Origin of the sequence: Nonomuraea sp. 3-1Str (assembly GCF_031570565.1) — a bacterium.
Classification (GTDB): domain Bacteria; phylum Actinomycetota; class Actinomycetes; order Streptosporangiales; family Streptosporangiaceae; genus Nonomuraea.
In genome coordinates, this window is record NZ_JALHBK010000001.1 from 1 (window position 1) to 54,784 (window position 54,784).

General features: G+C 71.0%; 58 protein-coding genes, 1 tRNA gene and 2 pseudogenes (1 of these 61 cut by a window edge). 19 read left to right on the top strand and 42 right to left on the bottom strand.

All coding sequences use genetic code 11. The features are described 5' to 3' along the window. From MTP10_RS00005 to MTP10_RS00015, 3 genes and pseudogenes are all read right to left on the bottom strand, one after another. Positions 1–289: pseudogene (locus tag MTP10_RS00005) on the bottom strand (hypothetical protein); the annotation flags it as partial. Positions 290–390: 101 nt separating this feature from the next. Then, positions 391–1,299 (bottom strand): PASTA domain-containing protein, encoded by a 909-nt coding sequence (locus MTP10_RS00010; protein ID WP_310706824.1) that lies wholly within the window; start codon positions 1,297–1,299, stop codon positions 391–393. After that, positions 1,296–1,796 carry a SigE family RNA polymerase sigma factor gene (locus tag MTP10_RS00015; RefSeq protein WP_310706825.1) on the bottom strand — a complete coding sequence of 167 codons (501 nt, stop codon included), beginning with the start codon at positions 1,794–1,796 and terminating at the stop codon, positions 1,296–1,298. The genes MTP10_RS00010 and MTP10_RS00015 overlap by 4 nt, the downstream gene beginning before the upstream one ends. 70 nt (positions 1,797–1,866) lie before the next feature. Between MTP10_RS00015 and MTP10_RS00020 the strand changes: the two genes are divergently transcribed. After that, a complete protein-coding gene (locus MTP10_RS00020; RefSeq protein WP_310706826.1) occupies positions 1,867–2,889 on the top strand; it encodes an adenosine deaminase in 1,023 nt (340 codons plus the stop codon). A 33-nt stretch (positions 2,890–2,922) separates the two neighbouring features. Here the strand turns inward: MTP10_RS00020 and MTP10_RS00025 are convergent, their stop codons facing one another. Both MTP10_RS00025 and MTP10_RS00030 read right to left on the bottom strand, forming a co-directional pair. After that, positions 2,923–3,735: a hypothetical protein gene (locus MTP10_RS00025; protein WP_310706827.1), complete on the bottom strand. Its 813-nt coding sequence runs from the start codon at positions 3,733–3,735 to the stop codon at positions 2,923–2,925. After that, positions 3,722–4,279 (bottom strand): RNA polymerase sigma factor, encoded by a 558-nt coding sequence (locus MTP10_RS00030; RefSeq protein ID WP_310706828.1) that lies wholly within the window; start codon positions 4,277–4,279, stop codon positions 3,722–3,724. The genes MTP10_RS00025 and MTP10_RS00030 overlap by 14 nt, the downstream gene beginning before the upstream one ends. Before the next feature lie 106 nt (positions 4,280–4,385). Here MTP10_RS00030 and MTP10_RS00035 point away from each other — a divergent pair, with 106 nt between their 5' ends. Further along, positions 4,386–5,120 carry a methyltransferase gene (locus MTP10_RS00035; RefSeq protein WP_310706829.1) on the top strand — a complete coding sequence of 245 codons (735 nt, stop codon included), beginning with the start codon at positions 4,386–4,388 and terminating at the stop codon, positions 5,118–5,120. A 19-nt stretch (positions 5,121–5,139) separates the two neighbouring features. On the opposite strand, the gene MTP10_RS00040 is transcribed toward MTP10_RS00035, so the two are convergent. The 5 genes from MTP10_RS00040 to MTP10_RS00060 all read right to left on the bottom strand — a co-directional run bounded on the left by MTP10_RS00040 (position 5,140) and on the right by MTP10_RS00060 (position 11,696). Beyond that, positions 5,140–6,024, bottom strand: coding sequence for a carbohydrate ABC transporter permease (locus MTP10_RS00040; protein WP_310706830.1), 885 nt, complete (start codon positions 6,022–6,024; stop codon positions 5,140–5,142). After that, entirely contained in the window at positions 6,024–6,908 is an 885-nt protein-coding gene (locus tag MTP10_RS00045; RefSeq protein WP_310706831.1) for a sugar ABC transporter permease, read from the bottom strand. The genes MTP10_RS00040 and MTP10_RS00045 overlap by 1 nt, the downstream gene beginning before the upstream one ends. Positions 6,909–6,979: 71 nt before the next feature. Continuing rightward, the gene (locus tag MTP10_RS00050; RefSeq protein WP_310706832.1) at positions 6,980–8,248 is read right to left on the bottom strand and encodes an extracellular solute-binding protein; all 1,269 of its coding nucleotides are present in this window, start codon (positions 8,246–8,248) and stop codon (positions 6,980–6,982) included. 202 nt (positions 8,249–8,450) lie between these two features. After that, positions 8,451–10,313 (bottom strand): acyl-CoA dehydrogenase family protein, encoded by a 1,863-nt coding sequence (locus tag MTP10_RS00055; RefSeq protein ID WP_310706833.1) that lies wholly within the window; start codon positions 10,311–10,313, stop codon positions 8,451–8,453. A 102-nt stretch (positions 10,314–10,415) separates the two neighbouring features. Then, positions 10,416–11,696 (bottom strand): amino acid permease, encoded by a 1,281-nt coding sequence (locus tag MTP10_RS00060; RefSeq protein ID WP_310706834.1) that lies wholly within the window; start codon positions 11,694–11,696, stop codon positions 10,416–10,418. A gap of 80 nt (positions 11,697–11,776) precedes the next feature. Here MTP10_RS00060 and MTP10_RS00065 point away from each other — a divergent pair, with 80 nt between their 5' ends. Then, positions 11,777–12,244: an Lrp/AsnC family transcriptional regulator gene (locus MTP10_RS00065; RefSeq protein ID WP_310706835.1), complete on the top strand. Its 468-nt coding sequence runs from the start codon at positions 11,777–11,779 to the stop codon at positions 12,242–12,244. On the opposite strand, the gene MTP10_RS00070 is transcribed toward MTP10_RS00065, so the two are convergent. The 7 genes from MTP10_RS00070 to MTP10_RS00100 all read right to left on the bottom strand — a co-directional run bounded on the left by MTP10_RS00070 (position 12,241) and on the right by MTP10_RS00100 (position 19,222). After that, complete coding sequence (locus MTP10_RS00070; RefSeq protein WP_310706836.1) at positions 12,241–12,783, bottom strand: RNA 2'-phosphotransferase; 543 nt, start codon at positions 12,781–12,783, stop codon at positions 12,241–12,243. The genes MTP10_RS00065 and MTP10_RS00070 overlap by 4 nt on opposite strands. 510 nt (positions 12,784–13,293) lie before the next feature. Next, positions 13,294–14,439: an acetyl-CoA C-acetyltransferase gene (locus MTP10_RS00075; RefSeq protein WP_310706837.1), complete on the bottom strand. Its 1,146-nt coding sequence runs from the start codon at positions 14,437–14,439 to the stop codon at positions 13,294–13,296. A 60-nt stretch (positions 14,440–14,499) separates the two neighbouring features. Next, positions 14,500–15,195, bottom strand: a complete 696-nt coding sequence (locus tag MTP10_RS00080) for a hypothetical protein (protein WP_310706838.1) — start codon at positions 15,193–15,195, stop codon at positions 14,500–14,502. A gap of 23 nt (positions 15,196–15,218) precedes the next feature. Next, on the bottom strand, positions 15,219–15,968 hold the full coding sequence (locus MTP10_RS00085; protein ID WP_310706839.1) for a class F sortase: 750 nt from the start codon (positions 15,966–15,968) through the stop codon (positions 15,219–15,221). Between the two features lie 7 nt (positions 15,969–15,975). Continuing rightward, positions 15,976–16,758 carry a hypothetical protein gene (locus tag MTP10_RS00090; protein ID WP_310706840.1) on the bottom strand — a complete coding sequence of 261 codons (783 nt, stop codon included), beginning with the start codon at positions 16,756–16,758 and terminating at the stop codon, positions 15,976–15,978. Between the two features lie 221 nt (positions 16,759–16,979). Beyond that, positions 16,980–17,852 carry a class F sortase gene (locus tag MTP10_RS00095; RefSeq protein ID WP_310706841.1) on the bottom strand — a complete coding sequence of 291 codons (873 nt, stop codon included), beginning with the start codon at positions 17,850–17,852 and terminating at the stop codon, positions 16,980–16,982. After that, a complete protein-coding gene (locus tag MTP10_RS00100) occupies positions 17,852–19,222 on the bottom strand; it encodes a hypothetical protein (protein WP_310706842.1) in 1,371 nt (456 codons plus the stop codon). Before MTP10_RS00100 ends, MTP10_RS00095 begins: the two co-directional genes overlap by 1 nt. 184 nt (positions 19,223–19,406) lie before the next feature. Here MTP10_RS00100 and MTP10_RS00105 point away from each other — a divergent pair, with 184 nt between their 5' ends. Together MTP10_RS00105 and MTP10_RS00110 are read left to right on the top strand one after the other, a co-directional pair. Further along, positions 19,407–20,552, top strand: coding sequence for an acyl-CoA dehydrogenase family protein (locus MTP10_RS00105; protein ID WP_310706843.1), 1,146 nt, complete (start codon positions 19,407–19,409; stop codon positions 20,550–20,552). 55 nt (positions 20,553–20,607) lie between these two features. After that, the gene (locus MTP10_RS00110) at positions 20,608–20,769 is read left to right on the top strand and encodes a hypothetical protein (protein WP_310706844.1); all 162 of its coding nucleotides are present in this window, start codon (positions 20,608–20,610) and stop codon (positions 20,767–20,769) included. Positions 20,770–20,784: 15 nt separating this feature from the next. Here MTP10_RS00110 and MTP10_RS00115 read toward each other — a convergent pair whose 3' ends face one another. The 3 genes from MTP10_RS00115 to MTP10_RS00125 all read right to left on the bottom strand — a co-directional run bounded on the left by MTP10_RS00115 (position 20,785) and on the right by MTP10_RS00125 (position 24,626). After that, the gene (locus MTP10_RS00115) at positions 20,785–21,561 is read right to left on the bottom strand and encodes an alpha/beta fold hydrolase (RefSeq protein ID WP_310706845.1); all 777 of its coding nucleotides are present in this window, start codon (positions 21,559–21,561) and stop codon (positions 20,785–20,787) included. Between the two features lie 17 nt (positions 21,562–21,578). Further along, on the bottom strand, positions 21,579–23,798 hold the full coding sequence (locus MTP10_RS00120) for a SpoIIE family protein phosphatase (RefSeq protein WP_310706846.1): 2,220 nt from the start codon (positions 23,796–23,798) through the stop codon (positions 21,579–21,581). A 123-nt stretch (positions 23,799–23,921) separates the two neighbouring features. Beyond that, positions 23,922–24,626, bottom strand: a complete 705-nt coding sequence (locus MTP10_RS00125; protein ID WP_310706847.1) for a metal-dependent transcriptional regulator — start codon at positions 24,624–24,626, stop codon at positions 23,922–23,924. Positions 24,627–24,747: 121 nt separating this feature from the next. Between MTP10_RS00125 and MTP10_RS00130 the strand changes: the two genes are divergently transcribed. Further along, positions 24,748–25,377: a UdgX family uracil-DNA binding protein gene (locus MTP10_RS00130; RefSeq protein WP_310706848.1), complete on the top strand. Its 630-nt coding sequence runs from the start codon at positions 24,748–24,750 to the stop codon at positions 25,375–25,377. A 75-nt stretch (positions 25,378–25,452) separates the two neighbouring features. Here the strand turns inward: MTP10_RS00130 and MTP10_RS00135 are convergent, their stop codons facing one another. Together MTP10_RS00135 and pdxH are read right to left on the bottom strand one after the other, a co-directional pair. Beyond that, a complete protein-coding gene (locus MTP10_RS00135) occupies positions 25,453–26,703 on the bottom strand; it encodes an MFS transporter (RefSeq protein WP_310706849.1) in 1,251 nt (416 codons plus the stop codon). Positions 26,704–26,713: 10 nt separating this feature from the next. Continuing rightward, positions 26,714–27,367, bottom strand: coding sequence for a pyridoxamine 5'-phosphate oxidase (gene pdxH / locus MTP10_RS00140; RefSeq protein WP_310706850.1), 654 nt, complete (start codon positions 27,365–27,367; stop codon positions 26,714–26,716). Positions 27,368–27,619: 252 nt separating this feature from the next. On the opposite strand from pdxH, the gene MTP10_RS00145 reads away from it, so the two are divergent. Continuing rightward, positions 27,620–28,726, top strand: coding sequence for a citrate synthase 2 (locus MTP10_RS00145; RefSeq protein WP_310706851.1), 1,107 nt, complete (start codon positions 27,620–27,622; stop codon positions 28,724–28,726). 45 nt (positions 28,727–28,771) lie between these two features. On the opposite strand, the gene MTP10_RS00150 is transcribed toward MTP10_RS00145, so the two are convergent. After that, a complete protein-coding gene (locus MTP10_RS00150) occupies positions 28,772–31,282 on the bottom strand; it encodes a hypothetical protein (RefSeq protein ID WP_310706852.1) in 2,511 nt (836 codons plus the stop codon). Between the two features lie 152 nt (positions 31,283–31,434). Between MTP10_RS00150 and serC the strand changes: the two genes are divergently transcribed. Next, positions 31,435–32,544: a phosphoserine transaminase gene (gene serC / locus MTP10_RS00155; RefSeq protein ID WP_310706853.1), complete on the top strand. Its 1,110-nt coding sequence runs from the start codon at positions 31,435–31,437 to the stop codon at positions 32,542–32,544. Positions 32,545–32,598: 54 nt separating this feature from the next. On the opposite strand, the gene MTP10_RS00160 is transcribed toward serC, so the two are convergent. From MTP10_RS00160 to MTP10_RS00195, 8 genes are all read right to left on the bottom strand, one after another. Then, on the bottom strand, positions 32,599–33,201 hold the full coding sequence (locus MTP10_RS00160; protein WP_310706854.1) for a rhomboid family intramembrane serine protease: 603 nt from the start codon (positions 33,199–33,201) through the stop codon (positions 32,599–32,601). A gap of 108 nt (positions 33,202–33,309) precedes the next feature. Next, positions 33,310–34,074, bottom strand: coding sequence for a crotonase/enoyl-CoA hydratase family protein (locus MTP10_RS00165; protein WP_310706855.1), 765 nt, complete (start codon positions 34,072–34,074; stop codon positions 33,310–33,312). A 6-nt stretch (positions 34,075–34,080) separates the two neighbouring features. Then, positions 34,081–34,854, bottom strand: a complete 774-nt coding sequence (locus tag MTP10_RS00170) for an SDR family NAD(P)-dependent oxidoreductase (RefSeq protein ID WP_310706856.1) — start codon at positions 34,852–34,854, stop codon at positions 34,081–34,083. A gap of 48 nt (positions 34,855–34,902) precedes the next feature. Continuing rightward, entirely contained in the window at positions 34,903–35,241 is a 339-nt protein-coding gene (locus MTP10_RS00175) for an STAS domain-containing protein (RefSeq protein ID WP_101785558.1), read from the bottom strand. A gap of 54 nt (positions 35,242–35,295) precedes the next feature. Next, the gene (locus MTP10_RS00180; RefSeq protein ID WP_310707512.1) at positions 35,296–36,045 is read right to left on the bottom strand and encodes an ABC transporter ATP-binding protein; all 750 of its coding nucleotides are present in this window, start codon (positions 36,043–36,045) and stop codon (positions 35,296–35,298) included. Then, positions 36,045–36,800 (bottom strand): cobalt ECF transporter T component CbiQ, encoded by a 756-nt coding sequence (cbiQ, locus tag MTP10_RS00185; RefSeq protein ID WP_310706857.1) that lies wholly within the window; start codon positions 36,798–36,800, stop codon positions 36,045–36,047. The genes MTP10_RS00180 and cbiQ overlap by 1 nt, the downstream gene beginning before the upstream one ends. Positions 36,801–36,818: 18 nt before the next feature. Next, complete coding sequence (locus MTP10_RS00190) at positions 36,819–37,850, bottom strand: energy-coupling factor ABC transporter permease (RefSeq protein WP_310706858.1); 1,032 nt, start codon at positions 37,848–37,850, stop codon at positions 36,819–36,821. 75 nt (positions 37,851–37,925) lie between these two features. Continuing rightward, complete coding sequence (locus MTP10_RS00195; protein ID WP_310706859.1) at positions 37,926–39,749, bottom strand: glycosyltransferase family 2 protein; 1,824 nt, start codon at positions 39,747–39,749, stop codon at positions 37,926–37,928. A 338-nt stretch (positions 39,750–40,087) separates the two neighbouring features. On the opposite strand from MTP10_RS00195, the gene MTP10_RS00200 reads away from it, so the two are divergent. The 3 genes from MTP10_RS00200 to MTP10_RS00210 all read left to right on the top strand — a co-directional run bounded on the left by MTP10_RS00200 (position 40,088) and on the right by MTP10_RS00210 (position 41,049). Continuing rightward, positions 40,088–40,438, top strand: coding sequence for a hypothetical protein (locus tag MTP10_RS00200; RefSeq protein WP_310706860.1), 351 nt, complete (start codon positions 40,088–40,090; stop codon positions 40,436–40,438). Between the two features lie 9 nt (positions 40,439–40,447). Further along, a complete protein-coding gene (locus MTP10_RS41865; protein WP_397334404.1) occupies positions 40,448–40,807 on the top strand; it encodes a ClpX C4-type zinc finger protein in 360 nt (119 codons plus the stop codon). A 104-nt stretch (positions 40,808–40,911) separates the two neighbouring features. Further along, positions 40,912–41,049 (top strand): hypothetical protein, encoded by a 138-nt coding sequence (locus MTP10_RS00210; protein WP_310706861.1) that lies wholly within the window; start codon positions 40,912–40,914, stop codon positions 41,047–41,049. 61 nt (positions 41,050–41,110) lie between these two features. Here MTP10_RS00210 and MTP10_RS00215 read toward each other — a convergent pair whose 3' ends face one another. After that, a complete protein-coding gene (locus tag MTP10_RS00215) occupies positions 41,111–41,653 on the bottom strand; it encodes a CGNR zinc finger domain-containing protein (RefSeq protein ID WP_310706862.1) in 543 nt (180 codons plus the stop codon). A 114-nt stretch (positions 41,654–41,767) separates the two neighbouring features. Between MTP10_RS00215 and MTP10_RS00220 the strand changes: the two genes are divergently transcribed. After that, the gene (locus MTP10_RS00220; protein WP_310706863.1) at positions 41,768–42,523 is read left to right on the top strand and encodes a class I SAM-dependent methyltransferase; all 756 of its coding nucleotides are present in this window, start codon (positions 41,768–41,770) and stop codon (positions 42,521–42,523) included. A 36-nt stretch (positions 42,524–42,559) separates the two neighbouring features. On the opposite strand, the gene MTP10_RS00225 is transcribed toward MTP10_RS00220, so the two are convergent. The 3 genes from MTP10_RS00225 to MTP10_RS00235 form a co-directional block, all read right to left on the bottom strand. Beyond that, positions 42,560–43,483 carry a DMT family transporter gene (locus MTP10_RS00225; RefSeq protein ID WP_310706864.1) on the bottom strand — a complete coding sequence of 308 codons (924 nt, stop codon included), beginning with the start codon at positions 43,481–43,483 and terminating at the stop codon, positions 42,560–42,562. 71 nt (positions 43,484–43,554) lie between these two features. Next, positions 43,555–44,415: a hypothetical protein gene (locus MTP10_RS00230; RefSeq protein WP_310706865.1), complete on the bottom strand. Its 861-nt coding sequence runs from the start codon at positions 44,413–44,415 to the stop codon at positions 43,555–43,557. A gap of 10 nt (positions 44,416–44,425) precedes the next feature. Then, positions 44,426–45,412 (bottom strand): DUF1838 family protein, encoded by a 987-nt coding sequence (locus tag MTP10_RS00235; RefSeq protein ID WP_310706866.1) that lies wholly within the window; start codon positions 45,410–45,412, stop codon positions 44,426–44,428. A gap of 156 nt (positions 45,413–45,568) precedes the next feature. Here MTP10_RS00235 and MTP10_RS00240 point away from each other — a divergent pair, with 156 nt between their 5' ends. The 6 genes from MTP10_RS00240 to MTP10_RS00265 all read left to right on the top strand — a co-directional run bounded on the left by MTP10_RS00240 (position 45,569) and on the right by MTP10_RS00265 (position 49,374). Then, positions 45,569–46,012, top strand: coding sequence for an SRPBCC family protein (locus tag MTP10_RS00240; RefSeq protein WP_310706867.1), 444 nt, complete (start codon positions 45,569–45,571; stop codon positions 46,010–46,012). 193 nt (positions 46,013–46,205) lie between these two features. Continuing rightward, positions 46,206–46,676 (top strand): pyridoxamine 5'-phosphate oxidase family protein, encoded by a 471-nt coding sequence (locus MTP10_RS00245; RefSeq protein ID WP_310706868.1) that lies wholly within the window; start codon positions 46,206–46,208, stop codon positions 46,674–46,676. After that, positions 46,673–47,662, top strand: a complete 990-nt coding sequence (locus MTP10_RS00250; protein WP_310706869.1) for an NADPH:quinone reductase — start codon at positions 46,673–46,675, stop codon at positions 47,660–47,662. Before MTP10_RS00245 ends, MTP10_RS00250 begins: the two co-directional genes overlap by 4 nt. A 139-nt stretch (positions 47,663–47,801) precedes the next feature. Then, the gene (locus tag MTP10_RS00255) at positions 47,802–48,161 is read left to right on the top strand and encodes a DoxX family protein (protein WP_310706870.1); all 360 of its coding nucleotides are present in this window, start codon (positions 47,802–47,804) and stop codon (positions 48,159–48,161) included. Positions 48,162–48,219: 58 nt separating this feature from the next. Beyond that, positions 48,220–48,813: a TetR/AcrR family transcriptional regulator gene (locus MTP10_RS00260; protein ID WP_310706871.1), complete on the top strand. Its 594-nt coding sequence runs from the start codon at positions 48,220–48,222 to the stop codon at positions 48,811–48,813. Positions 48,814–48,888: 75 nt separating this feature from the next. Next, complete coding sequence (locus MTP10_RS00265; RefSeq protein ID WP_310706872.1) at positions 48,889–49,374, top strand: hypothetical protein; 486 nt, start codon at positions 48,889–48,891, stop codon at positions 49,372–49,374. Positions 49,375–49,626: 252 nt separating this feature from the next. On the opposite strand, the gene MTP10_RS00270 is transcribed toward MTP10_RS00265, so the two are convergent. Next, complete coding sequence (locus MTP10_RS00270; RefSeq protein ID WP_310706873.1) at positions 49,627–50,133, bottom strand: hypothetical protein; 507 nt, start codon at positions 50,131–50,133, stop codon at positions 49,627–49,629. A 478-nt stretch (positions 50,134–50,611) separates the two neighbouring features. Here MTP10_RS00270 and MTP10_RS00275 point away from each other — a divergent pair, with 478 nt between their 5' ends. Continuing rightward, positions 50,612–51,022, top strand: coding sequence for a VOC family protein (locus MTP10_RS00275; RefSeq protein ID WP_310706874.1), 411 nt, complete (start codon positions 50,612–50,614; stop codon positions 51,020–51,022). A 9-nt stretch (positions 51,023–51,031) separates the two neighbouring features. Here the strand turns inward: MTP10_RS00275 and MTP10_RS00280 are convergent. From MTP10_RS00280 to MTP10_RS00305, 6 genes and pseudogenes are all read right to left on the bottom strand, one after another. Then, a pseudogene (locus MTP10_RS00280) lies at positions 51,032–51,412 on the bottom strand (transposase); the annotation flags it as partial. 221 nt (positions 51,413–51,633) lie between these two features. Continuing rightward, a tRNA-Thr gene (locus MTP10_RS00285) sits at positions 51,634–51,706 on the bottom strand. A gap of 20 nt (positions 51,707–51,726) precedes the next feature. Next, on the bottom strand, positions 51,727–52,692 hold the full coding sequence (gene rlmB / locus MTP10_RS00290) for a 23S rRNA (guanosine(2251)-2'-O)-methyltransferase RlmB (RefSeq protein WP_310706875.1): 966 nt from the start codon (positions 52,690–52,692) through the stop codon (positions 51,727–51,729). A 157-nt stretch (positions 52,693–52,849) separates the two neighbouring features. Next, the gene (locus tag MTP10_RS00295; protein ID WP_310706876.1) at positions 52,850–53,533 is read right to left on the bottom strand and encodes a winged helix-turn-helix transcriptional regulator; all 684 of its coding nucleotides are present in this window, start codon (positions 53,531–53,533) and stop codon (positions 52,850–52,852) included. Between the two features lie 16 nt (positions 53,534–53,549). Continuing rightward, complete coding sequence (locus MTP10_RS00300; RefSeq protein ID WP_310706877.1) at positions 53,550–54,227, bottom strand: alpha/beta hydrolase; 678 nt, start codon at positions 54,225–54,227, stop codon at positions 53,550–53,552. Next, a protein-coding gene (locus MTP10_RS00305) for a TIGR03619 family F420-dependent LLM class oxidoreductase (RefSeq protein ID WP_310706878.1) crosses the window boundary here: on the bottom strand, positions 54,224–54,784 show its 3' end. The gene runs 576 nt beyond the window's last position; the window shows 561 of its 1,137 coding nt (coding positions 577–1,137); the start codon falls outside the window, past its right edge — the gene reads right to left on this strand; its stop codon occupies positions 54,224–54,226. Before MTP10_RS00305 ends, MTP10_RS00300 begins: the two co-directional genes overlap by 4 nt.

Here is a 54,784-nt window from a genome sequence, read left to right on the forward strand (position 1 = left end):
AGCGCGGCGGCGGGGCGGGCCGGGACGCGGCGGGGGCCGGGGACAGGGCGGCGGCACGGGGCGGGCGGCCGAATCCCGAGGAGAAGATCCCGTAGACGGCGGCCGCCGCCACCCCGAACGCGCCGAGCGCGAGCGCGGCCCGCCACCCATGCCCGCCCCGCCCGGAGTGCCCGTACTGCGCGGAATTCCAGGACTGCCAGGGCTGCCCGGAGTGCCCGTGCTGCCCGGAGTTCGCGTCACGGCGGGGGGCGTCCTGGCGGAGACGCGGGGTCGTCGCCTCAGGGGTCATGACCGTAGGATCCCTGGTCCGCCGCCGTCCGTGGTCCCGTTCGTACGACTGGACGGCACGAGTCGTACGAACGGACGGCACGGCCGGCGACGGCACGCGGGTCACTTGGCCGGTTCGATCCCTTCTGCGATCTTCTTCAGCTCGGCCATGGCGTCGACCTTCTTGGCGTACGCGGGGCTGATGTACACCTCGACCGCCAGCCGGTCACGGACGAAGAAGCCGATCGTGGCCGTGGTGTCGTCCCTCGCCGTCTGCGCCACCTCGCCGCCGTCGGTGAGGTGGGCGAGGTAGCCCTCGCGGCCGCCGACCTCGACGGCGGGCAGGGTGCCGATCCGGTCCCGTACCCGCTGGGTGGCCTGGCCCTCGAACACGACGACCTGGACGCCGTAGCCCTGGGACTCGTCCCCGCCGGGCGAGAAGGAGGTGGTGTAGCTCTTCTTGCCGAACCCGTTCTTGCCGGACCACCGGCCCCAGGCGAGGCCGTCGGGCAGGTAGCCGAGGTGGATCCCGCCGAACGTGCGGCCGTCGCCGAGATCTCCGAGGTCCTGCGGGGGCTGGGCCGGGGACGCGGGGGTGAGCATGACGCGCCCGCCCCTGGCGAGCTGCGCGCCGGCGGCCGGCTCCTGCCGGAGGACGATCTTGCCGGCCTCCTCGGCGCTGAGCGTCTCCGGATCGTCCACGACCAGTCCGGCCGCCTTGAGCTGGTCGATGGCGCTGGTGACGGTCATGCCCGTGACGTCCGGCACGGTGACGGATTCGACCACCACCCGGTCCTGGCCCGTTGCCGGGTCGGCGGCGGGCGAGGTGGCGACCGGGGCGGGCCCTAGGGTGCCGAGCGCCAGGGGCACGACCACGGCGACGGCCGCGGTCACGAGCGCCGCGCCGGCCGTGCGGAGCCTGATGACGTGGGCGCGGCGCCGGCGGCGCACCGTCCGCCCGAGCGTGGGCGGCGCCTGCACGTGGCCGACGTGGCGCTCCATGGCCTCCGCGAGGAGGTCCTCCACCTTCATCGCAACGCTCCTTCCGTGACGTTCATGCGTTCGCGGATCCTGGCGAGGCCGCGGGCGGCCTGTGACTTGACGGTGCCTGGCGAGCAGCCGAGCAGGGCGGCCGTCGACGCCTCGGACTGGTCCTCCCAGTAGCGGAGGACGAGCACGGCCCGCATCCTGGGCGGGAGCCTGCGCAGCTCCTCGAAGAGCGCGTCGCGCAGGTCGAGGTCGGGTGAGGGCGCGGCCGTCTCCGGCGGCCGCGCGAACGTGATCTCCTGGATCAGGCGGCGGCGCCGTGCCCTGCTGATCGCCGCGTTGACGACGACCTTGCGCGCGTACGCCTCGGGATTGTCGCGCCGGATCCTGGGCCAGTGCCGGTAGACCTTCTCCAGCGCGTGCTGGACGAGGTCCTCGGCGTCGTGGCTGGTGGCGCCACAGACCAGGATCGCGGTGCGCATGAGCGAGGTGCTCCGGGCGGCGAGGAACTGGTCGAACGCCGCTTCGTCTTCATCGGTCATGTGCGGGGGTCCCCTTTCGCCCCTCTCCAACGCGTGAGTGCCAGGTCAGGTTGAGTGGCACCATAGGGAAATGGCACGCCCGCTCGACGCTCTCCCCAAGGCTCACCTGCACCTCCACTTCACCGGCTCGATGCGCCACTCGACGCTCATCGACCTGGCCCGGGAGCAGGGTCTGCACCTCCCGGACGCCCTGGAGCAGGACTGGCCGCCGCGGCTGCGCGCCACCGACGAGCGCGGCTGGTTCCGGTTCCAGCGGTTGTACGACATCGGGCGGTCGGTGCTGACGCGGCCGGAGCACGTCTACCGGCTGCTGCGGGAGACGGCCGAGGACGAGGCGGCCGAGGGGTCGCGGTGGCTGGAGATCCAGGTGGACCCGTCGGGTTACGCGCAGCGGTTCGGCGGGCTGACGGCGACGATGGAGCTGGTGCTGGACGCGGTGGACCGGGCCGCGGAGCACGCGGGCGTCGGGATCGCGGTGGTCGTGGCGGCCAACCGGACGCGGCATCCGCTGGACGCCAACACGCTGGCGCGGCTCGCGGGCCAGTTCGCCGGGCGTGGGGTGGTGGGGTTCGGGCTGTCGAACGACGAGCGGCGGGCGCAGGCGCGCGACTTCGAGCGGGCGTTCCGGATCGCGCGGCGGGCCGGGCTGCTGGCGGTGCCGCACGGGGGCGAGTTGCTGGGGCCGCGCAGCGTGGCGCAGTGCGTGGACGACCTGCAGGCCGACCGGGTGGGTCACGGCGTGCGGGCGGCCGAGGACGAGCGGCTGATGGAGCGGCTGGCGGCGCGGGGCATCTGCTGCGAGGTGTGTCCCAGCTCGAACGTGGGGCTCGGGGTGGTGGAGCGTCCGGCCGACGTGCCGCTGCGGCGGCTGTTCGAGGCGGGGGTGCCGATCGCGCTGGGCGCGGACGACCCGCTGCTGTTCGGCTCGCGGCTGGCGCGGCAGTACGAGCTGGCGCGGGAGGTGTACGGCTTCGGCGACGCGGAGGTCGCGGAGCTGGCGCGGCAGTCGGTGCGGGCGTCGGCCGCGCCGGAGGCGACGCGCAAGGACCTGCTGAAGGAGATCGACGACTGGCTGGCGGCTCCGGCGACCTGACCGTGGAGGCCGGCCCAGGGATCGGCCCAGGGATCAGCGCAGTGAGTCGGCGATGCGGGCGGCGCGGGCCTTGTCGCCGGCGCCCTCCAGGCGGTGGCCGACTCCGCCCGACTCCCAGATGAGGGTGGGGGCGGCCTGCCGGAGCGGCACGGAGGTGCCGTCCTCGCGCCTGAGGTAGCCGAGGGGGTGGGCGCCGCCGATCCACAGGGCTTCCACGCCGCCGGCTTCGACCTGCTCGGGAAAGGGCGGGCCGAGCTGTTTCCACAGGTACGGGCTGATGGTGCCGTCGAACTGGTCGAGGCGGAGGCCGCCGGGCCACAGCATGGACACGACCCGCCCGCCGTCGGAGACGGTGACGGCGGACGGCGGCCCGAGGGCGCCGGGGGTTCTGACGGGGAAGCGGACCAGGGCGCGGGCCCGGTCGAGGGTGACGACGCGCTCGCCGGGCAGCGGGGTGGGCGAGACGACGGGCTCGGGCGCGCCGCCGAGGCGCAGCTCGATCCCGGCGTAGTTGAGGATCTGGGTCACGGCGGCCCTGCCCTGCGGAGTGGCGGCGGTGACGGCGGCCACGGCCAGCACGGCGGCGGCGATGACGGCCCACCTGCGCCTGCGCTCCAGCCGGCGCCGCGGGACGCCGGGGGCCGCCTCGACTCCCTCGCCGCCCAGGCGGGCGCGGACGCGCGCCGCGACGTCGGCGGGCGGCGGGGCGGGCACGTCGAGGGAGTCGCCGAGGGCGGACAGCTCGGCTTCGAGGCCACCGAGGCCGTCGAGACCGCCCAGGCCGTCGTGATCGTCCGGACCGTCGTGATCGTCGTGATCGTCGTCGTGGGGCTCACGCGAGCTCACCGCCCACCTCCTCCCTCAGCCGGGCCAGTCCGCGGTGCGTGCTGGACTTGACGGTGCCCACGGGACGGCCGAGCACCTGCGCGGTCTCGGCCTCGGTGAGCTGTAAGAAGTACCGGCAGACGACGGCGTCGCGTTCGCCGTCGGGCAGGGCGCGTACCGCCTCCAGCAGGCGCGCGCGGCGGTCCCTGGCCACGGCCGCGCCCTCGGGGTCGTCGGGCGCGACGGGGTCGGCGACGGCGCCGAGCCGGACGGTCAGGCCGTTCCTGCGACCGCGCGAGCGGGTGAGGTTGTGCGTCTCGTTGGCCACGATGCGCAGCAGCCACGGGCGGAAGGGAGAGCCGCGCCGGAACGACGGCAGGTGCCGGTAGGCCTTGACGAACGCCTCCTGCACCACGTCCTCGGTCTCGTCGGCGGCGCCGAGCAGGCCGGCGGTGCGGTGGGCGAGCGTGCTGTACCGGGCGACCAGCGCCTCGTAGGCGGTCAGGTCGCCGGCGAGGGCTCGGGCGATCGCCTCGTCGTCGTCCATGGGCGTGTCAGATTCCATCGCATCGAGGACGGACTGGGAAGGGCGTTCGGCGCATCATGTGACCTTCGGCGCCGCCCGGGCACTAGACTCGGGCCAATCCGCGAGCCCTTAAAGGAACGGGACTATGTCTTCAGGGTATGACCGTGTAGTGCAGCCGGCGGCCGGCGACGAGGCGTTGGAGAACCACCTCGGAGGCGACGAGGCCAAGAACTACCGGCAGTACGAGCTGGACATGGTCGCCCCCCACGTCGGGCGGTCGATGCTGGAGATCGGTTCCGGTCTGGGCCACTTCGCCGAGCAGTTCCTGCCGCGGCTCGACCGGCTCGTGGTGAGCGACTTCGACCCCTACTGCGTCGAGCAGCTGCGCAAGCGGTTCGCCGGCCGCGACGACATCGACGTGCTCCAGTTCGGGCTGCCGACCGACATCCCGCTGGAGGACAAGGTCGACACGGTCGTGATGATGAACGTCCTGGAGCACATCGAGGACGACGCCGGGGCGCTGCGCTCGCTGGCGAACGTGACGCTGCCGGGCGGGCGGATCATCATCTGGGTGCCGGGCTACATGCAGCTGTACGGAGACTTCGACCGCAAGGTGGGTCACGTGCAGCGCTACACGCCCAAGACGCTGCGCTCGACGGTCGCCAAGGCGGGGCTCGACATCGACGTGCTCAAGCCGATCAACTTCCTGGGCGGCATCGCCTGGTGGGCCGCGGTGCGGCGGGGCGGGGTGGGCTACCCCGACCCGCGGCTGGTGAAGATCTACGACCGCACGGTGGTGCCGGCGACACGGCTGATCGAGCGGTTCATCACGCCGCCGTTCGGCCAGACGGTCTTCTGCGTGGCCCGCGTCCCCAGCTGAGCGTCCCCGGCCGATCCGGTCACTTGATGGAGCCGGCCGTCAGGCCGCCGACGACCTTCCGCTCGATCAGCGCGAACAGAATGATCACCGGGATGGTCGCGATGACGGAGCCGGCGAACAGGTTCTGCCAGTCCACCTGATACTGGCCGATGAACGAGTTGAGCGCCACGGTGAGCGGCTGGTTCTCGGGCGTGGTGGTGAGGGTGAGCGCCACCACGAACTCGTTCCACGCGGCGATGAAGGTGAAGATCAGCGCCGTGATGACGCCGGGCATGGCGAGCGGCAGCGTGATGCGGAACAGCGCGCCGAAGCGGCCGTTGCCGTCGATGAACGCGGCCTCCTCAAGCTCGCGCGGGATCGAGGAGAAGTAAGCGTTGAGGATCCACACCGCGAACGCCAGGTTGAACCCGCCGTTGACCAGGATGAGCGACCAGATCGAGTCGACCAGCCCGAACTGGAAGAACTCGCGGTAGATGCCGACGAGCATGGCGGTCGGCTGGAACATCTGGGTGACGAGCACCAGGATGAGGAACGCGGTGCGCCCCCGGAAGTTGTGCCGGGCGGAGTAGTAGGCGGCGGGCAGGGCCACGAGCAGCACGAGGATCGTGGACCCGGCGGCCACCTTGAGGGTGACCATGAGGTTGCCGGCCAGGCCGCCGCTCCAGAAGTTGGCCAGGTTCGACCACTCCCACGTCGAGGGCAGCAGGCTGGCGTCGCGCAGCGACTCCTGGGGCCGGAGCGAGGTGAGCAGCATCACCAGGTACGGGAACACGAAGATGAACGCGATCACGTAGGCGGCGGCCGCGGTGATCGTGGTCTTGAGCGCGGGCAGGGCCCGGCTGGGAGTGGGCCGTTGCCGGGTGTGCTGCCGGGCGGTGGCGGGGGGCGCGGTCGTGACGGCCATCAGGCCACCTCCTTGTTCCAGCGGGAGACCTTGAGGAAGACCACGGTCAGGATCAGCACCATGCCGAAGTTGACGACGGACATGGCGGCGGACTCTCCGATGTTCGAGCCCTTGAGGATGAACATGAGGATCGTCGAGGTGGCCGTGGAGTAACCGGGCTGGCCGTGGGTCATCGCCCAGATGATGGGGAAGCTGTTGAAGACGTTCATCACGTTGATGAGCGCGGCGACGGTCAACGCGGGCCGCAGCAGGGGCAGCGTGATGGACCAGTACGTGCGCAACCTGGACGCGCCGTCCATCTTGGCCGCCTCGTAGACGTCCGCCGGGATGGTGGCCAGGCCCGCGAGCAGCGCGTACGTGGTGAACGGCACGGAGACGAAGACGGCGACGAAGATCAGCCACGGCATGGCGGTGGAGGCGTCGCCGAGCTGGTCGGCCGAGGCGCCGCCGAGCGCGTCGATGAGGCCGAGCTTGAGCCGGATCTGGTTGATGACGCCGACCTCGGGGTCGAGCATGCACTTGAAGACGATCGCGGTCATCAGCACGGACGCCGCCCAAGGCGCGATGAGCGCCCAGCGGGCGACGCGGCGGCCGGGGAAGCGCTGGTTGAACAGCTGGGCGAGGGCGAGCGAGACGAGGACGGTCAGGGCGACGACGGCGACGACCCAGATGACGCTGCGGAGCATGATGTCCGCGAAGTCCTTCTCGTCGAACAACTTCTCGTAGTTGGCGAAACCGTTGGAACCCTGCACCACCCCGAACCGGCTGATCTTGAGGAACGACGACCGGATCATCTCGACGACGGGCCAGAGCACCACGACCGCGATGAGCACGGTGGCCGGCCCGATCCAGGCCAGCGGCTCCAGGGCGCGCAACCTTCTCATGAACTACCTTCCATGACGGTACGGCCGGCGTCCCGGCTGCGAGACGCCGGCCGTACAGTGCCCCCGAGGGGTCAGCTGGCGTCGGCGGTCTTCTGGAGCTCGCCGAGGACCTTGGCCGGGTCGTCCTTGACGGCCCCGCCGATGGTCTGCTTGATCGCCGGGTTCACCTCGGCCCACTTGGGGTCCTGGAACGGGTAGAAGCTGGCGTTGGGCAGCCCGTCGAGGAACGGCTTGAGCTTCTCGTCGCTCGACAGCTTCTGGACGCCGCTGGTGGTGACGGGCAGCAGCTTGTACGTGTCGCTGATCTTCTGGGCGGCGGAGCCGGTGTAGAAGAAGTCGAAGAACTTCTTGATCTCGGCGGCGTGGCCGTTCTTGTTGAACGCCATGATCCAGTCCATGACGCCGAGCGTGGTGTCCAGCGGGCCGCTCTTGCCGGGGATGGGCGCGACGCCGTACTTGTCCTTCAGGCCGGCCGCGTCGAAGATCGGGATGGACATGGGGCCGCCGTTGACCATGCCGACCTTGCCGGCGCCGAAGTCCTCCCAGACCGTCTTGCGGTCCTTGGTGCCGGGGTTCGGGGTGGTCAGGCCGGCGTCGACGAGGCCCTTGAGGTAGGTGAACGTCTCGACGTTCTGCGGGGAGTTGATCGCCCACTTGCCGGAGGCGTCCTTGTAGCCGCCGCCGTTGCCGAGCATCCACAGGAACGACTCGCCCTGGGCCTCCTCCTGGCCGAGGGGCAGACCGAACGGCTGGCTGACGCCGGCCTTCTTCAGCTTCTCGGCGGCGGCCTTGAGCTCGTCCCACGTCTTGGGCGGCTCGGCGACGCCCGCCTTGGTGAACAGGTCCTTGTTGTAGAACAGGGCACGGGCGGAGGAGACGAACGGGATGCCGTAGGCGGTGCCGTCGACCTTGCCGAACTCGGCGAACTTCTGCAGCAGGTCGCCGGAGACGTTCGGGGAGAGCACCTCGTCGGCCTTGTAGAGCAGGCCGTCCTTGACGAAACCGGAGTAGTCGCCGGTCTGCAGGATGTCGGGCACCTGGCCGTTCTGGACCATGGTGGCGACCTGCTTGTCGATGTCGTTCCAGTTGATGACCTGGACGTCGACCTTGATGTTCGGGTTGGCCTTGGTGAACTCGTCGGTGACGCCCTTCCAGAAGGTCTCACCCGAGTTCGGCTTGCCGGGGCCGTCGCCGTAGTCGGCGGCGACCATCTTCAGCGTGACCTGGCCCCCTTCGGAGGCCTTCTGGTCGCCGGCCGAGCCGGACTCCGACCCGCAGCTGGACAGGACCATCATGGCCGCCACGCCGAGAGCGGCGCCGCCCGCAAGCTTGATTCTCACCTGTGTACCGCCTTCTCGTCGGACGGGTTCCGCTGGTCCGTACCAGTCGTCGCCCCGCCCGGAGGGTTTTGGGGGCGCGTGAGCCACCGCTCCACGCGTTTGCGTCAGCGTAAGCCCGGTTTTGGATGGCGGTCTATACCGGATCGTCTCGGTTCGACAACATCTGGATGGGAAAGCGCTCACCTCCGGTCTAGACCGGCTGTCAGATGATCTTCCTGCGGACGTTCTCCCCGCCCTCGGGCGATCCGACCCACGGCCCCTCCACCGACGGGTCCAGCACGCCTTCCTCCAGGAACGTGTAGCGGCCGTCGAGCACGTACCGGGCCAGGCGGACGTCCTCCCTGTCGCTGTTGTCCCAGAGCCGGGCGAACAGGGCGTCGGCGCGCCGCCTGGCCTGCCGGCAGAAGGTGTCGGCCAGCTCGTACGGCCGGCGCCCCAGGTCCGCCTCGTCCTCCTCGGCCTTCACGCAGACCGCGGTCATGGCGAACAGCTCGGCCCCGGCGTCGACGATCCGGCCCAGGAACGCCTGCCGGTGCTCCAGCCGCCCCTGCCAGCGCGACATGCCGTAGAACAGGGACCGGGCGAGCTTGCGGCTGGTCCGCTCCACATACCGCAGGTGGGGGGCCAGCGGCCCGAAGTCGGCGTACGAGGTCGGCAGGTCGCCCGTGCCGGCCACCAGGGTCGGCAGCCAGCGGGCGTAGAAGCCGCCGGCCCGTCTGAGCGCGCGGACGCGCGCCTGCCGGGAGGCGCCGGGGTCGATGAGCTCGCCGGCGGCCGACAGGTGGGCGTCCACCGCCTCGCGGGTGATGAGCAGGCGCATGATCTCGGAGGAGCCCTCGAAGATGCGGTTGATGCGGGAGTCGCGCAGCATCTGCTCGGCGGGCACGCCCCGCTCGCCGCGGGCGGCCAGCGACTCGGCGGTCTCGTAGCCGCGGCCTCCCCTGATCTGGACCAGCTCGTCGAGCGCCTGGTAGGCCATCTCGGAGGCGTACAGCTTGGCCAGGGCGGCCTCGATGCGGATGTCGTTGCGCCGGTCGTCGGCCATGCGGCTGGTCAGGTCGCAGACGGCCTCCAGGGCGTACGCGGTGGCCGCGATGAAGGAGATCTTGGTGGCGACGGCCTCGTGCCGCCCGATCCCCCGGCCCCACTGGACGCGGGCGTTACCCCACTCGCGGGCGATCTTCACGGCCCACTTGGCGTTCCCGGCGCAGGTGGCGGGCAGCGACAGGCGGCCGGTGTTGAGCGTGGTGAGGGCGATCTTCAAGCCCTGTCCCTCGCGGCCGATGAGGTTGCGGGCCGGCACCCTGACCTGCCGGAACTCGGTGACGCCGTTCTCGATGCCGCGCAGGCCCATGAAGCTGTTGCGCCGCTGGACCGTGATGCCGGGGGTGTCGGCCTCGACCACGAACGCGCTGACCTTCTCCCCGGTGCGGGCCATGACGACGAGCAGGTCGGCGACGACGCCGTTGGTGGTCCACAGCTTGACGCCGTCGAGCACGTACGCGTCGCCGTCGCGCACCGCGGTGGTGGACAGCCGGGCGGGGTCGGAGCCGACGTCCGGCTCGGTCAGCAGGAACGCGGAGATCTCGCCCCGCGCGCACCGGGGCAGGAACTCGCGCTTCTGCTCCTCGGTGCCGAACAGCTTGAGCGGCTGGGGCACACCGATCGACTGGTGCGCCGACAGCAGGGTGGCCAGCGCGGGGCAGTACGAGCCCACCAGCATGAGGGCGCGGCAGTAGTACAGGTACGGCAGGCCGAGCCCGCCGTACTCCTCGGCGATCGTGATGCCGAACGCCCCGAGCCCCGCCAGCCCCTTGACCACCTCGTCGGGCACCTGCGCGGTGCGCTCGATCTCGGCGGGATCGACGTGCGCGTCGAGGAACCTGCGCACCGCGCGGACGAACTCCTCGCCCCGCTTGGCGGCCTCGTCACCGGGCACCGGCGCCGGACGCACGAGGTCCAGCCGGAAGTCTCCGAGGAACAGCTGTTTCGCGAAGCTCGGCCGGGTCCATTCCTTCTCGCGGGCCTGCTCGCCGAGCTCTCTCGCCTTCGCGTACTCGCTCATGGCATCCTCCCGCCGACGTTACGCTCCCCCGGGATGCCTGTGTACCCGGCGCTCCGGCGGGGTCATCCCAAGAGATCGTCACGCCTGCCACCGGATGCCGGCTCACGCGGCGGGCACGCGCGGCAGCGGGCGGCGCGCGGCGGCGCGCGTCAGGACCAGGGCCGCCAGCGCCAGCGCGACCGGCACCAGCAGGTACGGCCCGCAGCAGGCGAGCGCGACGACCGCGAGCACGGTGGCGGTGGCGGCCGTGGCCCGCAGCCGTCCGCGAGGCAGCACGCGCACCGCCGCCGCCGTGCCCGCCGCGGTCACCGCCGCCAGGCAGGCCGACGTGGCCCGCATCAGCGTGTCGAGGTCCACGGTCCAGACCAGTGCCAGGACCGTCACCGCGCCGGTCGCCACGGCCAGCAGCCCCAGGCTGCGGTACGGCGTGCGGCCAGGACCGCCGCCCTCGGCGTACCAGGCGGGCAGCGCGCCGTCCCTGGCCAGCGCGGCGCCGAGGCGCGAGGCCCCGGCGACGTAGGTGTTGATCGCACCGAACGTGAGCAGCACCGCCACCCCGCCGACGACCGGCCGGGCCGCGGCGCCGACGCCGGTCTCCAGGAGCGCGGCCAGCGGCACCGGGGTCTCGGCCGCGTCCCGGCCGAGCACGCCGACCGTGGTAAAGGCCACGCCCAGGTACAGGACCGAGACGACGGCCAGCGTGGTCACGGTCGCCCTGGTCAGCCCGCGGCCGTCGGCGAACTCGGCCGACAGGTGGCTCGCCGCCTCCCAGCCGACGAAGGCGAACAGCAGCACCCCGGCCGCGTCCGCGACCCCCGCCACGCCGTACGGGGCGAATGGCGTGAAGCGGGCGGCCTCGGCGTGCGGCGCGGCCGTGACCACAGCGACGGCCAGCACCGTCACCAGGGCCAGCACCATGCCGAGCTGCAACCGCCCGGAGGTGCGCAGCCCCGCGGCGTTGGAGGCGAACGCCAGCAGGAGCAGGCCCCCGGCCACCACCCAGGTCCCGGTCCGGGAGCCCGCGCCGACGGCGGCGGCCACGTACTCGCCGCCCACCAGCGCCCCGGCCAGCGTGCCCACGGGGACGGCCCCGTAGAACCACCAGCCCACGACGGCCGAGGCGCGCCGGCCGAACGCCAGCCCGGCGAAGCTGGCCACTCCCCCGCCGTCGGGATAGCGGGCGCCGAGCGCGGCGAAGGTGAGCGCCACCGGCACGCTGAGCAGCAGCAGCGCGGTCCACGCCAGCACCGAGGCGGGCCCGGCCGCCGCGGCCGCCAGGTGCGGGAGCACCAGCATCCCCGGCCCGAGCACCGCGCCCACCAGCAGCGCCGTCCCCTGTACGGCCCCCAGCCGCCCCGTCTTCTGTCCCGTCGTACCGCTCATGACCCGAAAAACTAGTCATTCGAGCGCCTTATCGGGGTTCACACCGAACGGACGGCCGGAAGCGGTGCCAGACTGCCGTCATGGACGAACTTGATTCGGCGATCGTGCGGCTTCTCCAAACAGATGCGCGCCAGTCCAACCGGGAGCTGGCCCGCAAACTGGGCGTGGCGGCCTCCACCTGCCTGGAGCGGGTGCGCTCGCTCACCCGCCGGGGCGTGATCCGCGGCTACCACGCCGACATCGCCCCGGCGGCGCTCAACCGGTCGGTCCAGGCGATGGTCTCGGTGCAGGTTCGGCCGCTGAGCCGGGCGGTCATCGACGCGTTCAAGCAGTCGGCGGCGGAGCTGCCCGAGGTGCTCAGCGTGTTCGTGCTGGCGGGCGGGGACGACTTCCTGCTGCACGTGGCGGTGCAGGACCTCGACCACCTGCACGCGTTCCTGCTGGACCGGCTGAGCAAGCGGCGCGAGATCGCCGGTTTCCGCACCTCGGTCATCTTCCAGCAGGTCCACGACACCGCGCCGACCCGCCTCCCCGACCCGCAGGACTAACCGGGGAACCGCAGGTAGGTCACCGGCACGGCGTCCACCAGCCACACCCCGTTGGGGCTGACCCTGAACGCGTGCCCGTCCTCGTGCATCGCCCCGGCGTCCACCGCCAGCACGACCGGCCGCCCCCGGCGCGCCCCGACCCTGGTGGCAGTCTCACGGTCAGCCGAAAGGTGCACGTGGTGGCGTCCCATCGGCCGCAGCCCCTCGGCCCGTATCGGGGCCAGGCTCCGGGCCACGGTGCCGTGGTAGAGGTACGGCGGCGGCACGGCCACCGGCAGGTCAAGGTCGACCGGCACCGAATGACCCTGGTTGGCGCGGATCCGGCCGTCGCGCAGCGCGAACCGCTGCTTGTCGTTGCCGGCCACGACCAGCTCCAGCTCCGCCCGCGTGATGGCGAACCCGTGCGCGGCGGCGGCCGCCAGCAGCGTGTCCACCTCGACCCAGCCGTGCGGGTCGAGCTCGACGCCGATGCGGCCGGGATCATGCCGCAGGTGCCTGGACAGGTACTTCGAGACGCGCACCATGCGCCGATCGTCCATATCGCGGGAGGATAGCGGGCGAATAATCAGTTGCGCCCGTTCCGCGGTGCCCTCTACCGTCTAGGACATGCGCCTTTACTCGTGATTCGGCGGGGCCGACCTCGATCGGCCCGGCCCTCCGGCAGCCCATCAGCCGTGCGGTGACCATGCCCGCCGGCGAGTCCGTTTCAGACGCGGCAGCTGCTTGCCGACCGGCTTTCCAGGCCGCGTCGCGAGTCACGTGAAGGAGCTTCGTATGCGAGTACATGCAGGCAACAAGCGAAACAAGAAGGCCCCGAGTCTTCCGGGATCCCCGGCGTCGCCGGTCCCGCAGCGGATGCCCAAGCTGCCGCCGCGGCCGATCGCCCCGCCTCGGCGCATCCCGTCCAAGGGGCGCTAGACCACTACCGGGATGGTGGTGAGTGCGGCGCGCGGCCCGTACGCCATGGGCCCCCGCACACCACCGCGGCGCCCCGGCCTCCACGTGGGGCCGGGGCGCCGCGCTGGACCGCCTCGTGCATCAGTCGTTCGTCAGAGACGCTCGATGATGGTGACGTTGGCCTGGCCGCCGCCCTCGCACATCGTCTGCAGGCCGTACCTGCCGCCCGTGCGCTCCAGCTCGTGCAGCAGCTTGGTCATGAGGACGGCGCCCGTGGCGCCCAGCGGGTGGCCGAGGGCGATGGCGCCGCCGTTGGGGTTGACCCGGGCCGGGTCGGCGCCCAGCTCCTTGATCCAGGCCAGCGGCACCGGCGCGAACGCCTCGTTGATCTCCACCACGTCGATGTCGTCGATCGACAGACCGGCCTTGTCCAGCGCCTTGCGGGTGGCGGGGATCGGCGCGGTCAGCATGTAGACCGGGTCGTCGCCCATGAGGGCGAGCTGGTGGATCCGGGCGCGCGGCGTCAGGCCGTGCTCGCGTACGGCCTGCTCGGAGGCGAGGAGCACCGCGCCCGAGCCGTCGGAGATCTGCGACGACGTGGCCGCGGTGATCCGGCCGTCGTCCTTCAGCGTCTTCAGGGAGGCCATCTTCTCCAGCGACGTGTCGGGCCGGGGGCCCTCGTCGTCCTCGACGCCGCCGACGGGCGCGATCTGGTCGCGGAAGTAGCCGTTGGCGACGGCCTTGGCCGCCCGCTGGTGCGACTCGAACGCGAACCGCTCCAGCTCCTCGCGGGTGAGGCCCCACTTCTGGCACATCAGCTCCGCGCCGCGGAACTGCGAGATCTCCTGCTTGCCGTACCGCTCGACCCACTTGTCGCCGAACGGGAACGGCATGCCCTTCTCCAGTGCGGCGGTGATCGACGAGCCCATCGGCACGATGCTCATCGACTCGACGCCGGCCGCCACCACCAGGTCCTGGGTGCCGGACAGCACGCCCTGCGCGGCGAAGTGGATCGCCTGCTGCGAGGAGCCGCACTGCCGGTCGATCGTGACGCCGGCGGTGGTCTCGGGGAGCCCCGCCGACAGCCACGCGTTGCGCGCGATGTCCATGCTCTGCGGCCCGAACTGCATCACACAGCCCATGATCACGTCCTCGACCGCCACGGGGTCGACGCCCGTGCGGTCGATCAGCGCCTTGAGCGTGTGCGCGGCCAGGTCAGTGGGGTGGACGGTGGACAGGCCGCCCTTCTTCTTGCCGACCGGGGTGCGGACCGCCCCGACGATGTACGCCTCTGCCACAGTGCCTCCTGAAACCGAGCATTATTCGGTTATAGGGAGAGACTACAACAGAACGATCCTCTACGCCGTTCCCGGCTCAACGCCCTTCCCGGCCGGGGGCAGCAGATCCGCCGCCGCGTCCACCCGGAACCGCCACCGGTCCACCACCAGGCCGTTCAGCGCCTCGGCCAGCCGCAGCGCCAGCACGCCCAGCCGCTCGCCGTCCTCGCCACGCAGCTCGATCGCCGTCAGATCCGAGGCGAACGGCAGCAGCTCCTGCACGGCCGGCGGCCGGCCCTTCTGCGGCACCACCAGGACCCGCACCCCGTCGCCGCTGTGGACGAACTCCTCCTCCTGCTCGACCTCGCCCAGCTCGGCCTCCAGCCGGGGCAGGAGCTCGTCGTCCGCCGGCCGTACGGGGACGATCACGGCGGGGCCTCCGCCCTCCTCGTCGGCGGGGTCGCTCACCTCGCCCCTGCACACCGCGAGCCCGCCCAGCCGGAACGCCAGGCCCTCGGCGAGGTAGCGGTCGAAGAAGTCGAAGGGCAGCGGCCCCTCGGCCGACACCCGCACCGCCCAGACCTGCTCCAGCATGCCGCCCACCAGGTCGGGCTCGGCCTCCACCGGCGCGTGGACCCGGACGTCGGCCGCCACGACGTCCTCACCGTCCTCGCGGGCGTCGGGATCGGCCAGTCGTACCAGGCGCAGGAGCTCGCCCTTGGCCGGCTTGGCGGGCAGCGCCGCCGTCGGGCCAGTACGCAGTCTCCGCTTCGCCATCCAGCCCATGCTCGCCTCCGCGATCAGCTTCGATAGGAGCTCGTCATCGTCGCGTAGACGATGATGTTATCGGTGTAGTGACCGATCGTGCGGTTGTACGAGCCACCGCAGGTGATGAGGTGAAGCTGCGCGTTGGCCCGGCTGCCGTAGACGCGCTCGGTGGGGAACGTCTTCTTGCTGGCCTGCTCGATGCCGCCGACCGTGAAGACCGCCGTGACGCCGTCCTGGCGCTTGACCTCGATGGTGTCGCCGTTGCGCAGCTCGTGCAGGCGGCTGAAGACGGCGCTTCGCGTACGGGTGTCCTTGTGGCCCAGCATGACCGCGGCGCCGGCCTCGCCCGGGGTGGCCATCTCGCGGTACCAGCCCACGAGGTTCGGGTTGTCGGCCGGCGGGACCTGGATCGTGCCGTCCTTGGCCAGGCCGATCGACTTGATCGGGGCGTTCACGCCGAGCTTCTTGATCACCACGCGGAGCGGGGTGGAAGGCTGCATCGGCGGCGCCGGGTCGGGCAACGGCAGGGGCGGCGGCACGGTCGGGGCCGCGTTGAACAGCGCCTGTGCCGGCTGCCCCGTGGCCTTGCCGTCCGGCTGGGCGTCCAGGGCGAGCTGGTCGCGCTGCGCGGCCAGGCCGTACTCCTCGGGCGAGTTGAAGACGATCAGCATGCCGGCCACCACCGTGATCACCCCGGCGATGGCGGCCAGGATCAGGACAATCCGCAGGGCCCTGCCGCCCGGGTCCTGGGGCGGCTCGCCGTAGGGGTAGTGCGGTGCCATGGCGCCGTCAGCCCTGGGTCGCGCCGCGACGGCGCATGGCCAGCCCACCGGCACCGGCGGCCAGGATCAGCGCGGATCCCACCAGCACGAACATCCGCCCGTCGGGGCCCATCTCCCCACCGCTACCGGTGTTGGCACCGGCCTTGGGCGTCTTGGAGGACCGCTTCGTGGGGGTTTCGACCACGGTGACGTAGCTGGTCTTGGTCTGCTTGGGGGTGGCGGTCGTCTTGGTGGGGGTCGGGGTTGGGGTGGTCGGCGTGGTGGTGGGGGTGGAGGTCGTGCTGGGTGTGGAGCTGGTGGACGGCGTTCCGGTGCCGACGACGAGGTTGACCGAGGGCCCACCGGATGCGCCGGGGACGCACTCGTACCAGGCCGCCCCGTTCACCTTGAGAGAGAAGCCGCCGCCCTTCAACGCGACCGTCCCCGTGGCGGTCGGACGCACCAGGAAGGTCATGGTCGGCAGGGGCATGGGCGAGTTCGGTGACACGGTCATATAGGGGCTGGCGGTCGCTCCCCCGGTCACCGCCGTGCTGGGCACCGGGCTCCCGCTGGGGGTCACCGTGCCCTCAGCCACGACGGCGCTCGACGGCGTGATCGCGGCGGTCGCCAGGAGCTGGCTCGGAGTGGCGGTGGGCTGGCGGATCTCCCACGTAACAGTGACAGTCGCGCTGGGGCTGGGCTGCACAGCGGGTGTCTTCAGCTCCATCTGGAATGGCACGTTGGAGGCGACGCCGCCCGGCTGGGCCGTGCAGCTGTAGACCACGTCGACGGGGGTCGCCAGGGCAGCCACGGCGGGGATGACACCGAAGATACCTGCACCTACTGCGGCTAAGGCGGATGTCTTGAGGGCGAGGCGGTGCCTCGCCTTGGACGTCAGCACTGTCCTTCTCCGTTTCGGCACAGGTTCAACAGGCGTACCAGACTGGCAGCCATTGGTCACGGTTAGGTTGAGATCTTACGAACACTCCCTGTAAATCTCCTGTAAACCGAGAAACCCGTGCAAGTCGGGCACTAGCCCTTCTTCTTGGACAGCGTGGCGTAAACGATGATGTTGTCCGTGTAGGAGTGGGCCGTCTTGTTGAAGACGCCCCCACACGTGATCAGCCTGAGCTGCGCGTTCGCCGTGTTGCCGTACACCCGGCTGGTCGGGAACGAGTTCTTGCCGACCTGCTCGATCCCGCTGACCGTGAACTTGGTCACCTTCTTGTCCGAGCGATACACGTAGATCGCGTCACCCTTGGCCAGCTCCCGCAGGCGGTAGAACACGGCGGCGCCCTTGCGGGTGCTCACGTGGCCGTTGATCACCGAGGGGCCCAGCTCGCCGGGCACCGGCGAGAAGCGGTACCAGCCCGTCTGGTTGGGCTTGGTCAGCGGCGGCGTGGTCAGGTTGCCCTTGAGGTCCACCGTGACGGACCCGACCAACGCGTTCACCTTGATCTTGGGGATCTTGATGCGAGTCGGCGCGGGCTTCTTCTTGGCCGTGGTCTTGGCGGGCGGGATCGGCGCCACGACCGGGGCCGCCGCCAGGGGCGGCGGGGCGTCGGGGCGGGCCGGGGTCAGCGGGACGTTCTTGCCGCCCGGGCCGACCGTCGGCGACAGCACGAACGCGCCCGCCGCGTTCTGGATCTCCACGGTGCTCGGCCCGGCCTGCGCCACCGTTCCGGGAACGGGGCCGGACCCGTCGTCCACGGCCGGGATCAGCGAGAGCAGCCCGACCATGATCGCGCCCACCCCGCCCAGCGAGCCGGCGACCAGCAGCGCCGGCATGGCCCTGTTCAGCGCCGCCCGACGCGCCTGCTTCCGCTCGTCCGCCGGCGCCTGCGGCAGCGCGGCCGGCTGGGGGTTCGGCTGCTCGTCCGGCTGGGGGTTCGTGTGCTCGGTCATCAGCGCTCTCCTCCGGCGTGCGCGGCCTGCCGCCTGCGCAGCAGCAGCCCGCCCGTGGCACTTCCCATCAGCAGCAGCGAACCGCCGGCGATCAGCCCGTACGAGGAGCTCGCGGGCTCCGGCGCCTCACCCGTGTCCACCCCGCCCTTGGGCGTCTTGGCCACCTGGGCCTTCACGTACTTGGTGGTGGTCGGCTTGGGCGACCTGGTCGGCGTCACCGTCGCCGTCGCCGTGGCCGTCCTGACGCCTCCGGTGACCACGCTGACGTGACTCGGGCCGGGGGTGTGGGAGTAGGGCGAGGAGTTCGTCGGGTCAGGCGTGCCGGGCGTGGTCGGGGTGCGGGTGGGCGTTTGCGACGTCGAGGGGGAAGTGCTCGGGCTGTTCGACTGCGTCGGGGTGGCGCCCGGCACGTTCACCTCGATGGCCCCCGGGTCGCCCTGGAGGGTGCAGGTGGCCTCGTTGTGCGAGGGCGGCTCGGTGATCTCACCGGTGGTCACCCGGAACGCGTCCACGTGCGCGGTCTTGTCATCACCGTCGGCGACGTTGACGACCTCGATCGTGTGCGGCCCGTACTTCAGCTCCGACGACTCCCAGAGGACCTCCTTGGACCTGGTCCCGGTCATCGGCACGCCGTTGCGGTCCTTGCCCGGCTCGACCAACGGGTCGGTGACCGTGTTGCCGTCCAGCAGAATCCGCACGGGGCCGAGCCCCGGCTCGCGCCGGCCGATGTAGGCCACCTGGGTGCCCTTGAACTCCAGCTTGGCGATCGCGTCCTTTTCCGTGGTCGTGTGCAGGTCGTAGATGTGGTCCGCGTACTGCTCAGGGGTCTGGTGGTGCGTCCAGCCGCCCGAGTACGTGATGACGTCGTTGTTGTCGTTGACCGTGACCTCGCCCTTGGCGGGCTTGAACCGCACGACCAGGCCGGCCGGCTTGACCCGGATGGTGCCGGAGCGCTGCACGGAGCCCGCGTCGGACAGGCCCGACGGCAGCTTCAGGAAGTCGCCCGGCACGAGCTCTGCCTGCTCCTGGGAGCCCTTCGGCCGGAGCTGGCCGTCCCAGGCTCCGGTGATGTCCACGGTGCCTTCCAGGTTCAGCGTGGAGCCCTTCGGGAAGAAGCCGGGCGAGCCGAACTGCTTGCCGCCCAGATACTTGATCGACCAGCCGACGTCGAGCATGCCGGCGGAGGTGAGCCTGGGCGTGACGAGCGCCTCCAGCTGCACGCCGCCCGAGCTGCCGGCGACACCTCCCGTGCAGAAGTACTTGGCGACCAGAGACGTCTCTGCCTGTCCTGGCTGGGATGCCACCACGAAGGCGGCGGACGCGGCCATGCCGACCGTTGCGGCGATCAACGCCTTGCGCCACCGATTCACCGGACACTCCGCTCACACATAGACCGAAGGTAGATCTTAAGGTCGATACCACTTTCAATCAGGCGATGTTCGGCACTTGTGATGAAGCCGTGTCCACGCCCCGAAAACCGGTGCCCGACCGGGTATACCTCGGGGTAACAGAATCGTATTCTGGCGTCCGTTCACGCCTGCCTGGAGGAGACCGATGGAGCGAGACCTCTTCGAGGAGGAGCACCTGCTCTTCCGCGAGACCGTGCGCGAGTTCATGGCCCGCGAGGTGGTCCCGCACCACGGCCGCTGGGAGAAGGACGGCATCGTCCCGCGCGAGGTCTGGAAGAAGGCCGGCGAGCTCGGGATGTTCGGCTTCTCGGTCCCCGAGGAGTACGGCGGCGCGGGCGTCACCGACTTCCGGTTCAACACGGTGATCGTCGAGGAGATCATGCGCCACGGCGCCACGGGCCTCGGGTTCTCCCTGCACAACGACGTCATGGCCCCGTATCTGGTGGAGCTGACCGACGACGCGCAGAAGCAGCGGTGGCTGCCGGGCTTCGCGAGCGGCGAGCTGATCACCGCCATCGCGATGACCGAGCCAGGCGCCGGCAGCGACCTCCAGGGCGTGCGCGCCACCGCCGTCCGCGAGGGCGACCACTACGTGCTCAACGGGCAGAAGACGTTCATCACCAACGGCGTCAACGCCGATCTCGTCGTGGTCGTGGCCAAGACCGACCCCGAGGCCGGCGCGCGGGGCATCACGCTGCTCGTGGTGGAGCGCGGGATGGAGGGGTTCGGCCGGGGCCGCAACCTCGACAAGATCGGGATGAAGGCGCAGGACACGGCCGAGCTGTTCTTCGAGAACGTCCGCGTGCCCGTGGCCAACCGGCTCGGCCCAGACGACGGCCAGGGGTTCTTCCAGCTCATGCGCAACCTCCCCCAGGAGCGCATGTCGATCGCGGTGGCCGCGGTCGCCGCGGCGGAGGCCGTGCTGGAGCAGACCGTGGAGTACTGCCGGGGCCGGCAGGCGTTCGGCCGGAGCATCGGGTCGTTCCAGAACACCCGGTTCGTCCTGGCGGAGCTCGCCACCGAGACCGAGATCGCCCGCCACTACGTCGACAAGTGCGTGCTCGCGCTCAACGCCGGGCGGCTGACGGCGGTGGACGCGGCCAAGGCCAAGTGGTGGACCACCGAGCTGCAGAACAAGGTCATCGACCGCTGCCTCCAGCTCCACGGCGGCTACGGCTACATGATGGAGTACCCCGTGGCCAAGGCCTGGGCGGACAGCCGGGTGCAGACCATCTACGGCGGCACCACCGAGATCATGAAAGAGATCATCGGCCGGTCGTTCGGGTTCTAGAGAGACGCGGTCGTCCAGCGCACGCCGGGCCTCGCGGCGGCGCATACTGGCAACCATGGACAGCGGCCTGATCCTCCTGGTGTTCCTCGCGTTGCTGTTCGCCTGGGTCCTGAACCGCGTGCGGCGCGCGCTGCGCCTGGGCGCCGTCGGCTACGCCGGCATCATGATCGTATTCGTGATCGTCATGCTGCTCCTGTGGGGCCAGACCTTCCGCTGACCCTGCCGCACCGCCCTAGCCGCCGCTGCCCTCCAGCAGGACCCGCGCCACCAGCTCCGGGTCGTCGCTCATCGGCACGTGGCCGCACCCGAGCAGCAGCTTGACCCGCTGCCCCGACCACCGGGCCGCGCGCACGGCCTGGCGGCGCGGCAGCAGCCGGTCGTGCTCGCCCCAGGCGATCGTGATCGGCGCCTTGGGCGGCGCGGGCGGCATCATCCCGGCGAACGACTCCAGCGTCTCCTCGAACCCCGGCGCCGCGACCAGCGCCTGCGAGGCGGCGACCAGCGCCTCCGGCGAGAGCCTGGACGGGTGGGCGACCAGCAGGCCGGCGCTCACCGCCCGGCCCGCCGGGGTGGAGGCGGCCCGGACGGCCTGCTCCGGCGACAGCGCGCCGGCCGCCGCCCGCATGGCGCGCAGCGCCGTCCGGCCGTACAGGAGCTCCGAGCGCGACCAGAAGCCGGCCGGCGACAGCGCGGTGGCGGTGCGGACCACGCCGCGCGAGGCCAGCTCCAGCGCGATGTAGCCGCCCAGCGAGTTGCCCGCCACGTGCGGCTCCCGCACCCCGAGCAGGTCGCAGAACGCCTCGACCGCGTCGGCCAGCGACTCCGCGGTGTACGGCGTGCCGGCGGGCAGCGGTGGCGAGACTCCGAACCCGGGCAGGTCGAGCGCGATCACGGTGCGCGAGGCGGCCAGCCGGTCGATCACCGGCAGCCATGCCTGCCAGTGGTGGCCGATGCCGTGGACGAGGATCAGCGGCGCGCCGGTGCCACGCCGCTCGAAGGCCAGCTCCATGCCGACGAGTGAACCACTCAGCGGCTACGGGTGGGAATCTCGAACCAGACGGCTTTGCCTTCCCTGGTGGGTCGCGAGCCCCAACGCCGGGCCAACTGGTCCACCAGGTAGAGGCCGCGGCCGCCCTCGTCGTTCTCCCCCGCGCTGCGGATGCGCGGCAGCCGCAGGTCCTGGTCGAACACCTCGACCCAGACGGCCTCGTCGCCCCGCCGCAGCCGCAGCGTGAACTCCTTCTCGCCCACGACCTCGTCCTCGAAGCCCGGCACGTCCCACGACTCGTCGAACGGCAGCGGCCCGTCCACGGTCAGCTCGCGGCGCGGCACGGTGGCGGTCGCCGCGTGCAGCACCACGTTGGTGACGACCTCCGACACGAGCAGGCAGGCCAGCTCGGCCCGCTCCCCCGGTACGTTCCACGCGTCGAAGGCCTCTGACGCCATGCGGCGCGCCTCGCCCACCATGATCGGCTGGGCGGGGAACGTGCGCTCCTCCACGTCGAGATCGGCCTGGCTGGAGCGGACCACGAGGATCGCCATGTCGTCGTCGATCTCGCCGGGCACGGCCACCGTGGCGGCGTCGGCCACCCGCTCCACCTCGGCGTCGGCGTACTTGGCGAGCTTCTCGCGCAGCACGCCCAGCGTCTCCTCGTCGCTCGCCATCTGGCCGTCGCGGTTGGGGCGCCGGTCCACCAGGCCGTCGGTGTAGAGCAGCAGGGCGGCGCCGGGCGGCAGCACGCGGGTCTGCTCCTTGTAGACGAGGTCGGCGTGCAGGCCCTTGGCGCGCACGCCCAGCGGCTGGCCGACGTCCTCGATGTCCATCTCGACGCACTCGCCGTCGACCAGCAGCAGCGGCGGCGCGTGGCCGGCGTTGGCGAACGACAACGTGCGCGACCAGGCGTCGTAGACGAGGTACTGGCAGGTCACGATGGGCGGGACGCTGATGTCGGCGCCGTTGTCGTCCTTCTCGGGAGTGGCGATGATGCGCGTCCACTCGTCGAGCCGGGCGAGGATGTCGGCGGGCGACTTGTCGTCCTGGGCGAAGGCCCGCAGCGCGGCGCGGAGCTGCCCCATGATCGCCGCGGCGCGGGCGCCCCGGCCCTCGACGTCGCCGATGACGATGCCGACCCGGCCGGCCGACAGCGGGATCACGTCGTACCAGTCGCCGCCGACCTGGGTCTGGATGCCCTGGCCGTGGGAGGCGAGCGGCGCCGCCGGGTAGTAGCGCACCGCGATCTGCAGCCCGTCGAGCTGCGGCAGCGCCCTCGGCAGCAGGTGCTTCTGGAACGACTCGGCGGTGTGGCGCTCCTCCTCGAACAGCAGCGCGTTGTCGATGGCGAGCGCGACCCGGGTGGCGATGGCGCCGACGAAGTCACGGTCGAACGCGTCGTAGTGGGGGCTGCGCCGGTCGGTCAGGTTGGACAGGCCGAGGTACATCTGGCCGAGGGTCTCGCCGCGCACGCACAGCGGCGCCACGATCGCGGAGGTCATGCCGACCTCGCCGCACAGCTTGGCGCTGTTCTCGCTCGGGCTGGGGAAGCTGTTGACCGCGAAGTCCTCGACGAGGATCGTCTCCTGGCGGCGCATCGCGACGTCGGCGTAGTGGCCGGGAGGGTAGCGGATCTCCGCGCCGACCGGCTTCCAGGTGCCGGGCGGCGGGGTCCAGCCCTGCACGTGCTGCGACACCCGGCGCACCAGGCGGTCGCCCTCCATCAGCTCGATGAAGCAGTGGTCGGCGAACTGCGGGACGAGCATCTCGGCGACCCGCTTGAGCGTCTCCTCGACGTACAGGGAGCCGGCGAGCCGCTCGCCGATGCGCTCCAGCAGGCCGAAGCGGTCCTTCTCGCGCTCGTTGCTGCGCAGCGCCTCGCGGGCGGTGATCACGATGCCGGTCACCGAGCCGGAGGGATGGCGCAGCGGCACGGCCTGGGCGCGCACGTAGACGATCGTGCCGTCGCCGCGCCGGACGTCGAACGTGCCCTCCCAGACGCCGCCCTTGAGCACGTGCTTGGCCAGCTCGACCGCGAGCGGATGGTCCTTCTCCAGGATGCCGAGGGACAGCACCGACGTGTCACCGGCCACGGACTTGCCGGGCCGGCCGAACAGCTTCTCCGCGAACGGGTTCCAGTACAGGAGGTTGCTGAAGCGGTCGGTCACCACGACCGCCATCTCGGCGTGGTCCAGGACGGACTCCGCGGCGAGCTGGTCGGCCGCGTCCTCGGAGAGATCCCCCCAGCGCTTCATCCGGAGACCACTCCTCGGGGAGGCATGTGCGCAAAGCGAACCACGGGCGCTCCTGCAACAGTCTTGACCGGAGGGGAGTGGAGGGCCTCCCTCGAGGGATTCAACCAAGCAGCAGCGCGCGCGTCAGCGCTTGGAGACGAAGACGTGCGCGGCAACGTCGCGCGGTAGCTCCGCGGGAATGTCGTTCGCGTCACCGTCACCTGTCACCCGTACACCGTCGTCGCTCGCCGCGAGCGTGACCTCGCGTCCGGGTTGTATCCCAACTTGCTTGAGTTTAAGCATCACGGCGGGATCGCTTTGCACTTGTTCGCTAATTCGCCGCACGACCACGGGTATGTCCCTCGGTCCGGCCAGGGCCGACATCGAGGTCAAGACGGACACAGTCGTGTCGGCCGGCTCCTGGGCTCCCAGCTCGCCCAGCCCCGGGATGGGGTTGCCGTGGGGGCAGGTCGTGGGGTTGTGCAGCAGCGTCACCAGGCGGGCCTCGACGGACTCCGACATCACGTGCTCCCAGCGGCACGCCTCGATGTGCACCTCTTCCCACGGCAGACCGATCACCTCGGTCAGCAGGCACTCGGCGAGGCGGTGCTTGCGCATCACCCGCGTGGCGAGGGTGCGGCCCAGCTCGGTCATCGACAGGTGCCGGTCGCCCTCCACCCGGACCAGGCCGTCGCGCTCCATGCGGGCCACGGTCTGGCTCACGGTGGGGCCGCTCTGCTGGAGACGCTCGGCGATGCGGGCCCGGAGGGGGACGATGCCCTCCTCTTCGAGCTCGTAAATCGTCCGGAGATACATCTCCGTCGTGTCGATCAGGCCGTGTGCGGTCAAGGCTCCTCCCATCTGGAATGCTACGCCGGTCATGGCAGGGACTGAGCCCGTCCGCCTCGGGCACACAAGTTCAGAGGAAACCTTACTTGCGTACCTCTTCACTTGCGGACAAGGACCGGCGATGGCAAAGGACGGCAACAACGGGGCGGCCCGGTTCCTTCCCGACCACCTCGACCTGGACTCCCTGAGGGAGGCGTCGGCGGTCTGCCGGGGATGCGACCTGTACCGGAACGCCAGCCGGACGGTCTTCGGCGAGGGGCCGGCGCGGGCCAGGTTCATGCTCGTGGGCGAGCAGCCGGGCGACCAGGAGGACCGCAAGGGCGCGCCCTTCGTGGGGCCCGCCGGGCGGATCCTGGACCGGGGGCTGGAGGAGGCGGGCATCGACCGCGACGACGTCTATGTGACGAACGCGGTCAAGCACTTCTCCTTCGTCCTGCGCGGCAAACAGCGCATCCACCAGAAGCCGACGGCCGCCGAGGTGGAGGCATGTCAGCCGTGGCTGACGGCCGAGCTGGCGGTGGTGGAGCCGGAGGTGGTCGTGGTGCTGGGCGCCACGGCGGCCCGGTCGCTGCTGGGGGCGGCGTTCCGGGTGACGCGGCAGCGGGGCGAGCCCGTGCCGCTGGGGGACGCGCTGGCCGTCGCGACGATCCACCCGTCGGCGGTGCTGCGCGCCCCGGACCGGGACGCGGCCTACGCGGGCTTCCTGGCCGACCTCCGGGTCGCCGCGGGCACCGTCAAGGACGCCGCCTGAGCCTCCGTACGGCCCCAAGCCTCCGTGCGCTCGCCCGAGCCTCCGTACCGGCCGCCCGAGCCTCCGTACGGTCGCCTAAGCCTCCGTACGGTCGCCGGAGCGGTAGTTCCTGAAGCGGGCGGCCGACAGGCCGACGGCCAGCACGGCGGCGGCGCACGCCAGCCCGCCCCCCACCCAGGCCGCGCCCAGCCCGAACGCGGCGGCCGTGGCGCCGGCCCGCAGCTCGCCCAGCCGCGGCCCGCCGGCCACGACCACGAGGAAGACCCCCTGCATGCGGCCGCGCATCTCGTCCGGCGCGTGGAGTTGGAGGATGGACTGCCGCCACACCGACGACACCACGTCGGCCGCCCCGCCCACGGCCATGAACGCCACGACGGCCCACAACTGGTGGACGAGCCCGGCGGCGGCGACGGACAGCCCCCACACGGCGATGACCGCGACCAGCCCGATCCCCTGCCGGGTGACCCGCCCGACCCAGCCGGAGAACAGCGCACCGGCGGACGAGCCGATCGCCATGGACGCGTTGAGCCAGCCGAGGGCGAGGGGGTCGCCGCCGAACCGCTCGGCCGCCACCTGCGGGAACAGGGCGCGGGGGTACGCGAGCACCATCGCGATGATGTCCACCACGAACGACATGAGCAGCACCTGGCTGCCGAGGATGAACCGCAGCCCCTCGGCGACCGCCCGCGCCCCGGGCCGCCGCACCACGCCCTGCGGCGAGAGCGACGGCAGACGCAGGGCCGCGTACAGGCCGGCGCCGAACAGGACCGCGTCGAGCGCGTAGACGGCCGGGTAGCCGGACCAGGCGAGGAGGAGGCCGCTGATCATCGGCCCGGCGATGGCCCCGAGGCTGTGGACGAGGGAGTTGAGTGCGTTGGCCGCCGGCACGAGGTCCGGGGTGAGGATGCGCGGGATGATGGCGCCCCGGGTGGGCGAGCTGATCGCGAAACCGGTGGCGCTCACCGCGACGGCGGCCAGCAGGACGTAGACGTTGCCGAGGCCGAGGAGCGCCTGGAGCAGGATGAACAGGGTTCCCGCCCACGAGATGGCCGAGCCGGCGAGCAGGAGGCGGCGCCGGTCCACCGCGTCGGCGACCGCGCCTCCCCACAGGCCGAAGGCGACCAGCGGGACGAAGTTGGCCATGCCCAGCAGGCCCACCCAGAAGGACGAGTGGGTGAGGACGTAGACCTGCTGGCCGACCGCGACGAGGGTCGCGGCGTTGCCCACGTGCGAGACGGCCTGGCCGACCCAGATCCGCCGGTACGCGGGCACGGCCAGCGGCCGGGTGTCCAGTAAGTGACGTTTTACGAGCTCCCCGATTGCCACGTGACGCACATTAAGGGGCGAGTCTCTCCAGGACCCACCGGGTTCCGGTTCGCCGGTAGCGGAGCCGGTCGTGCATCCGGTCGAGCTGGCCCTGCCAGAACTCCACCTCCAGCGGCACGACCCGGTAGCCGCCCCAGAAGTCGGGCACCGGCGGATCGTCCGGCCAGCGCGCCGCCAGCTCCTCGTAGCGGGCGTCCAGCTCCTCCCGCGAGCGCACCACCGCGCTCTGCCGCGACGCCCACGCGCCGACGCGCGAGCCGTACGGCCGGGAGCGGAAGTAGACCGCCGACTCCTCGTGCGGCAGCCGCACCACCGAGCCCTCCACGCGCACCTGGCGCCGGATGGGGTGCCACGGGAACAGCAGCGAGGCCCTGGCGTTCTCGGCCAGGTCGCGGCCCTTGCGCGACTCGTAGTTGGTGTAGAAGACGAAGCCGCTCTGGTCGTAGCCCTTGAGCAGCACGGTGCGGGCACTGGGCCGGCCGCCGGCCGAGGCCGTGGCCAGCACCATGGCGTTCGGCTCGGGCACGCCGGCCTGCAGCGCGTCCTCGAACCACACGCTGAATTGCGTGATCGGATCGGGAGAGACGTCGGATTCGAGCAGCGGCTCGCCCTCATACGTGCGGCGAAGCCCGGCCAGCGAGGGCGGGCGCGAGGTGGCATCCACGAGACGGTATTCTTGCGCGCCCGGCCGCGGGCCCCATACTGAGCCCCCGACCTGGGGCGATGGCGTTTCAACGGGTCCGGAGACCGAGCATGACTCGGCAGGGGGTTAAATTGACCCGCCGGTATCTCGACATCAACAGAGCGGTGGAGCTCGGGGCGAGAGAGCGAGGCAACAATGCCGACGAGTCCCGAAGCGGCCGCAACCGTACACGCAGCATTGCCGGAACATGGCAAGAAAGGGAGGCGGCCAACAATGTCCGACTTCAAACCCGGCCTCGAAGGCGTCGTGGCCTTCGAGACCGAGATCGCGGAACCGGACAAAGAAGGGGGCGCCCTTCGATACCGCGGCGTCGACATCGAGGAGCTGGTCGGCCGTGTCCCCTTCGGGCACGTCTGGGGCCTGCTGGTCGACAACAAGTTCCAGCCGGGCCTGCCCCCGGCGGAGCCGTTCCCCATTCCTGTCCACTCCGGTGACATCCGGGTGGACGTGCAGAGCGCCCTGGCCATGCTGGCCCCGGCCTACGGCTTCAAGCCGCTGCTCGACATCTCGGACGAGGAGGCGCGCGACCAGCTCGCCCGCGCCTCGGTGATGGCCCTGTCCTTCGTGGCGCAGTCGGCGCGGGGCCTCGGCCTGCCGATGGTGCCGCAGAGCCGTGTGGACGAGGCCAAGACCATCGTCGAGCGGTTCATGGTCCGCTGGCGCGGTGAGCCCGACCCCAGGCATGTCAAGGCCATCGACGCCTATTGGACCTCGGCCGCCGAGCACGGCATGAACGCCTCGACGTTCACGGCCCGGGTGATCGCCTCGACCGGCGCCGACGTGGCCGCCGCTCTGTCCGGCGCCGTGGGGGCCATGTCCGGCCCGCTGCACGGCGGCGCCCCGGCCCGCGTGCTGCACATGATCGAGGGCGTCGAGCAGATGGGCGACGCCAAGAAGTACGTGCAGAGCGAGCTGGACAAGGGCCAGCGGCTCATGGGCTTCGGCCACCGCGTCTATCGCGCCGAGGACCCCCGTGCCCGCGTGCTCCGCCGTACCGCCAAGGAGCTCGACGCGCCGCGCTACGAGGTGGCGGCCGCGCTGGAGCAGGCGGCTCTGGAGGAGCTGCACGCCCGCAAGCCCGACCGTGTGCTGGCCACCAACGTGGAGTACTGGGCCGCCGTGGTCCTCGACTTCGCCGAGGTGCCGTCGCACATGTTCACCTCGATGTTCACCTGCGCCCGCACGGCCGGTTGGGCCGCGCACATCCTGGAGCAGAAGCGGACGGGCCGCCTGGTCCGCCCGAGCGCCAACTACATCGGCCCGGCCTCGCGTCCGCTCAGTGACGTGCCCGGGGCCGCCGAGGTCGCCGGCACCATCTGACCCGGCGCCGTTCCGGCCGGCCACGCCGCGCCTCCCGGGCGCACCTCACCTGGGCGGCGCGGCGCAGCCGGCCACCGCCGCCGTCGGCCTGCACACCCACCGGGCCCGGATCGGCTGCCCCGACTCGACGGACATGAGCCACACCTCCCGCCCCTGCGCGTCGTGGTCCCTGGCGTCGCCGGAGAAGGCCACCGACCCCGTGGCGCCGTCGAAGCGCAGGCCCCTCAGGTTGTAGTGCACGCCGTCGCGAATGTCCTCCGCGCCGCTCTGCGTCCGGTACGCGTCGACCGCGATCGCCACCGCCTGCGCCGCGTCGTAGCCGAACGAGGCGTGCGCGAACGAGAACACGAACGACGTGCCCGCCCACTGCCGCAGCGTCTTCTGCCCCTGGTTGAGCGAGGCGTCGCGCACGTCGGTCAGCGACACGAACGACAGGGTCGTGTCGTGCCCGCGCCCGTTGGAGGTGACGTCGTTGGCGATGGCGCCCGTGAGGTCGTCCGAGACGACCAGCCTGACCTTGCGCCGCTCGCACGAGGCGCCCCACGCCCGCTTGAGGCCGCTGAGGAAGTCGGCCCGGCCCGTGTAGTAGACGACCCGCGCCCCGCTCCCGCACGCCTCCTCCATCGCCGCGCCGAGCGAGGCGTCGTCGCCGAAGGAGTGCTCGGACTTCACCCCGGGATACTCGCGCAGGAACAGGTTCTTCAGGTCCTCGCTGTACAGCTCGCCCGGCTGCCGCTGCCAGACCACGGCCACGTTCGGCTTCGGCGCCAGGCCCTCGCCCAGGCCCAGCGTGGCCAGCCACTCCACCGTGGCCTTGGTCTGCAGCTCGTCGACGACCGCGAGCCGGAACAGGTAGGCCGACCGCTGCTGCCCGGCCCCGGCGATCTGGCCGACCGTGCTCACCGTGCTGACCATCGGCAGGTTGGCTCCGGTCAGCACGTTCACGGCCCGCCTGACCTCCTCGCGGCTCCAGGCGAAGCCCACGACGGCCGTCAGCGAGGGGTCGCGCCGGGCACGGTCCTCGATGTCCCTGGCCGCCAGCTCGGCGCTGAGGAAGTCCTGACCGGTGTTGGCGAAGACGATCCTCATCTTCCAGTCGGACTTGCTCCGGTTGTAGCTGTCCTGGTAGGCGCCGATGCCGGTGAGCTCGCCCGCCACCGCGGCCATCTGGCCGTCCTTGAACGCCGCGCCGGGCTGCGTGGTGAGCGGGCCGAGGTAGGCGACGGTGAAGACCTTGGCGGCGAACGGGATCTGCGAGTTCTGCCGCTCGATGCGGCTCAGCACCGGCTGGACGAGGGGGTGGGGACCCATCTTCTCCAGCGCCCCGAGGCCCACGCACTGGTCGGCCACCCTGGTCAGCTCGGCGCCGCAGCCCGCGGTCGCGACGACGGCCCCGGTGAGGGGCAGCACGATCAGCGCCGCCACGGCCAGCCAGTAGGCCAGCGGGCGCACGGGCAGCAGCCTGCGCGGCTTGTCCTTGCCGGCTCCCCCGCGCGGGCCCGCCTCGATCAGCACGTACGGACTGGGCCGCACCCGGCGCACCAGGTCGCGCCAGCCGTGGTAGAGCTCGACCGCGTCCGCCTCGGGGCCGCGGGGCGGCTCGGCGGGCTGCGCCGCGGGCGGCACCGTCGTCGAGACGACCAGCAGCAGCGGCCCTTTCTGCCCGGTGGCCGTCCTGACGTCGTTCAGCAACTCCATGAACCGGCGGCCGGCCGTGCCCGGGTCGGCGTCGCCGAGCCACATCACCGGGTACGTGTCGCGGCCCCAGCCGGGCCATGGGATGACCCGGCGCTGGTACGCCTGGCGCAGGTCCTCCAGCAGGGCGGCGACCAGCAGCCGCTCGACCTCCTCCGGCGGCGCCTCGCTGACGCGCACCGCGTACTCGATGACGCTCTCGTCCCGCCCGCGCCGTAAGTAGGGGGCCCGGCGGAACCAGCGGTAGAAGATCGGCCCCCGGATCAGCAGCAGGGCGTGGACGAGTCCGCCGACGAGCGCGACGGCGATGCCCGCCCCCCACACCAGCAGGCTGAGGCCGTCCACGAGCTGCTGCAGCCCGTACGCGGCCAGGCCGGAGGCGGGGATCCAGGTGGTCATGGCGCGGCCCACGTAGTCGGCCATGGCCCTGCGCACCCGGCCGGTGCGCGCCCGCTCCTTGCGCCAGTCGATCAGCCACTGCCGGAACACCAGCCGCTTCACCACGGGGTTGGGCGGGGTGCCCGCGCCCGGGACCTCGGCGCCGCGCCGGCTCCGGGCCCACAGGGCGAACAGGGTCAGCGGGAACCGGGGCGGCGGCAGCAGCGTGCCGCGCACCCAGGTGGACAGCATGCCCTGGGCGCCCGCCAGCCGCTCGACGATGGCCGCCACGTCCGGGAAGTCCCCGGCGTGGATCTCCGCGTACGGCACCCGCCGGCCGAACCAGGCCGCGGTGCCGGCGGCCTGCCCGGCCGTCGCCGGATCGCCGGTGAACACCAGGATCGGCAGCCCGCGCTCCTTCGACAGCGGCGACGGCCTCCGCACGGCCTCGTCGATCACCTGGTACACCGGGCTGCTGGGCATGATCGAACCGGCCTCCGGACTCGACTGCTCCCCCGAGATTCACCTGACCAGGCCGAGCGTATGTGATCGTCACGAGCGGCGACCAGCGACGCGCACATCTCACAATCCGGACCCGGGCCAAGTCATCCCGAGCGGCTCAGTAACCTGGTCGGGTGGCTGACATCGTGATTCCCGCTGACATCAAGCCCGCCGACGGCCGTTTCGGCTGCGGGCCCTCGAAGGTACGCACCGAGCAGCTGGCCGCCCTCGCCTCCGCCGGGGCGAGCGTCATGGGCACCTCCCACCGCCAGAAGCCGGTCAAGGAGCTGGTCGGCCGCGTGCGCTCCGGGCTGGCCGACCTGTTCTCGCTGCCCGAGGGTTACCAGGTCGTCCTGGGCAACGGCGGCACCACCGCGTTCTGGGACATCGCCTCCTTCGGGCTGATCCGCGACCGCTCCCAGCACCTGTCGTTCGGCGAGTTCTCCTCCAAGTTCGCCACCGTCGCCCGCAAGGCGCCGTGGCTGGGCGAGCCGTCGGTGATCAAGTCCGAGGTCGGCACCCACCCGACGCCGGTCGCCGAGGACGGCGTCGACGTCTACGCGCTCACCCACAACGAGACCTCGACCGGCGTCGCCATGCCGATCCGTCGCGTCGGCTCCGACGACTCGCTCGTGCTCGTGGACGCCACCTCCGGCGCGGGCGGCCTGCCCGTGTCGATCGAGGAGACCGACGTCTACTACTTCGCGCCGCAGAAGAGCTTCGCCTCCGACGGCGGCCTGTGGATCGCGCTGATGTCGCCGCGCGCGCTGGCCCGCGTCGAGGAGATCGCCGCCACGGACCGCTACGTGCCGGAGTTCTTCAGCCTGCCGGTCGCCATCGACAACTCCGCGAAGAACCAGACCTACAACACCCCGGCCGTGGCCACGCTGTTCCTGCTGGCCGACCAGCTCGACTGGATGAACGGCAACGGCGGCCTGGCCTGGACGACCGCCCGCACGGCCGACTCGGCGCAGCGCCTCTACTCCTGGGCCGAGAAGGCGTCGTTCGCGACGCCGTTCGCCGCGCCGGAGTTCCGCTCGCAGGTGGTCGGAACGATCGACTTCTCCGACGACGTGGACGCGGCGGCGGTGGCCAAGGTGCTGCGCGCCAACGGCATCGTCGACACCGAGCCGTACCGCAAGCTGGGCCGCAACCAGCTGCGCGTGGCGATGTTCCCGGCGATCGACCCGGCCGACGTCGAGGCGCTGACCGCGTGCATCGACTACGTGGTCGAGCGCGTCTGACCTGATCCGCGCGACGTGATCCGGCGCCCGGGGAATCTCCGGCGCCGGGTCGGGTCACCGCTTGAGGCGCAGCAACCAGGCCGCCACGACGCCGCCGATCAGGCCGAACAGGTGGCCCTGCCACGAGATGCCCTGCTGGTTGGGCAGCAGCCCCCACAGGATCGAGTAGTACGCGGCGGCCACGCCGATGCCGAGGACGATGTCGAGGACGCGGCGGTCGAACAGCCCGCGGCACACGACGTACCCGAAGTAGCCGAAGACCAGCCCGCTGGCGCCCACCGTGATGATGTCCGGGCTGGTGAGCCAGGTGCCGAGGCCGCCGATGAGGATGATGAGCGCGCTGGCGGCCAGGAATTTGCCGAGGCCGCGCACGGCGGCCAGGAAGCCGAGCACGAGCAGCGGCAGCGAGTTGGCCATGAGATGGCCGAAGCCGACGTGCAGGAACGGCGCGAACAGGATGCCGACCAGCCCCTCGGGCTCCCATCCGACGATCCCGTACTGGTCGAGGCTGCCGTTCGCCAGGTAGTCGACGATCTCGACGCCCCACATCACGCCGAGGATCAGCACCATCACGACGAGGGCGCTGAGCGCGCCGGTCAGCAACGTGCCAGCTCCGCGCTTGACCGACTCGTACCTCGACCCGGAATAGCCGCTCATACGTCCTCCCGCTTAGACGCCCTCTCTTTTACCGTACGCAGGTCGTGTCATGCGCGCGTGCAGAAAGAAACCCCCTCCCCGTTGGAGGGGAGGGGGCGGACGGACGGGCTACTCGCCCTTCCACTGGGGGGCGCGCTTCTCGGCGAAGGCCGCCGCGCCCTCCATGGCGTCCTTGGAGCCGAACACCGGGTTGATGATCTCGCCCTGGCGGCGGAACATCTCCTCCAGCGGCCAGTCCGCCGACTCGATGATCACCTTCTTGGTCGCCGCGAGGGCCAGCGGCGCGTTGGCCGCGATCTTGCGGGCCAGCTCCAGCGCCCCCTCCAGGGCCGCGCCGGGCTCGGTGATCCGGTTGACCAGGCCCAGCTCGTACAGGCGCGAGGCCGGGTAGTGGTCGCCGGTCAGGGCGATCTCCATGGCCACGTGGTACGGGATGCGGCGCGGCAGCCGCATGATGCCGCCCGCGCCGGCCACCAGCCCGCGTTTGGGCTCCGGCAGGCCGAACGTCGCCTCCGAGGAGGCCACGATCACGTCGCAGGACAGCGCCAGCTCGAAGCCGCCCGCCAGCGCGTACCCCTCGACCGCCGCCACCAGCGGCTTACGCGGCGGCGCCTCGGTGAGGCCGCCGAACCCGCGCCCCTCGACCACGGGGAAGTCGCCGGCCAGGAAGCCCTTGAGGTCCATGCCGGCGCTGAAGGTGCCGCCCGCGCCGGTCAGGACGTAGGCGGACACGTCGGGGCGGCCGTCGAGGGCGTCCAGCGCCTCGGCGATGCCCCGGGCCACCGCGCCGTTGATCGCGTTGCGCGCCTTCGGGCGGTTGATCGTGAGCACGGCGACGCCGCCGGACTCCTCGACGAGGACGTCGTCAGACACGGGACCTCACTTGGGCTGGAAGCGGATGCCGCCGTCGAAGCGGATGACCTCGGCGTTCATGTAGTCGTTCTCGATGAGCGAGCGGACCAGGTGGGCGAACTCGCCGGCCTGCCCCATGCGCTTGGGGAAGACGACGGGCGCGACGAGCTTGGCCTTGAACTCGTCGGCGTTGGGGTTGAAGCCGTAGATGGGGGTGTCGATGATCCCGGGGCAGATCGTGTTGACCCGGACGCCGATGGCGGCGAGGTCACGGGCGGCGGGGACGGTCATGCCGACGATGCCGCCCTTCGAGGCGGAGTAGGCGAGCTGGCCGGTCTGCCCCTCCAGGGCCGCGACGGACGCGGTGTTGACGACCACGCCGCGCTGGCCGTCGGCGTCCACCGGCTCCGTCCTGGCGATGGCGGCGGCGCCGATGCGCATGAGGTTGAACGTGCCGATCAGGTTGACCTCGATGACCTTGCGGTAGGAGGCCGCGCTGTGGGGGGCGCCGTCGCGGTTGACCGTGCGCTCGGCCCAGCCGATGCCCGCGCTGTTGACCACGACGCGCAGCGGCTTGCCGGTGCCGACGGCGGCGTCCACGGCGGCCTGCACCTGGTCCTCGTCCGACACGTCGGTCCGGACGAAGACGCCGCCGAGCTCGTCGGCGACGGCCTTGCCGCGCTCCTCGTTCAGGTCGGCGACGACGACGGTCGCGCCGTGCCGCGCCAGCTCACGGGCGGTGGCCTCACCGAGGCCGCTGGCGCCGCCGGAGATGATTGCTGCAGATCCGTTCACGTCCATATCGGGGACCTTAACCCGCCGACCGAATGAAGTTCTACTCGGGGTGGGTTAAATCTCACCCACGGCGCTGTCGACGTCGGAGTACACCTTGATGCGGCGGTCGAGGCCCGTCGTGCGCAGGATCCGCGCCACGGGCGCCTGGGGGGCCGCCAGCGACACCCCGCCGCCCTCCCCGGTCGCCAGCCGCCACGCCTCGATCAGCACCGACAGGCCGCTGGAGTCCATGAACGAGAGCTGCTGGAGATCGAGGACGAGCCGGGCGCTGTCCTGCTTGATGGCGTCGCGCACCTCGTCCCGGAGGAACGGAGCCGTGAAAAGGTCGAGCTCACCCTCCACGGCCACCACCACGGCGTCACCCAGGGCGTGTCGCGCAAGCCGCAGCTTCATTGGGCCCCTCCTCGATGAGCCACTGTACTTCGACTGGAGGTGCTGTGGCGCGGCTCAGGCCGGCTCGGCCGGAGCTGGAATGGCGAAGCCGTACGGGAGCTCCAGCCGGTGGGCGGCGAGCAGTTCGGCGTCCGAGAGCAGCTCGCGCGTGGGCCCGTCGGCGGCGATCACCCCGTCGGAGAGGATCAGCGAGCGTTCGCACAGCTCCAGCGCGTACGGCAGGTCGTGCGTGACCATGAGGACGGTCACGTCGAGGGAGCGCAGGATCTCGGCGAGCTCCCTGCGGGCGGCCGGGTCCAGGTTGGACGACGGCTCGTCCAGCACCAGGATCTCCGGCTCCATCGCCAGCACGGTCGCCACGGCCACCCTGCGGCGCTGGCCGAAGGACAGGTGGTGCGGCGGCCGGTCGATGGCCTCCAGCATGCCGACCCGCTCCAGCGCGCCCCTGACCGCGCGCTCCAGCGCCTCGCCGGTCAGCCCCATGTTGGCCGGTCCGAAGGCCACGTCGTCGCGGACGGTCGGCATGAACAGCTGGTCGTCGGGGTCCTGGAAGACCAGGCCGACGCGGCGCCGGACGTCCTTGAGCGTGTCCTTGCGCACGGGCGTGCCGGCCACGGCGACCGTGCCGTGCCCGGGGGTCAGGATGCCGTTGAGGTGCATGACGAGCGTGGTCTTGCCCGCGCCGTTCGGACCGAGCAGCGCCACCCGCTCGCCCCGGCCGATCGTCAGGTCCACGCCGAACAGGGCCTGCGTGCCGTCCGGGTAGGCGTAGGCCAGCCGGCTGACTTCGAGAGAGTTCACGATCACAGGGACAGTCCCAACACCGCCAGAGCCGAAACCGGCAGCAGGAGTGCGGTCCCCCACTGCGCGGCCGACGCCGAGACCTCGCCGATCATCGGCATACGGCCGGAGTAGCCGCGGCTCAGCATCGCCAGGTGCACTCTCTCACCCCGCTCGTACGAGCGGATGAACAGGGCCCCCGCCGAGCGGGCGATCACGGGGATCTGCCGGACGTCCCGGGCCTCGAAGCCGCGCGACTCGCGGGCCACCCGCATCCGCCGCATCTCGTCCAGGATCACGTCGAGGTAGCGCAGCATGAACATGGCGATCTGCACCAGCAGCGACGGCACGCGCAGCCGCTGCGCCCCCAGCAGGATCACCCGGGGCTCGGTCGTGGCCGCCAGCAGGATGGAGGCGATGACGCCCAGCGTGGCCTTGGCCAGGATGTTCCACGCCGCCCACAGCCCCGGCACGCTCAGCGAGAGGCCGAGCACCGTGGTCCGCTCCCCCAGGCCGATCACGGGGATGAGGAAGGCGAACAGCACGAACGGCAGCTCGATCGCCATCCGCCGCAGCACGTGCCCCGGCGGCACCCGGGCGGCCCAGGCGACGGCCGCCAGCATCACCGCGTACAGGCCGAACGCCCAGAACCGCTCGCGCGGCGTGGCCACCACGACCACGGCGAAGGCGAAGACGGCGAGCAGCTTGCACTGCGGCGGCAGCCGGTGGACCACCGAACCGCCCGGCAGGTAGAGCTGGTGGTGGTGCCCCGCGCCCATCCGTACTCCGCGCCTTCCCTAGATGTGGACCTTGTCCTGCCCGCGGGCCTCCTCGCCCGTGGACCGGCCGCGGGCCACGTAGGCGACGGCCCCGGCGACGAGCAGCACGATGCCGACGCCGATGACCCCGGCGACGCCCACGGGGATGCCGCCCACCTCACCGTAGTCCCCCAGCGGCGACCAGCTCATCAGGTGGTCGGTCGCCTGGTCGAGGAAGCCCTTGTTCTCGGCGCCCGCCTCCAGGCCGTCCGGGCTGGAGGAGGCGAAGAACGACCCCCCGCCCGCCAGCAGCAGCGTCAGGCCGACCCCGCCGAGCAGGAACGGTCGCGGCCGCACTCCCGAGGGCGCCGGCCGGGCCGGCTCCACCGTCGTGGCGCCGTCGGCGCCGCGCAGCACCAGCGACGTGGCCAGCCCGCGCGCCCCGTACACCAGGTCGGGGCGGACCGCGAGGACCGCGCCGACCGTGAACGCGGTGATCACGGCCTCGCCGATGCCGATGAGCACGTGGACGCCGCCCATGGCGGCGGCCACGGCCGTCACCTCGATCGGCGCCGTGCCGCCGATCCAGAACAGCAGCGTGAACACCAGCGCCGCGGCGGGCACCGAGACCAGCGCGGCGAGGAACGCGGCGGCCGTCACCCCGCCCTTGCCCCGGACGAGCTGGGTGATCAGCCGGAAGACGCCCCAGCCCACGAGCACGGTGACGATGCCCATGATGGTGATGTTGATGCCCAGCGCCGTGAGCCCGCCGTCGGCGAAGAACACGCCCTGGACGAGCAGGACCACGGCCATGCACAACACCCCTGTGTAGGGGCCGACGAGTATCGCCGCCAGCGCGCCTCCGAGCAGGTGCCCGCTGGTGCCGGCCGCGACCGGGAAGTTCAGCATCTGCACGGCGAAGACGAACGCGGCGACGAGCCCCGCCATGGGAGCGGTGCGGTCGTCCAGCTCGCGCCGGGCTCCGCGCAGGCACACCGCCACGCCGGCCGCCGCCACGGCTCCGGCGGAGACGGACACGGCCGCGTCGAAGAAGCCATCGGGTACGTGCACGGCACATCCTTCAGCTAGGGCGTCACAACATGCCCTACTTTAGGACATTCCCTTGCACCTGCACATAGGTGGCAATTACGGCAGGATTCTCTGAAGCACGGTACGTGCGGTGAGCTTCCGGACGACGGCGCTCAACCGCCCCTTGCCCGGCGTCGCGTACGGCCGCACGCTGCGGAACACGGCCCCGCCCCACAGTCGGCGCGGCGCGGCCACCGTCTCGGCGTCGATCTCGACCCGGAACCGTGCGGGGGGCCCGCCCACCACGACCTCCAGGTAGGCGTCCCAGGTGCCGGGCGTCAGCCGGCCGATCACGGGCCGGGCCGTGAACCCGCCGTCCGGCAGCGGCACCACCCGCTCGGCCCGCTCGGCGCCGGTGCGCCGCTCCCGCCAGATCAGCCGGCGCAGCGCCGACGCGGCGGGCGCCGAACCGCCGACCGTGACCTCGCCGTCCATGGCCAGCCGGTTGCCCAGCGCCCATCGGGTACGGGTGACCCGCACGCAGCCCGGCACCGCCATCAGGTGCCCGCCGACGTCCACGCTGAGGTTGCCGTTGTCCTTGGTGAAGTACGGGATGACGACGGCCTCGCCGACGAGCCGGGCGGCGGGGCGGGCGACGTCCTCGTCACGGTCGGCCCCCAGCCGGCCCGTCCGGAGCACGCTCTCCAGCTCGATGGCGATCCGCGCGTCCCAGATGCCCGAGCCCAGCTCCGACACGTCCACGCGGGCCGTGAACCGGTCCCCCTCGCACGCGGCCGGCACGACCAGCTCCCGCCCCGCGTCGTGCCGCTCGCGCAGCACCAGCGACATCGTGTACGGCAGGTGAACCCCGTCGAGCCCGGCCGTGCCCGCGACCACGAGCAGGCCGTCCTCCCAGCGCAGCGCGGTCAGCCGGCGGCGGACGGCGGCGGCCTCGATGTCGGCCAGCCGCCCCAGCCGGTCGACGTCGTCGAGGGAGGCGATCCGCTGGCGGCCCATGCGGCCGAGCCGCGCGTGGACCCCCGGCGTCAGCCACTCGTCGCACAGCGCCGCGACCTCCTGCGCGATGTCCTTGCGCCGCACCTGGCCGGACTCCAGGAACGGCACACCAAGCTGGGCCAGCACGTCGAGCTTGAAGTGCCGCAGCAGCAGGTGGTCGCGCAGCGGGCCGGGAGGGACGTGCTCCAGCATGAGCTGGACCGGCCCGCGGATCATGGCGAGCCAGCCCAGCGGATCGCGGCTGCCGGACTGCTGCATGATGCTGCTGCCGTCGGAGCGGGCGACCAGGTGGTAGCAGTCGTGCTCGGCGACCACGGAGATCACCCCGGCGTGGCAGTAGGCGTGGACGGTGAAGTAGATGTCCTCGCCCACGAGCAGGCTCTCCGCGAAGCGGATGCGGTGGCGTTCGAGCATGTCCCGGCGGAACAGCTTGAAGCAGGACAGGCTGTTGTAGACCGCGCTGGCGCCCAGGTCGGCGTGCTCGGCGTCGCGGGCGAACATCGAGACCGGGGCCCGGCGGCCGTGGCCGACCATCTTGCCGAGCACGATGTCGGAGCCGTTGCGGTCGGCCATGGCGACCATGCGCTCCAGCGCCTCGGGCCCGAGGTAGTCGTCGGCGTCGCAGAAGAAGACGTAGCGGCCGGTGGCGTGGTCGAGGCCGACGTTGCGCGGGCGCCCGGCCCCTCCTCCCGCGCCCTCCAGGCGCACGATCCGGACGCTGGCCCTGTGGTAGGCGGCGTAGAGGTCGAGCAGCTCCGCGCTGCCGTCGGTCGAGCCGTCGTCGACGACGACGATCTCCTTGCGCACCCGCTGAACCAGGACCGAGGTCAGGCACCGGTCCAGGTACGGCCGGCAGTCGCGGGCCGGGATGACGATGCTGACGTCCACCGTCTCCTCGTCCTTCGCCGATGTCGTGATAGCCACAGCCGCGCCCCTCGCCGCTACAGTCCGCCTCCACCTCGTTTCAGTATGTGACGAAGGCCGGTGGGCGCGTGGGGCGATCGGCCGACTTCGCCGCACGCTTTTTTCCCGTCCCCTCCCGACTCCGACAATTCTTCCCCTATTCCAAAAAAACCCCAGGCAATAGTGCCAATCGGTCACTATTTGTCAGCACCGAATTACTTTCAGGAAGGGGTTTCTCCACCGTGGGTAGAGAACTTTCCCACCGGTAGGAGTGCCGTACCCCAGGGCCTTCCGCGGTGATCCGCCGCACCCTTTCACGCGTCTACGCTTAGGCAATCTCGACCGGGGAGGTGGCGGGAGTGGCATCTGATCTCCGCAGACACGGGGAAACCGGCTCGGCGGTGCGCGCCGCGGAGCTGATCGTCTCCTCGGCGCGCCTGAGGGAGCTCTCCGAGTGCTCGGCAGTGCTCCGCCGGACACGGCTGCGGGCCGAAGAGATCATGGAGGAGACGCGTGCGCTTCTCACGGAGGCCGAGCTGCGGGGCGACCTCGACCGGATCGTCGCGCTCGCCGCCCAGCTCGACGAGGCGCGCCAGGCCTACTGCAAGGTCGTCAACGCGTACGTGACGATCTGCCGCAGGATCAGCGAGGAACGCCAGGAGATCATCCGGACCCGCATGGAGGTTGTCAGGCATCGCCTGACGGATTAGTGTCAGGAAATGCCTGACTGGAAAGAGAACCTCCGCTGTTCGTTCTGCCACAAGCAGAGCGCGGACGTCGCGAAGCTCATCGCGGGCCCCGGCGTCCACATCTGCGACGAGTGCGTCGGCCTCTGCTCCGAGATCCTGGAGCAGGAGCGGCTCACCGCCTCCACCGAGCCGCGCCTGCCCATGTGGGAGACCATGACCGAGGAGCAGATCCTCGACCATCTCCCCAAGATCGCCGCGGTGCAGGTCCAGGTCGACGACAACCTGCACGACTGGGTACGGCACCTGCGCACACGCGACGTGAGCTGGGAGCGCATCGGGGCCTCGCTGGGCATGACCCGGCAGTCCGCGTGGGAGCGGTTCCGGGAGTGACGTCTTCCGGGTCCACCCGGGGCGGGGTTTCGCTGGGGCCGATATCCGCGGAGCGGTAAACCGGTGTGACCGGTGGGGCGTCCTCCTCTCAGAGGAGGCCCGCCATGAGCGTCCTTGACGGCCTCGCGGCGCCGGATCTCGAGGAGCTCCGCCTGGAGCTGCTCCTGATCGCGGCGTTGCACGACGAGGCAGAGCGACTGGCCGCCCTCCGCGTGGAGGCGGAGCGGACCGTCGCTGAATGAACGGGCTCCAGCTCCCCGGCCGCACCCGGGGAGCTGGAGTTGGGGCCCATCGCCGGGCCTTTCACCCCACCCTGCCGCGAGCGCGGAACGCGGCCGTCTTCACCCGGTTCTGGCACGCCGTCGAGCAGAACCGGCGGGTGCCGTTGCGCGAGACGTCCACGTACACCCGGTCGCAGTGCGGCGCCGTGCAGACGCCGAGGCGGTCGGCGAACTCCCCGCCCAGGACGACCGCCAGCGCGGTGGCGCAGCTCGCCCCCCAGTCGCCGGCCATGGTGCCGCCGGGGCCGTGGAAGTGCAGGTGCCAGGGCTCGCCGTCGTGCCGTTCGAGCATGGGCCGGGCGCGGGTGTCGTGGAGCACGGCGTTGATCTGGAGGGCCGCCGTGTCCATGTCGTCACGCGCGACCGCCTCGAACACCACGCGCAGCCGCCCCGCGATCTCCACCAGCTCCCGCGCCTCCTCCGCGGCCACCTCGCGATGGCCCGGGTACGCGGAGCGGAGGGTCTCGGTGGCGGTGACGGCGAGGTCGCCCGGGGGCGTGACGGCACGCCCGCGGCTCTCGCCGGGCGTCAGCCCGTTCACCAGCGCGACCGCGACACGGACCACGGCATCGGTGTGACTGTTGAAGTTCAATTGACCAGTTACGCCTTCATGCTCTAGCTTGTGACTGCCGAAAGCCTACTCGACAGTTACGTACTCGACAGTGACAGGGAGACGATTGTGCTCACCCACGATGCCGCACGGGAGTGGATCGCGCGCTGGGACCGGCAGCAGGAGGGCTATCTGCCCGACCGCGAGGAGCGGTTCAAAGTGCTGATCGACGCCGTCGAGGCCGCCGGCCGCCCCGACCCCCTCGTGCTCGACCTCGGCTGCGGCCCCGGCTCGCTGTCCGCCCGCCTGGTCGACCGGCTCCCCAAGGCCACGGTCATCCCCGTCGACGCCGACCCACTGCTCATCGGGCTCGGCCGGGCCGCGTTCCCGGAGCTCCCGTTCGTCTCCCTCGACCTGCGCACCCCCGGCTGGACCGCCTCGCTCGGCCTCGACCGGCCGGTCGACGTGGCCGTGAGCACCACCGCGCTGCACTGGATCTCCGAGCCGGACCTGCGCCGCGTGTACGCCGAGCTGGCCTCCGTGCTGCGGCCCGGCGGGCTCCTGCTCAACGGCGACCACTTCGACTCCGACGACGCCACCCCCGCCCTGTCCCGGCTGGAGCGGGCCGTGCACGACCGGGAGACCGAGCGGGTCTTCGCCGGCAAGGAGCCCGAGGACTGGCGGACCTGGTGGGACGCGATCACCGCGGACCCGGACTTCGCCGAGCTGGACGCCGCCCGCACCACGGCCGGCGCCGACCATCACGGCTCGGAGTCGCACCTGCTGTCGCAGCACGTCACGGCGCTGCGGGAGGCGGGGTTCGCGGAGGTCGGCACGCTGTGGCAGCGCGGCAACAACCGCCTCCTGTGCGCGGTCCGCGGCTGACGCCCCTGCTGTACGCCCGTACCGCCGGACGCGACCTCACCGGGAGCCGGCCCCGGCCGCGGGAGTCGCGGCCGGTGCGGAGCCCGTACGACGGGAGACGGCGACTCCCGCCAGGCAGAGCGCCCCGCCGGCCAGGGTGATGATCCCGGGCACCTCCCCCAGCGCCACCCAGGACATCAGCACGACCAGCATCGGCACCACGTAGGTGGTCGCCCCCATCTTCCCGGCCGTCGTCCGCGCCAGGGCGAACGCCCAGGTGGTGAACGCCAGCGCGGTCGGGAACACACCCAGGTACACCATGTTGAGCGTCGCGGACAGCGGAGCCCGGGCCGCCTCGCTCACGAGTACGCCCGCGAAGGGAAGGCAGGCGACGGCGCCCACGAGACACCCGTAGAAGGTGACCTGCAACGCGCCGGCGTGCTTCAGCGCCGGCTTCTGCGCCACGACGCCCCCGGCGTACGACACGGCGGCCAGCAGGCACAGCACCACCCCGAGCACGGAGGCGTGCCCGGACCCGGACCCGGACACCGAGACCCCCACGACGACCGCCCCCGCGAACGACACCCCCATCCCGGCCAGCAGCCGCCGCGGCAGCCCCTCGCCCAGCAGCCACCCGCCCAGCAGCGCCATGAGGATCGGCCCGACGTTGACCAACATGGCCGCCGTGCCCGCGTCGACCTCCCGCTCACCCCAGTTCAGGGCCACCATGTACGCGCCGAACCACAGCACGCCGGAGCAGAGGATGCCCGGCCACGCGGCCCGCGCCGGCCATCCCACCCGCCGCACGAGACAGATGACCCCCAGCACCAGAACCCCGGCGAGCAGCCGCCCGAGGGCCAGCGCGCCCGGGGAGTACGCGGCGCCGGCGCTGCGGATGGACACGAAGGCGGAGGCCCACAGCACGACGGTGACACCGGCCGCCGCGACAGCTGCCCACGGGGATTCGGAGGAGGTTCTCATGGGCCCCACGTTAGGGCCGAAATCCTTCGCTACCGACCGAAATGTCCCTTGAGCTGAGCACGGCGAACCACTCAGTCACCCACGTCGGCCAAGTACTCCGCGCTGACGGTGCGCAACCCGCTCCCCACGGTGAGGGCCTCGTCAACCGTCAAACTCCCCGAGTCGACCTCGACCAGCCGATGCCCGACCTTGGCGAACAGCACCATCCTGCCCTCCGTCTCGTGCCGCCAGAGCCAACGGTCCGCCGCGAGCCTTCGGCAGCCGGGTTCGGCGTCGTTGCTGCTCCACACCTCGCAGGCGTGGCGCGGATCCTCGTCGTCGGTGATGCGGACGGACACGTCGGCGTCGTTCCCACGACCCTTGGCGTAGGAGAGCTCCAGGACCTGCTCGGCGAGGATCAGCGCCCTGACCAGCCTGCGGCCGGGGACCACAGCGGGCACCGCCAGGGGTACGGACGCGCGGAGGTGGTCGATGTACGCGGTCCGCTGCTGCCGCTGCCGGGTCTCCGCCCGCTGTTCCTGGACCAACGGGGTCGTGATCACGCATGCGCACACCATTCCAGCGGCGATCACGCGTGGCGCCGGTGACGTGGTCCCCGTCAGTCGTGCGGCGCCCGCGTAGCTCACAACGGCGAGCCCGGCGATTCCGAGGAGAACCATCCTCGGGCTCGCGGGGGGCACAGCCAGTGCCGCCGCCCGGCTGAGCACCCACAACAGCACGGGCGCGAGCAGCGCGGTGCGCAGCGGGCTCGCGATCCGCGCCACTCTCGCGAGCAGCCATCCGGCGGGGAAGATCAGCGCTACGGCCAGAGTCACGCCCGGCATGGCCACGTAGCCGTCAAGGTCCTCGTCGAACAGGCGCGACACCGGGTATCCCAGCCCAAGTCCCAGCGGCAACCCGATGACGGCCCCGCGCACAAGGTCCTCAGCCATGCGAGCGTCGTCACGCCTTTCCGTTGGCGGCGCACCACCCGGTCCACGTGGTGGCGCCCTTGCCGAGCTGCTTGTTGTAGAAGGAGGTCCAGGAGTTCTCGCTCGGGCCGGGGGCGGCGGGGGCGGTCCTGTAGAGCGGGTAGGCGGCGTCGATCTCCGCGCGCAGCCACGGCTCGATGTCGAGGTAGGAGCCCAGCGACCAGCTGCGGGCGTGGTAGGTGAGCTGCCCGCGGACGTCGGTCTCCGGCAGGCACATGAACGGCGCCCACGGGCTCGTCCTCGACCAGCTGATCTTGGTCTTCATCGCGCCCTTGGGGACCGAGCCGGCGACCGTGCGGGCCGCGACCTCGCGGTCGTCGACGTAGAAGTCGAACATCTCCTGAGCCGCGTAGACGCCGTTCACCAGGCCGAACGGCTCGCCCAGGGTGGTCTTGAGGTCCGTGCGGACCGGGATGTCGCTCGTCCACTCGGTCTCGTCGTACATCTGCCGCAGCGGCGGGCCGGCGTAGGAGGAGGTGACGTTGAACGGCCCGAAGTTCACGGCGTCGTTGTTGATGGGGACGACCGGGTAGGTCTTGAGGTCGATCGGGTTCTTCCACTCCCGCACGATCTTCGTGGGGTCGGCGGGGTCGGTGTAGAAGACGATCTCGCGCGAGAGCTGGTAGAGCTGCGTGGTGCCGGGCACCCGGTACAGCCGCCGGATGTTGTAGCCCTCGATGTTGAACAGTTTCTGGCCATGACGCAGCTGCGGGTCGTAGGCGTTGCCCTCGATGTTGGCGTAAACGGATCCCGAGATCCGGAACACCATGTCCCGCCCGTCCGGCCGCCCATTGGTCTGCAACGACAGCATCCCGCTCTTGTCCGTGACCGTTCGGTAGACCGGCCCCGGATAGGTGGGATCGTCCGTCACGTCGTCGGCCGCCGCTCCGGGAACGGCGACGGTCACCAGCAGCGCGGCAAGGGCTGCGGACAGGGTCAAACCACGGCGCTTGAACAAGAGTGCTCCCGCGATGCTCAGGGGGTACAGAGACCAGCCTGATCATTTCAGCCGACGAACCACACCGCATCACACCCGTTCGTGATCATTCTGAGCTTCCCGGCGACAGGGAATCTGCGAGAATTCCGCGACAGAACACGCAGTACGGGAGGCCGGGTGTCGAACAGGGTGCTGACCCACGCATTCCACGTGGACGTCGCCCCGGAGAAGGTGTTCGAGCACCTCACGACTCCGGAGAGCTACATCGGCCTGTCCCCTCTCGTGGTCGCCGTCAGCGATGTGGACCGCTCCGAGCCCGCCGTGATCCGGTACACAGCGGTCGAGCGCTTCCGCCTCCTCCGGATCTTCACGTACGACAACCCGATCAGGGTGGCACTCCACACCGACGGCCTGTCCGTCCACGGCGAGGTGCGGAGCCCGGGGCGCATTCGCATGGCCTACCGCTTCGACCTTGAGCCGGACGGCACCGGCACCCGGGTGAGCGACCGGCTCGACCTGACGGCTCCGTGGCTCCTGGCGGGGTTCGCCGCGGGGCAGGCGCGCAAGGTCCAGCTCGCGCGCGCCCGGATCCTGACGGAACGGTTGTCCCACCACCTCTGAGGGCACCGCTCACGCCCCATGTACGCTGGTCGGCAGGCGGGTGACGCCGAGATCGGGCGTCGCCCGGCTCACGTCCGCAACGCTGTGAGACCGCGTACGGCACGGCGCCGCGCATCTGGACGCCGTTGCCCTTCTCCCTCCGGACCGGAAAGGCCGGAAAAGGCCGGAGCCCGGCCCTGCCGAAGGGGAGACGATGAGGACCATCGACGACGACATGCGCCTGATCGTGGACAGCGCGCGGCTGTCCTTCGTGGCCACCGTGTGCCCCGACGGCTCGCCCAATCTCTCGCCCAAGGGCTCGATGCGCGTGTACGACGACGAGCACATCGCGTTCATGGACATCGCGTCCCCGACCACGGTCGCCAACCTCGAACGCGATCCACGCATCGAGATCAACTCGATCGACTTCTTCCGCAGGCGGGGCTACCGGTTCAAGGGCACCGCGGAGTTCCGCGACCCGGGCGACCCCGTGTACGAGTGGCTGCACCTCTGGCTGCTCAACCTGAACGGTCCCGGCTACCCCGCCCATCGCGTGATCCTGGTGCACGTGGAGAGCGCGCTGCCGATCCTGTCTCCGGCCTACACCTTCGGCGGCGCCGCCGAGGACGATCTCAGGCAGGCGTGGGCGCGGACGTACCTCTCCGACCTGGAAGAGGAACGATGAGCGACCGGGGGACCATGACCGCGGCGTACATCACGCGGCCCGGTCCCGCGGAGGAGATCCGGATCGGCCGGCTCCCCGTGCCCGAGCCCGGCCCGTCGGAGGTCCTGGTGAAGGCGCTGGCCCTCGCCGTCGACCACGTCGACACCTTCGTCCGCTCCGGCGCCTACCGGACCCGCCTGCCGTACCCGTTCGTCATCGGGCGTGACCTGGTGGGCAGCGTGGTCACGGCGGCGCCGGGGTTCGCCCCCGGCGACCTGGTGTGGTGCAACAGCCTGGGACACGACGGCCGGCAGGGGTCCTTCGCCGAGTACGCCGCCGTACCCGCCGACCGGCTCTACCATCTGCCTGGCGGCGTTGATCCGGAGACCGCGGTCGCCTCCCTGCACACCGCGGCCACCGCGCACCTCGGCCTGTTCGAGGAGGCGGGCCTGCGGATCGGGGAGACGATCGTCGTGGGCGGCGCCGGCGGCGGGGTGGGCACGGCCACCGTCCAGCTCGCCGCCGCCGCGGGGGCCCGGGTCATCGCGACCGCGCGCGGGGACGACTTCGACTGGTGCCGGCGGTGCGGCGCCGACGAGGTCGTCGACTACCACGACCCGGACATGTACGCCGAGATCGCCAAACTCGCTCCCGACGGGGTCGACGTGCTCTGGGACAACTCCGGCCGGCACCACCTGGAACAGACCGTCCCCTTGCTCGCCACCGGCGGCCGGATGATCATCATGGCCGGTCTCGGCGCCGCCCCCGTGCTCCCCGTCGGGCAGCTCTACACGCGCAACGCCAGTCTCCGCGGCTTCGCGATCAGCAACGCCACCGTGACCGAGCTCGCGTCGGCGGCCACGGCGATCAACCACCTCCTGGCCCGCGGCACCCTGGTCTCCCGGATCGGGACACGGCTGCCGCTCACCGAGGCCGCCCGGTCCCACCTCCTCCAGGAGAGCGCCGACCCTCACCGCCCGCGTGGGCGCATCGTCGTCCTCCCCTGAAACCGGCCGTTTCCACGGCGCCCGGCTGGCCATCCGAGTCGCATGCAGCCAGTAGGGGAAGAGGAACAGCGACTTTTCCGTACTATACGGTATGGTATGGTTCCAGTACATCGTGGGAATTCATCGCCCGAGGAGAGAGATGTCAGCATTCCCCGATCCGGTTTGGCCGGTCGTCGTCCTAGCGATCATCCAGGCCGGTGACGCCGTCATGTGCATCAAACCCGTTCCGTTCATCGCCCAGTGCTTCGAAGACGTGAACTGGCCGCGACGTCACTGGTGGATCATGCCACCGCTGAAGTTCGCCGCCGCGGCCGGACTGATCCTGGGCATCTGGCTGCCGTATCTCGGCGCCGTGACCTGTGCCGCACTCGTCCTCTACTTCATGGTCGCCATCGCGATGCACATCGCGGCACGAGACTTCGGCCGCAACCTCTTCCTCAACGCCACCGCCATGCTGCTGATCTGCGTCGCAGTCGGCGTCCACAGCTTCATCGCATGAAGCTCGCATGCGCCTCGGCGAGCGCCGACCGCCCCATACCCGATGGTATGTTTGCCGGATGAGCACGGCACGGGACCGGTGGCTGAACGAAGGCCTGAAAGTCCTCGCGGAAGAAGGCGCAGCAGGGATTCGAATCGACCGGATCGCCGCTCGGCTCAACCTGTCGAAAGGGTCGTTCCACCATCACTTCGATGGCGCCGAGGGGTACAAGAAAGCGCTGCTGGCCCATTTCGAGCGACTGTCCGTAGAAACGCTCGAAAACGCAATCGCCGATATCGGCGAGTCGGCCGGTGCTCGTGCGATCCTCGCGCGACTGACGACACTCGTCCGCCCTGGCGGCACAGGACTCTATCGCCCGGAACTCGACATCGCGCTGCGGGCGTGGGCGACATGGGACGCGGATGTGCGTGCCGTGCAGACCCGCCTTGACGAGGCCAGACTGTCCGCACTCCAGCGGGTGTGGCGATCAGCCGTCGCCAGTGACGAGGAGGCGCGGACGGCGGCCCTGTTGCCCTACCTGCTCGCGGTCGGAGCAACCGTCGTCTTTCCTCCAGTCGACGCTGACCAGCTTCGCGACCTCTACGAGATCCTCCTGCCCCTCGTACCGGACGGCTCCGGCCAGGCAGGGGACGGCACGACGCCACCTCCGTGACGTAGCCGTGCGGCAGCCTCGACCTCCAAGGGCTGCCTGCGCCTGACCGCCGGCACGCATGCCTACGCTGGGGTCATGCCGCCGTGTCTCGACGTCTACGTCTGGGTTCCGGAGCGCAACCCCGAGGTCCTCGGGCGATTCATCGACAGCTACGTCAATGCGGACGACCCCGGCGACGAGCGGCTCCACTCTTTCGTCCGGGTTCATGTCCTGGGCACCGCGAATGACGCGGACGAGAAAGCCCTCGACGACGGAGCCGACACTTTCACGCTCTACCTCAGGGCTCGCGACCATTACCAGGCAATCATCACGTTCACCCGCGACGGAGCGACCGTCCTCGGCCTCAGCGTCGACGCCCCTGACGACCTGCCGGAAACGCTCAGGCAGGCCGATCAGCTAGCAGAACAACTTCGGCGGCAGTTCTCGGCCCCGGCCGGACGTGCGGGAGTCGAACTGCCTCCGGCCGGCGACAGCTCCGAATGGTACGAAGAAGCACTCGTGCTGTTTCGCACGGGCGAACTCCCCACGTCTTCATCGGACGCCCCACCGTCTGATCCGTAGGGCTTGGCGGACGGCTCTCACGTCGACCTGAGCAGCATGAGCAGACGGCCACCGTCCTGTTGAACGGGTCAGCGTTGCCGCACAGCGGAACATCAGCCCGCACGTTCGGTGGTGAGGGCCGACCAAGTCGGTCCGCGGCAGTCGATCGCCCCAACCACCTACGGCGAGCGCCGAAGTCAGCGATCGTCACGCCCTCTACACCTTTCTGCATGCCACTCAACGAGGAAGTACAGATCACCGGAGCGTTGTCCCTTAGCCGTCGACACACCTGTAGCCGTCGGCATCCCAGCAGTCGTCGGCCGCCGAGGCCCAGATCTCCACGTCATGGGCTCCCTCGACCGACACGTCGACGACCCGCTCCCCGAACTTCTTGGTCAAGTCGTATGCGTCGCACCCAGCATCGCAGTCCCGGGTGCGCTCGGAGGCCGGGCTGCTGCTCCACCCCGCCTTCACGAAGGCGGCCACGACGTTGTCCGGCTTCACATTCTCAATCGAGACATACACATACGACCCGTACGTGGAGGAATCGCAGTCGCTCTTGTCCTCCATGGACCCGACCAGCCCCGCCCGGGAGAGAACAGGGCTCAAGACCTTCCGGACAAGGGCGTTCTCGTAGTCCGCCCGGTTCTGACACAACCCCCCACCGGCGGCCACTCCCAAGAGTCCGCATCCTGAGGAGAAGACGACAGTCAGGACGATGAGGACCAGGACCAGCCGGCGGTTTCTCACCTTCGTCCGCGCCGGATGCGACTCGATCACTGCGCCAGTCAACTACGGACCCCCACCATTGACACATGCTCCCGCGAGGAGGGCCACGGTGGCCTCTGGCTAGAGAAGCACATCCTTATGATCGAATAGCGGGTGCACTGTAGAGATTCGGTGCAGCAATTGGCTTTCAAGCCTTGCTATTTCGGCACGTCCAGCTCGCATTGTGCCCTGCCTGCGTCGAGCTGCTGCGTTTCCTGCCGACAGCTCTGCCTCGTTCGATGTGCTGCGGGGTGGCCGGGATCTGCAAGGGGGTTCGGATCAGTTCACGCGCAGGTTGTGAAGGGGCCCGCCTGTTCATATCAGTCCAGCTCGGTCCGGGACCGTACGGCCCGGTGGCTCCCACGATGGCTCCTGGAGAACCTCTAGTGCTGTGACCGGAAACGATCACCGGGTCGATGGGGCTCCCCGAAAACCCATGGCACGACGATGAGATTTGCTGGAGTGTTCGGGGAACTGCCAGAGTGACGAAGTGTCTCGACTTGTTCCTGAACTGATCTGCTCCGACATCCAGGCCAGCCTGGCCTTCTACCGCCTGCTGGGCTTCAAGATTCGCTACGAGCGTCCCCAGGAGCGATTTGCTTACCTAGAACGTGGTGGGGCGGATCTGATGCTGGAGCAGCCGTTGAGCCGGGACCGTCTCTACCCGCGCGCGGAGCTGGACTACCCCTACGGGCGGGGGATCAACCTCACTGTCGAAGTGGATGACGTAGACCAGGTTCACACCACGCTGCTTGCCGCCGGCTACGAGATGTGGCTGCCCTTGGAAGAGCGCTGGTACGAGCGCACCGTCGACGCCGTAGGCGTGCGCCAGTTCGCGGTGCAGGACCCGGACGGCTACCTACTGCGCATCTCTCAGCACCTGGGGACCCGCCCTCGATAGCCACCCACGTCATGCCGCGGCTTTAGCACAGGCGCGGCCTCCCCAACGGATGCCTTTCTCACTGCGGATGCGGGCGCGTTCGCGGCGTTGGGCGGCCAGCACGTCGGGGTGGCGGGCGTGGGCGTTGCGCCAGCGCAGGTAGGCGTGCGGCGCCCGGGTCTGGACGATGTGGTGGGGATGGTTGGAGTTGGCCAGGGTGAACTGGCGTAAGGGTCCGAAGTGGGCCTCGATCGGGTTGGCCCAGGAGGCGGAGGTCGGCGTGAACAGCAGCCTGACCTTGTGCTTCTGGGCCCAGGCGCGGATGCGCCGGTTCTTGTGCGCCGACAGGTTGTCCAGGATCACATCGATCGGGGCGCCGTCCGTGCGGGCGGCGCGGATGGACTTCAGGGCGGCGCTCCCGCCTGATCATCCCGGAGCCGGAGCGCCCCACCGGAGGCACACTATCTGCCGCGGCGCAGCATCACCCTGGCGAGCCAGATGATGGTGGGCAAGAGGATCAACAGAACGGAGAAGCCGGCTCCGATGGCGAGCTCGGCGTCGCTCCAGTTGAAGATCGGAAAGCAGAAGGCCCCTGACGGCGTAATGCCTGCTCAGGGGCCTTTCGCTTGCAGAGCCGACGAGGGGAATCGAACCCCTGACCTTCTGTTTACAAGACAGATGCTCTGCCGATTGAGCTACGTCGGCGCGGCCTACCAGTGTAGGGCCTAGCGACGCCTGTGACGAGCGACTTCGTACAGTGCCACGCCGGCCGCCACCCCCGCGTTGAGTGACTCCGCCGCCGCGTGCATCGGGATGCGGGCCACCACGTCGCAGTGCTCGCGCACCAGGCGGGACAAACCCTTGCCCTCCGAGCCGACGACGATCACGAGGGGCTCCGTCAGCAGGTCGACGTCGCCGATGTCGGTGCGGCCCTCGCCGTCCAGGCCGATCACGAACAGGCCGGCGTCGCGGTACTCGCGGAGCGCGGCGGTGAGGTTGGCGGAGCGGGCGACGCGGAGGTTGGCGAGCGTGCCCGCGGACGTCTTCCAGGCGCCGCCGGTGACGCCCGCCGAGCGGCGCGAGGGGACGAGGAGCCCGTGTGCGCCGAAGGCGGTGGCCGAGCGGGCGATGGCGCCGAGGTTGCGGGGGTCCGTGACGCTGTCGAGGGCGACGATCAGCGGCGGCTCGGCCGCGTCGTGCGCCAGGTCGACGAGCTCCGACGGGTGCGCGTAGTCGTAGGCCGGGATCTGCAGCGCGATCCCCTGGTGTACGGCGCCCTCGGTGAGACGGTCCAGCTTGTCGCGGGTGGACTCCAGCAGGGCGATGCCACGCTCGGTCGCGATCTTGATGGAGTCGCGGACGCGGTCGTCGTTGTCGATGCGCTGCGCGACGTACAGGGCGTTGGCCGGCACCCCGGCCGACAGCGCCTCCAGTACGGGGTTGCGTCCGCCGATGTACTCGGGGGCGTCCTCGGAACGCCTCTGACGCGCCTGCGCCGGACGCCGGGCGCCACCGCCCCGATCCTCGCGGGCGACGCGCTCGGATCGCGCCTTGTCCTTGTACCAGTGGCGCATCTCGGCGGGCGGGGTCGCGCCCCGGCCCTCAAGACCCCGGCGGACCTGCCCGCCGGTGCCCTTGGACGGGCCCTTCTTCTTCGCGGGCCTGCCCGACGCCCTACCACCAGCTGCCATGCCTCCAAGGGTACTGGCGGGCGCCACCCACTCATGCCCGTCAGTGGCTGGGATCCGGGTACCGATCTGGTCGCGTGGCCGCTCCGCCCCTGTCTCCGAACCTGTCGCAGCCGGGCCCGCCGGCGCCCCGGCAAGGCGGCGGCTCACGTCACAAGCGTCAAGCTTGGTGCGCCGCTTCCCGCGATTCCGGTCGTGGGAGGTGGAACAGCGAGTGCAGCCGGCCCAGCGCCTTCATGTCGCCCGACACCCGTATGTCCCTGGCCTTGATCCCGTCCGCGAGCGTCCTCTCTCCCGCGGCCAGCTCCACCAGCGTCTCGTCGTCCATCTCGATCACGGCGTCCGGCTGCTGCGCCGCCCCCAACATCGTCTCGATCGTCCCGTCGTCCACCCGCGCGTAGAAGACCTCGTCGGCGATCCGGAACTCGTACACCGCCCGCACGCCTGCCGCCGCCTCCGCGTCGAAGCAGGCCCGCAGTCCCAGCACTGCCCAGCCGGCCCGGAACGCCTCGTCCTCCCGGCGCTCCCCCATGGCCCACTTCATCCCCCACCGCGCCAGCGCCATGACCGCCGGGCCCAGCTCCGTGCCCGCCCGTGTCAGGGCGTACGCGGGAGTGCGGGCGGGCGGCGGCAGCACGACCTTGCGGACCAGGCCCTCGCGTTCGAGGTGCTTCAGACGTGCCGCGAGCAGTCCGGTGCCGAGGCCGCGGAGGCTGCTCTGCAGGTCGCCGAACCGCTTGGGCCCGGTCAGCAGCTCGCGCACGAGCAGCAGGGTCCATCGCTCCCCTACGAGGTCGAGGGTTCGCGCCGTCGCGCAGTACTGGTTGTACGTCCGCTGGTCCACTTCTCCACTGTAGTCTTCACGCTTCTTGATTCTGAACCTCAGAGATGTCGAGGAGGAAGCGGGCCACGGCTTCCGGAAGTGCCAGCATCACGTTGTGCGGCCCGTCCACGGGGACCGTCCGATAGCCCACCTTCTCGGCCAGCTCGTCGAAGGGCATGGTTCGGGGCCGGCAGTAGAGGGCGGTGCCGGGGATCCGGTCCACGGCTCCGGTGAGGGTGGTGGTGTCGGTGAACGTCCGGAGCGGGTGGGGGCGCAGGCGGGGCCGCAGCCACTCAGCGTCGTCGGGGTCGTCGATGCCGAACGCCCCCGGCGCCGGGGCGGGCACCAGCCCGTTCTCGTCCGCGGCGGCCCTGATCCGGCTGACGAACGCCTCGGGCGCCAGGGTGAACATCCCCGCCCCGTCCGGCCCGGCCCAGCCGTCGATCAGGGCGACGTGCCCGACGCGTTCGGGCCTGCGGTCGGCCGCCTGCCGTACGACCAGGCCCGCGTAGCTGTGGCCGGCGAGCACGACCGGCTCGCCCACGGCGTCGAGCGCGGCGACGACGGTCTCCACGTGGTCGCGCAGACCGGTCTCGGGGGTGGCGGCGAGGTCGGGCGTCACGGTCCGGGCGCCGGCCCTTTCGAGCAGGGGGACGACACGGTCCCATGCCGAGGGGCCGTGCCAGGCGCCGGGGACGAGGACGAACGTGGTCATGAATGTGCTCCGTTTCGTAGCAGGGGCAGGGTCTGGGCGGCGAACTCCTCCAGCGCCGCGCGGTGGTCGTCCACGGCCAGCCGGATCACCACATGCCGCGCCCCTGCGGCCGCGTATCCCCGGAGCCACCCGGCGGCGTCCGCCGCTGTTCCGGCGAACATGGCCTGGATCCCCTCGACGACCTCCAAGGGGGCGTTGTAGTAGCGCTCGATGCTGGTACGGAGGCGGGACCGGGCCCGCTCGGGGTCGTCGTCCAGGCAGATCGTGGCGTACAGGGCAGGTGTCGGGCCCGGACTCCGAGCGCCCCCGTCAGCGGTGGTGCGGGAGGACTTGGGGCCGCCATCGGTCCGGCGACGCGGGGAGCAGTCGCCGCTCGTCCCGTCGGTGCGGGCGGCTGTGCCGGCTCGACAGGTCCCGCCAGGGTTGTCGGTGGCCTCCGCGCTGCCGTGGGCGGCGGCGGTGCGCAGGATGGAGGTCCATTCGTCGGCGTACGTCTGATGGTCGGGTGGGTACGGGAGCCAGCCGTCCGCCAGCCCGGCCACACGGCGCAGGGTCGC

Excerpts from the sequence above, each read along its gene's own strand:
- MTP10_RS00010 (WP_310706824.1), bottom strand. The coding sequence starts at position 1,299 with ATGAAGGTGGAGGACCTCCTCGCGGAGGCCATGGAGCGCCACGTCGGC.
- MTP10_RS00015 (WP_310706825.1), bottom strand. The coding sequence starts at position 1,796 with ATGACCGATGAAGACGAAGCGGCGTTCGACCAGTTCCTCGCCGCCCGG.
- MTP10_RS00020 (WP_310706826.1), top strand. The coding sequence starts at position 1,867 with ATGGCACGCCCGCTCGACGCTCTCCCCAAGGCTCACCTGCACCTCCAC.
- MTP10_RS00030 (WP_310706828.1), bottom strand. The coding sequence starts at position 4,279 with ATGGAATCTGACACGCCCATGGACGACGACGAGGCGATCGCCCGAGCC.
- MTP10_RS00035 (WP_310706829.1), top strand. The coding sequence starts at position 4,386 with ATGTCTTCAGGGTATGACCGTGTAGTGCAGCCGGCGGCCGGCGACGAG.
- MTP10_RS00040 (WP_310706830.1), bottom strand. The coding sequence starts at position 6,024 with ATGGCCGTCACGACCGCGCCCCCCGCCACCGCCCGGCAGCACACCCGG.
- MTP10_RS00045 (WP_310706831.1), bottom strand. The coding sequence starts at position 6,908 with ATGAGAAGGTTGCGCGCCCTGGAGCCGCTGGCCTGGATCGGGCCGGCC.
- MTP10_RS00055 (WP_310706833.1), bottom strand. The coding sequence starts at position 10,313 with ATGAGCGAGTACGCGAAGGCGAGAGAGCTCGGCGAGCAGGCCCGCGAG.
- MTP10_RS00060 (WP_310706834.1), bottom strand. The coding sequence starts at position 11,696 with ATGAGCGGTACGACGGGACAGAAGACGGGGCGGCTGGGGGCCGTACAG.
- MTP10_RS00065 (WP_310706835.1), top strand. The coding sequence starts at position 11,777 with ATGGACGAACTTGATTCGGCGATCGTGCGGCTTCTCCAAACAGATGCG.
- MTP10_RS00070 (WP_310706836.1), bottom strand. The coding sequence starts at position 12,783 with ATGGACGATCGGCGCATGGTGCGCGTCTCGAAGTACCTGTCCAGGCAC.
- MTP10_RS00080 (WP_310706838.1), bottom strand. The coding sequence starts at position 15,195 with ATGGCGAAGCGGAGACTGCGTACTGGCCCGACGGCGGCGCTGCCCGCC.
- MTP10_RS00085 (WP_310706839.1), bottom strand. The coding sequence starts at position 15,968 with ATGGCACCGCACTACCCCTACGGCGAGCCGCCCCAGGACCCGGGCGGC.
- MTP10_RS00095 (WP_310706841.1), bottom strand. The coding sequence starts at position 17,852 with ATGACCGAGCACACGAACCCCCAGCCGGACGAGCAGCCGAACCCCCAG.
- MTP10_RS00105 (WP_310706843.1), top strand. The coding sequence starts at position 19,407 with ATGGAGCGAGACCTCTTCGAGGAGGAGCACCTGCTCTTCCGCGAGACC.
- MTP10_RS00110 (WP_310706844.1), top strand. The coding sequence starts at position 20,608 with ATGGACAGCGGCCTGATCCTCCTGGTGTTCCTCGCGTTGCTGTTCGCC.
- MTP10_RS00115 (WP_310706845.1), bottom strand. The coding sequence starts at position 21,561 with ATGGAGCTGGCCTTCGAGCGGCGTGGCACCGGCGCGCCGCTGATCCTC.
- MTP10_RS00120 (WP_310706846.1), bottom strand. The coding sequence starts at position 23,798 with ATGAAGCGCTGGGGGGATCTCTCCGAGGACGCGGCCGACCAGCTCGCC.
- MTP10_RS00130 (WP_310706848.1), top strand. The coding sequence starts at position 24,748 with ATGGCAAAGGACGGCAACAACGGGGCGGCCCGGTTCCTTCCCGACCAC.
- MTP10_RS00145 (WP_310706851.1), top strand. The coding sequence starts at position 27,620 with ATGTCCGACTTCAAACCCGGCCTCGAAGGCGTCGTGGCCTTCGAGACC.
- MTP10_RS00150 (WP_310706852.1), bottom strand. The coding sequence starts at position 31,282 with ATGCCCAGCAGCCCGGTGTACCAGGTGATCGACGAGGCCGTGCGGAGG.
- MTP10_RS00160 (WP_310706854.1), bottom strand. The coding sequence starts at position 33,201 with ATGAGCGGCTATTCCGGGTCGAGGTACGAGTCGGTCAAGCGCGGAGCT.
- MTP10_RS00170 (WP_310706856.1), bottom strand. The coding sequence starts at position 34,854 with ATGGACGTGAACGGATCTGCAGCAATCATCTCCGGCGGCGCCAGCGGC.
- MTP10_RS00175 (WP_101785558.1), bottom strand. The coding sequence starts at position 35,241 with ATGAAGCTGCGGCTTGCGCGACACGCCCTGGGTGACGCCGTGGTGGTG.
- cbiQ (WP_310706857.1), bottom strand. The coding sequence starts at position 36,800 with ATGGGCGCGGGGCACCACCACCAGCTCTACCTGCCGGGCGGTTCGGTG.
- MTP10_RS41865 (WP_397334404.1), top strand. The coding sequence starts at position 40,448 with ATGCCTGACTGGAAAGAGAACCTCCGCTGTTCGTTCTGCCACAAGCAG.
- MTP10_RS00210 (WP_310706861.1), top strand. The coding sequence starts at position 40,912 with ATGAGCGTCCTTGACGGCCTCGCGGCGCCGGATCTCGAGGAGCTCCGC.
- MTP10_RS00225 (WP_310706864.1), bottom strand. The coding sequence starts at position 43,483 with ATGAGAACCTCCTCCGAATCCCCGTGGGCAGCTGTCGCGGCGGCCGGT.
- MTP10_RS00230 (WP_310706865.1), bottom strand. The coding sequence starts at position 44,415 with ATGGCTGAGGACCTTGTGCGCGGGGCCGTCATCGGGTTGCCGCTGGGA.
- MTP10_RS00245 (WP_310706868.1), top strand. The coding sequence starts at position 46,206 with ATGAGGACCATCGACGACGACATGCGCCTGATCGTGGACAGCGCGCGG.
- MTP10_RS00250 (WP_310706869.1), top strand. The coding sequence starts at position 46,673 with ATGAGCGACCGGGGGACCATGACCGCGGCGTACATCACGCGGCCCGGT.
- MTP10_RS00255 (WP_310706870.1), top strand. The coding sequence starts at position 47,802 with ATGTCAGCATTCCCCGATCCGGTTTGGCCGGTCGTCGTCCTAGCGATC.
- MTP10_RS00260 (WP_310706871.1), top strand. The coding sequence starts at position 48,220 with ATGAGCACGGCACGGGACCGGTGGCTGAACGAAGGCCTGAAAGTCCTC.
- MTP10_RS00265 (WP_310706872.1), top strand. The coding sequence starts at position 48,889 with ATGCCGCCGTGTCTCGACGTCTACGTCTGGGTTCCGGAGCGCAACCCC.
- rlmB (WP_310706875.1), bottom strand. The coding sequence starts at position 52,692 with ATGGCAGCTGGTGGTAGGGCGTCGGGCAGGCCCGCGAAGAAGAAGGGC.
- MTP10_RS00300 (WP_310706877.1), bottom strand. The coding sequence starts at position 54,227 with ATGACCACGTTCGTCCTCGTCCCCGGCGCCTGGCACGGCCCCTCGGCA.